The 41,213-nt window shown below is 35.7% G+C and carries 32 protein-coding genes; 19 read left to right on the top strand and 13 right to left on the bottom strand.

Annotated elements, in window-relative coordinates; all coding sequences use genetic code 11:
* Positions 1–195 precede the first annotated feature (195 nt).
* The 5 genes from tssI to DKK70_RS04715 all read right to left on the bottom strand — a co-directional run bounded on the left by tssI (position 196) and on the right by DKK70_RS04715 (position 9,443).
* The gene (gene tssI / locus DKK70_RS04735; RefSeq protein WP_110432945.1) at positions 196–3,006 is read right to left on the bottom strand and encodes a type VI secretion system tip protein TssI/VgrG; all 2,811 of its coding nucleotides are present in this window, start codon (positions 3,004–3,006) and stop codon (positions 196–198) included.
* A gap of 14 nt (positions 3,007–3,020) precedes the next feature.
* Complete coding sequence (tssF, locus tag DKK70_RS04730) at positions 3,021–4,787, bottom strand: type VI secretion system baseplate subunit TssF (protein WP_110432944.1); 1,767 nt, start codon at positions 4,785–4,787, stop codon at positions 3,021–3,023.
* A 120-nt stretch (positions 4,788–4,907) separates the two neighbouring features.
* Positions 4,908–5,606 carry a hypothetical protein gene (locus tag DKK70_RS04725; RefSeq protein ID WP_110432943.1) on the bottom strand — a complete coding sequence of 233 codons (699 nt, stop codon included), beginning with the start codon at positions 5,604–5,606 and terminating at the stop codon, positions 4,908–4,910.
* Positions 5,607–6,361: 755 nt separating this feature from the next.
* Positions 6,362–8,323 (bottom strand): glycoside hydrolase family 3 protein, encoded by a 1,962-nt coding sequence (locus tag DKK70_RS04720; RefSeq protein WP_110432942.1) that lies wholly within the window; start codon positions 8,321–8,323, stop codon positions 6,362–6,364.
* A 496-nt stretch (positions 8,324–8,819) separates the two neighbouring features.
* A complete protein-coding gene (locus tag DKK70_RS04715) occupies positions 8,820–9,443 on the bottom strand; it encodes a LysE/ArgO family amino acid transporter (protein ID WP_110432949.1) in 624 nt (207 codons plus the stop codon).
* A 175-nt stretch (positions 9,444–9,618) separates the two neighbouring features.
* On the opposite strand from DKK70_RS04715, the gene DKK70_RS04710 reads away from it, so the two are divergent.
* Positions 9,619–10,425 (top strand): sulfite exporter TauE/SafE family protein, encoded by an 807-nt coding sequence (locus DKK70_RS04710; protein WP_110432941.1) that lies wholly within the window; start codon positions 9,619–9,621, stop codon positions 10,423–10,425.
* Between the two features lie 665 nt (positions 10,426–11,090).
* On the opposite strand, the gene DKK70_RS04700 is transcribed toward DKK70_RS04710, so the two are convergent.
* From DKK70_RS04700 to DKK70_RS04680, 5 genes are all read right to left on the bottom strand, one after another.
* Positions 11,091–12,605 carry a hypothetical protein gene (locus DKK70_RS04700; protein WP_110432939.1) on the bottom strand — a complete coding sequence of 505 codons (1,515 nt, stop codon included), beginning with the start codon at positions 12,603–12,605 and terminating at the stop codon, positions 11,091–11,093.
* Positions 12,606–13,016: 411 nt separating this feature from the next.
* Positions 13,017–14,366: an APC family permease gene (locus DKK70_RS04695; RefSeq protein ID WP_181415912.1), complete on the bottom strand. Its 1,350-nt coding sequence runs from the start codon at positions 14,364–14,366 to the stop codon at positions 13,017–13,019.
* A 112-nt stretch (positions 14,367–14,478) separates the two neighbouring features.
* Positions 14,479–14,898, bottom strand: a complete 420-nt coding sequence (locus tag DKK70_RS04690) for an OsmC family protein (protein WP_110432937.1) — start codon at positions 14,896–14,898, stop codon at positions 14,479–14,481.
* A gap of 297 nt (positions 14,899–15,195) precedes the next feature.
* Positions 15,196–16,269, bottom strand: coding sequence for a lytic murein transglycosylase B (mltB, locus tag DKK70_RS04685; protein WP_110432936.1), 1,074 nt, complete (start codon positions 16,267–16,269; stop codon positions 15,196–15,198).
* A 55-nt stretch (positions 16,270–16,324) separates the two neighbouring features.
* Positions 16,325–17,326, bottom strand: a complete 1,002-nt coding sequence (locus DKK70_RS04680) for a 2-hydroxyacid dehydrogenase (protein ID WP_110432935.1) — start codon at positions 17,324–17,326, stop codon at positions 16,325–16,327.
* A gap of 244 nt (positions 17,327–17,570) precedes the next feature.
* Here DKK70_RS04680 and DKK70_RS04675 point away from each other — a divergent pair, with 244 nt between their 5' ends.
* The 5 genes from DKK70_RS04675 to cydC all read left to right on the top strand — a co-directional run bounded on the left by DKK70_RS04675 (position 17,571) and on the right by cydC (position 24,368).
* Positions 17,571–18,836, top strand: a complete 1,266-nt coding sequence (locus DKK70_RS04675) for an AmpG family muropeptide MFS transporter (protein ID WP_110432934.1) — start codon at positions 17,571–17,573, stop codon at positions 18,834–18,836.
* A gap of 8 nt (positions 18,837–18,844) precedes the next feature.
* Complete coding sequence (locus DKK70_RS04670; protein WP_181415911.1) at positions 18,845–19,498, top strand: NAD(P)H-dependent oxidoreductase; 654 nt, start codon at positions 18,845–18,847, stop codon at positions 19,496–19,498.
* A 542-nt stretch (positions 19,499–20,040) separates the two neighbouring features.
* A complete protein-coding gene (gene trxB / locus DKK70_RS04665; protein ID WP_110432932.1) occupies positions 20,041–20,994 on the top strand; it encodes a thioredoxin-disulfide reductase in 954 nt (317 codons plus the stop codon).
* Between the two features lie 15 nt (positions 20,995–21,009).
* Complete coding sequence (gene cydD / locus DKK70_RS04660; protein ID WP_110432931.1) at positions 21,010–22,743, top strand: heme ABC transporter permease/ATP-binding protein CydD; 1,734 nt, start codon at positions 21,010–21,012, stop codon at positions 22,741–22,743.
* A complete protein-coding gene (gene cydC, locus DKK70_RS04655; RefSeq protein ID WP_110432930.1) occupies positions 22,737–24,368 on the top strand; it encodes a heme ABC transporter ATP-binding protein/permease CydC in 1,632 nt (543 codons plus the stop codon). The genes cydD and cydC overlap by 7 nt, the downstream gene beginning before the upstream one ends.
* A 73-nt stretch (positions 24,369–24,441) precedes the next feature.
* On the opposite strand, the gene DKK70_RS04650 is transcribed toward cydC, so the two are convergent.
* The gene (locus tag DKK70_RS04650; protein WP_110432929.1) at positions 24,442–25,839 is read right to left on the bottom strand and encodes a hypothetical protein; all 1,398 of its coding nucleotides are present in this window, start codon (positions 25,837–25,839) and stop codon (positions 24,442–24,444) included.
* Between the two features lie 609 nt (positions 25,840–26,448).
* Between DKK70_RS04650 and rsfS the strand changes: the two genes are divergently transcribed.
* The 9 genes from rsfS to DKK70_RS04605 all read left to right on the top strand — a co-directional run bounded on the left by rsfS (position 26,449) and on the right by DKK70_RS04605 (position 33,597).
* Entirely contained in the window at positions 26,449–26,763 is a 315-nt protein-coding gene (gene rsfS / locus DKK70_RS04645) for a ribosome silencing factor (RefSeq protein ID WP_375334970.1), read from the top strand.
* A gap of 4 nt (positions 26,764–26,767) precedes the next feature.
* Positions 26,768–27,238 carry a 23S rRNA (pseudouridine(1915)-N(3))-methyltransferase RlmH gene (gene rlmH / locus DKK70_RS04640; protein WP_110432928.1) on the top strand — a complete coding sequence of 157 codons (471 nt, stop codon included), beginning with the start codon at positions 26,768–26,770 and terminating at the stop codon, positions 27,236–27,238.
* A 13-nt stretch (positions 27,239–27,251) separates the two neighbouring features.
* On the top strand, positions 27,252–27,716 hold the full coding sequence (ybeY, locus tag DKK70_RS04635; RefSeq protein ID WP_110422928.1) for an rRNA maturation RNase YbeY: 465 nt from the start codon (positions 27,252–27,254) through the stop codon (positions 27,714–27,716).
* Positions 27,717–27,809: 93 nt separating this feature from the next.
* Positions 27,810–28,682 (top strand): CNNM family magnesium/cobalt transport protein CorC, encoded by an 873-nt coding sequence (corC, locus tag DKK70_RS04630; protein WP_110422927.1) that lies wholly within the window; start codon positions 27,810–27,812, stop codon positions 28,680–28,682.
* Positions 28,675–30,216: an apolipoprotein N-acyltransferase gene (gene lnt, locus DKK70_RS04625; protein ID WP_110432927.1), complete on the top strand. Its 1,542-nt coding sequence runs from the start codon at positions 28,675–28,677 to the stop codon at positions 30,214–30,216. The genes corC and lnt overlap by 8 nt, the downstream gene beginning before the upstream one ends.
* 226 nt (positions 30,217–30,442) lie before the next feature.
* On the top strand, positions 30,443–31,351 hold the full coding sequence (locus DKK70_RS04620; protein WP_110432926.1) for a glutamate/aspartate ABC transporter substrate-binding protein: 909 nt from the start codon (positions 30,443–30,445) through the stop codon (positions 31,349–31,351).
* A gap of 76 nt (positions 31,352–31,427) precedes the next feature.
* The gene (locus tag DKK70_RS04615; protein WP_110422924.1) at positions 31,428–32,165 is read left to right on the top strand and encodes an amino acid ABC transporter permease; all 738 of its coding nucleotides are present in this window, start codon (positions 31,428–31,430) and stop codon (positions 32,163–32,165) included.
* A 2-nt stretch (positions 32,166–32,167) separates the two neighbouring features.
* Positions 32,168–32,869: an ABC transporter permease subunit gene (locus DKK70_RS04610; protein WP_110422923.1), complete on the top strand. Its 702-nt coding sequence runs from the start codon at positions 32,168–32,170 to the stop codon at positions 32,867–32,869.
* A gap of 2 nt (positions 32,870–32,871) precedes the next feature.
* Positions 32,872–33,597: an amino acid ABC transporter ATP-binding protein gene (locus DKK70_RS04605; RefSeq protein ID WP_110422922.1), complete on the top strand. Its 726-nt coding sequence runs from the start codon at positions 32,872–32,874 to the stop codon at positions 33,595–33,597.
* A gap of 51 nt (positions 33,598–33,648) precedes the next feature.
* Here DKK70_RS04605 and recD read toward each other — a convergent pair whose 3' ends face one another.
* Positions 33,649–35,508, bottom strand: coding sequence for an exodeoxyribonuclease V subunit alpha (gene recD, locus DKK70_RS04600; RefSeq protein ID WP_110432925.1), 1,860 nt, complete (start codon positions 35,506–35,508; stop codon positions 33,649–33,651).
* Between the two features lie 24 nt (positions 35,509–35,532).
* Positions 35,533–37,116 carry a DUF4139 domain-containing protein gene (locus DKK70_RS04595; RefSeq protein WP_110432924.1) on the bottom strand — a complete coding sequence of 528 codons (1,584 nt, stop codon included), beginning with the start codon at positions 37,114–37,116 and terminating at the stop codon, positions 35,533–35,535.
* Between the two features lie 235 nt (positions 37,117–37,351).
* Between DKK70_RS04595 and nadR the strand changes: the two genes are divergently transcribed.
* The 4 genes from nadR to DKK70_RS04575 all read left to right on the top strand — a co-directional run bounded on the left by nadR (position 37,352) and on the right by DKK70_RS04575 (position 41,204).
* Complete coding sequence (gene nadR, locus DKK70_RS04590) at positions 37,352–38,587, top strand: multifunctional transcriptional regulator/nicotinamide-nucleotide adenylyltransferase/ribosylnicotinamide kinase NadR (protein ID WP_110422919.1); 1,236 nt, start codon at positions 37,352–37,354, stop codon at positions 38,585–38,587.
* 2 nt (positions 38,588–38,589) lie between these two features.
* A complete protein-coding gene (gene pnuC, locus DKK70_RS04585; RefSeq protein ID WP_110422918.1) occupies positions 38,590–39,288 on the top strand; it encodes a nicotinamide riboside transporter PnuC in 699 nt (232 codons plus the stop codon).
* 274 nt (positions 39,289–39,562) lie between these two features.
* Entirely contained in the window at positions 39,563–40,252 is a 690-nt protein-coding gene (locus DKK70_RS04580) for a TetR/AcrR family transcriptional regulator (RefSeq protein WP_110432923.1), read from the top strand.
* A 184-nt stretch (positions 40,253–40,436) separates the two neighbouring features.
* Positions 40,437–41,204, top strand: a complete 768-nt coding sequence (locus DKK70_RS04575; RefSeq protein ID WP_110422916.1) for a cyclase family protein — start codon at positions 40,437–40,439, stop codon at positions 41,202–41,204.
* Positions 41,205–41,213: the final 9 nt, after the last annotated feature.

The raw sequence follows: 41,213 nt of genomic DNA, 5'->3' as shown, positions 1-41,213 counted from the left end.
AACATTGGATAAAACAGCATAAAGTGGCATTTGAGATCTTGCTGTTATCGCAACCCACTCAGTAAGCGAAATTGTGCTCATTTCTACTCCCTTACGATAAACTTCTATTATCCATTAACGGTTATCGTTTATCAGTTATCGATTATCGATTATCGTTTATTGATTACCTATTATCTGTTATCGATTATTAAACGATTATTTTTTAATCAGAAAATCAGCAGGATTGGTCCTGAAATTCCCCATTGCCGATGCATTATTCAGCGCCGAATTTGTCATTCCGGTAAAACCGCCCGATTTTATATTTTCAGCAAAATCCAGTGCCTGTTTTACATTTTGAATGTTATTTTTAAGCGCAGCCGCATTGTTAAATGCACCTGAAGCGAGTTGCGAAGCATCATTAAAACCAAGGTTTTTTACTAAATCATTGGCAAAATCGGTTGGGCTGCCCAACATGCCTAAATTTGCTCCTGCGCCACCAGCAAAACCACCGCCAGGAATCAATTTATCCATCATCGCAGAGCTGTCAAATAGATCTGATAAACCACCTAAACCGGCTATGCCATCTGGCATGCCTAAATTTCCTCCAATGCCACCAGCAAAACCACCGCCAGGAATCAATTTATCCATCATCGCAGAGCTGTCAAATAGATCTGATAAACCACCTAAACCGGCTATGCCATCTGGCATGCCTAAATTTCCTCCAATGCCACCAGCAAAACCACCGCCAGGAATCAATTTATCCATCATCGCAGAGCTGTCAAATAGATCTGATAAACCACCTAAACCGGCTATGCCATCTGGCATGCCTAAATTTCCTCCAATGCCACCAGCAAAACCACCACCAGGAATCAATTTATCCATCATCGCAGAGCTGTCAAATAGATCTGATAAACCACCCAAACCGGCTATGCCATCTGGCATTCCTAAATTTGGTGTCGCTCCGCCAGCAAAACCACCGCCAGAGATCAGATATTGCATTTTATCTGAATTGTCTGGTGCCCCAAATGGTGTTTCACCAATATCACACTCGCCTCGTTTACATCTTTCACACTCTTCACAGAACGGAGCATCTTTTTTCAAGGTGTTTTGCTGAGTCAATGTCGGAGCCAATAAGGCAGAGATAATACCCGGAATTTTTAACTTAAGTTTCTTCCCTTTACCTGGCGAACCGGCGCCCATATTGAATGGACTAGAGGTAAAAATACCGGATGGTTTTAAGGCGATAAATTGTCCACCAGCTTTAATGGTCAGCTCTGTACCGGCATCCAAGGTTATTTTGGAGTTGGCTTTAGCAGAAATTTCGTTTCCTGCATCGATCACATAGTCTGTACCAACCTTTAGATGGGAATCAACACTGTTACTTTCAGATTTGCTTCCCTCACGTTTTATTTTTGTTTCGCCTTTTATAGAAAGGTCACTATTTCCTGTGATCTCAATTACGTTGTTATTACCAATTTTAATTTTATGGTCATTGTGGATATCCCACATTACGTCATTATTAATAAGAGAATTAAAATCTTTTTGTCCATGAATGTAGATCTGTTCTTGACCACTTTCATCTTCAAAAGAGATCTCATTAAATCCTTCTGCCTTATGAGATTTAGAACGCCAGACCATTTTAGTTTTATGCGCCGGTAACTCATAAGGTGGCTTGTTAAGATCATTATAATAACGGCCACTAACGATAGGGCGATCAATATCACCATCTACATAAGTGATAATAACCTCTTGGCCTATACGAGGTAAGGTAACACTACCAAAGCCGTTACCTGCCCATTGGTTAGAGACTCTCACCCAAGCTGATGCTTTATCATCAGCAGCATCATAACGGTTCCAATGAAAGTGAACTTTGACACAACCATATTCGTTGGTATGGATTTCTTCTCCTGCGGGGCCTACTACTTCAGCAATTTCATTGGCATCAGGAACTGGTTTATGGATATAAGCCGGTCGCCACTCTTTTTCAGATGAGATGAATTCAACTTGATTAGTTACCACCGTTGGACCATTATCGGCCTCCTCTTCCAACGCCTGTGGGCAATAACCTTGATGGCTAACCCTAATCACCTGCCAATTGGCATTTAATTTACTATCCGGATGCTCGGATAGAGAAAAAATGACTCCAGGCATAAGACTAAAGCAATTGGTGGTTGCACGACCTAATTCGGTTTCTGCTTGTAATGCTTCTAAGCGATATTTGGTAAATGTTTTACCTGGTGCATCATCTTCAAAACGACCGTAACTTTCAAAGATTGCGAAGTGTTCGTTACTCTCTTTAGCTGATGATTGATGAATTAAATCGTAGGCAGTTTTTTTATAATTTCTATCTTTATGAATAGCCATATTAGGTTTCATGGTGACAGAAAAAGTCAGATCACTCATCATATCGCCAGTTTCGGCTGTTTGAGGATGCAAGTTATAAGTTAAACTAACCCCCGATTTTTGCCCTAATCTGGTATCAGCATAAAAAATCTGCTCGTTTTCATCGTCAATCTGCTCAAACCAGAAGGTAATACCCTCTTCTGCCGACAATCGTTTTAAAAATTGATAATCGGTTTCTCGTTTTTGTGTCACATACTCTCTGACTAGGTGTTCATCATTTAGTTGGTTACTAAATTGCACATTGTGGTATTGAAACATTTCTTCGAGTATTTGAGGAATGCTTTTGAAATGAAAAATCCGACTATCTTGGCGTAAGGTTAATAACCATGCCGATGGCCGTATTATAATTTTATAATGTGTACGCCTAAATCCTGATTTGCCTTGTTCAATGGTTTCGACTAAACCTGACACAGTTCGTTGTTCAGAACCATTGGCTATTACTTTAAAGGTTGCTTGTTGTAAAATTAAATTGGCTAAATCTTCCAAAGGTTCTTTGGTGGCAACATGGAGAGTTAATATAAATAACTCTGACATAGCCTCCTCATGCGTAAACTTATACACAGAAAAAGTATCCTCTGAAAGCTCACCTATTTTACACGTAAAATGAAGACCATTATCATTCATATCTTATCCTTACCTTATATCTGTTTTCGACTACCACTAATTTGTGGTAACTGCCAACATTCTTCAGTTTTTGTGTTGATTATTTGGGTTAATAAGAAACTATTATCAATAATGCAATAAGGGAATAGATTTCCCAATAATAATCCTAACCTAAACATTTCGCCTTTATCTGGATAGAAATCAGGATTTATGTAAAGTTCCATTTTTACGCCTCTTAAAGGTAACCCTTTAACGAGTCTATCAATAGGATGACTTATAACGTTTTCTATCCCTTGTAAAAATTGTTTTAAACGAGTATGTGAGGGACGATTCGACTCACTATGGATATCAAAATCTTGTACTACCTGACGAATCACATTGATATCATTTAAGAAGATAGGACTTAATGATAAATGAGAAATTAAAGGCCAATGAGCATGGCTTGAAATCACCGGTAGTAGTGGTTTGCTAATTTGGGTAATATTCTTAAAGTTAATGCCACTTGATACATCGGTTGTGGGTTTGGATATATCATTAATAGCAAGTTTTAAGATCTCTTCATTATTAATACAATCAAATTCACATAGAAAATATTTTTTATCAGAAATTTCGGTTGGTTTGCCTTGGTGATCAAAAAATGAAATTTTATGTACGATATGGCTTTGAACATCATATTCTCGTTCAACTTTATAGAAAGTATCTGAATCAGCGGACGGATATCGTGTCGGTGAAAATTTGGTGATCGGTCGATATTCCGTTATTATTCCGCGATTGAGATTATGAGCTTCGGTTGGCGAATAAACCCTTCTGATACGCGATAGTTCATGAGCAGCGTTAATCGGCTTAATGATAAACCCAGTTGGAGTTTTGAATTTATTATCAAATGAGATTGGATGACTCACCATTGAGAACTGATTAATCGCAGGCACGCAATATAAGAGAAATACGTTTTCATCAATTATATTGTCAAATGGAAACACATGACTAAAGTTAAACACTATTTTAAAAGAGCTAGCCGATTGCTGATGAAAAAATGATTTTATGTGACGAAGATCCAATTCAATGAAATCATTAACATGGTCGGTATAAAAATATTCTTGCAACAGTTGTAATCGCCAATATTGAATATTATTACAAGAGAGCAACAAATCTTTTGAAGTAAAAGGTTTAATCTTAACAAACTGATTAGAGCAGTACTGGAATTCACCTGAGAGGTTGATCTGCACATCCTTCAAATATTGTGAAAACCATAACAGTAACAATCCTGCGGTTTGTCGATCTTTACCCAAAAAAAGAGGTAAAGGTTCTATATCCCAGTTAATTTTTTCCGGGCTTCCCGTCCATTCAAACGTTAGGGTGATTTGCGAACCTTCATTACTGTGTACTATTTTACGATCTATTATTTGCAGAGGTAAAATATTTACATCTCGCCGCGTTTGAAACACATAACTTTCATTCATTTCAAGCGTTGGTTGATTTTGTAGTCGTGTGCCACTCGCCACAAAATAACTTTCACCATTTTTTTCTGGGGTAAACTCAATGATAGTTGTTGCGGGTATTGGATTAATTGGTGTTGACCACACTTCGTCTAATAAAGCGTGGGTAATTTCAGGAAAAGCATCATCAATTTTTTGCCGTAAACGAGCCGTTAAAAAAGCATTTGCTTCAAATACCCGCTCAACATCGGGATCATTGGATGATGGAGAATAGAATACTTCTAGTTCAGGGTGTTTTTGTGCAAAGTCCCTAGCTAATAATTTTAAGTATGATATCTCATCTTGGTAAAAATCCTTTAGTTCCATTAAAATAAAGCCCCATTAACTTATAATATTGCAAATATTACTTAAACAAAACTTCATTGGCGATGATAGCATAAAAACTAATCAATCACATTTGAAAAGATCTAATGTTTTCTTTAACTCTTATTTGGTTTTATCCTTATATTTTTCAGACAATAATAAGGCTGCGTTGTCGTAACTTTTTTTCATTAATTCGTCAATTTGCAACGCGTCAGTTATACTGCTGCCAATCTTCGGTGGTACGTAGTCTATCTCAATATTAACTGGTGAATAAGATGACCAATTGCCGGTGGTGACATCAACTAAAGTAAATTTTAATAAGTAACGTAATGCTTTAGTTTTGCTAGATAATTTACCGCCTTCATACTGGCTCCATTTAACTATATTGGTTTTGTCGTCCAAATCACCTTTTTCAATTGTGCCCCAATAAACAATGATTGTATTTTGCCCGCCTTTAGCCGCAATAAGTCGCAGGAGTTTCATATAGTTATTATTAACCTGCTGTTCTTTATCTTTTCGACGGTTGGAGGAGCTTTTGTTTTTGGAAAAACCATTATAAACCGAAACGTTATAATAGTTTGACAATGCAGCTTGCATGTAAGCATCTGGTACTTGCGCTCCGGATTGAGCGAGAATAATTGAAGACTTTAATGGAACACGAAAGCCTTTTTGTGCGTAGTAAGCAGCTTCTTGAATATCATAGTCGGTAATTTCTTTATCTAACTCTTCATCAAAGATATCTTTATCGGTTAATTGACTTTGTGTTACTTTTGAAATCGTATACATAGGGTTTTTAGAAGTTTGCTCAGAAGCACAACTCATTAAAAAAACTGATATAAAACATAGTGATATTCGATGGATCAACGTGGTGTTTCGCATAAAACAATATGTCCCTATTTAGTTTAATGAATAATAATATCCTCTAATAGTATACTTTATGTGGTATTGTATACAATATAAACTTTGCTAAAATTAACATTTTTTTTATAAAAAAAATTTTTTTATTGACGCATCGTTGATGTTAAATTTTTTTACAGGCTACAAATTAAACGTAATAATATGATTTTTTTTAATATATTTTATTGTTTTAATAATCATTAAAAAAAGAGAATGATTCAATTATTAAACCATTTTTTCTTACTTAACTGTTAATGGCATAACAACGGGTATGCGATCCGATTTCATCAACCTAATAGCTGCTCTAAAAATTAAAATGTTGCAAAAAATAAGTACCTTAAGCAATATTTTTAAATGGTGAATAACTTTTTAAATATGTTTTTGGCTATCTTCTTTTACAAATATTACATCCTAGTAAAAATCTATCCACAAATTAATGTATAAAACAGAACTATTTTAAAGCCCAACAATGGTACGCCAAAGCCAAAACCGCCCCCCAACATAATCTTAAAACCAAAAAACTTGCGGTCGTCTCCCCCAACCGTGCAAACGATTATCAAAAAAAGTAAATAGTCAGTAGGGTTGATGGATGATTATGGAGGTGGTTAAGAGGAAAACGCTATTGTTTAGAATAACAACTAACAGCTATTGCCTTAAGGCAATAGCATTGATTAGAACAATTACTGTGTTAGACCATAACCTAATGGATAAAGTGCTGGCATATCATTAGGCAAATCAGAAGATTGTTTTAAAACGCTATCCATTGAGTCTGGCAGTGCAAACGGTAATTTAGCGTTATATGGATTGCTATCGAATAATCGGTTAAATAACACCTCATCTTTTACCCCAAAATTGGCAATGACCGCCTTAGCAGTTTGTTTTATTGGCGTTAAAACTGCCGGTCTATCTAAATAGACAGTGACAACAACGGGATGTTTTTTACTGGCTTCATTAATAAATTGGATATCTTTATCATCGGCAGTAAATTCTAGTGAACCTTCATGATATTTGGCCCCAAAAAAGTAATTTTTGTGTTTTTGTTCATAAGGTGCATTTAGCCGAGCCACCACTACATCAGCCTGCTCTAATTTATCAACAATATTAGCTTTACCTTTGAGGCTATTTTTAACATCATCACCAAAACCATATAAATAGACTTTAGTTTTAGCTTGCAATGGCAATGTTTTATCTCTATTTTCTAATAAAACCAATGAATCAAATTGCGCTTTGTCAGCTACTTTTTGGAAATCTTGATTACCGACAAAACGACTCGCCTGATTAGGATCGACATAAGGATTTTCGAATTGGCCTAACTTAAATTTTTGCGTCAAAATAGCTAAAACAGCACTATCGATGGTCTTCTCGTCCAATTTATTACTTTTTACCGCTGAAACAATAACCGAACTATCACTGACCCCACCAAATTGTTGGACACCCGCTTGAATTGCTTTAATAAAACGTTGCTCTACAGTCAGATCTTCAACTCCCCATGACATACCTTCAGCTTTAAGTGGCACATCTGGCGGATTGCCGTTGATACAAATCTCATTACAATCTTTGGTGATATTCCAATCACTAATAATCACCCCATTAAATTTATAGGTATCGCGTAAAAGATCTTTTAATAAATAGCTATTAAAACCACCACCAACCGGTTCGATTTTGTGGCCATTGAACTCCGCATTTTTTAAGATGGAATAAGTTGGCATTACCGCAGCCACGTTGACCTCGAATGCGCCAATAAACGGAATGATATGTTGTTGCAAACTATCTTTTTGGGTATAAAGGGCATATTTGCCATAAGCACTATGGCTATCAAAGCCATTTTCGGCAGCGCCATAACCAACCCAATGTTTAACCACTGCCGCCACACTTTGTGAATTTAACCCCTGTTTTCCATTTTGTACACCTGCGATATAACCACGAACCATGCTTTTACTCAGCAAGGGATCTTCACCAAATGTTCCTTCAAAACGAGACCAACGAGGCTCGGTTCCCAAATCCGCCATAGGTGACAAAGCTTGGGTTATCCCTAATGAACGGTACTCTTGTCGGATGATATTGCCATACTCATTAATCACTAATTCATCGCCAATCGCCGCCATACCTAAAGTACCTGGCCATTGGCTAAAACCCGCTTTACTTGTCACTTTATTACCATAATAGAAGGTATTGCGCGGATCAACACTTATGGTTAAAGGAATCGCTAAACGGGAGGACTCAGCAATTTGTTGTAATTGATTATTCTGTTCAGCAAAATCTTTAGGACTGACTTCCAGACGAGTTATTAAACTATTTACTTTATCATCAAGCACTAACTGTTTAATTTCTTCAAAATTATACTTATCACCATGACCCAGTTCATCGCCGATACTTCTGGCATTGCCATGCATCATTAATCCGGCTTTTTCTTCTAAAGATAATTTTGTTAGTAAATCTTGAGCACGAACTTCAGGAGACAAACGCCAATCTTCAAAAGGAGATAATTTACCATCGCGATCAAAGTCTTTAAACTCCAGATTATCAACCACAATTTTCTTTAATTGCTGACTTTTTAGCTCTGCTTGTTCAATAGCCAGCGCCTGCCCAGCAACCAGTGTTGCGCTAACCAACAGTGTCAACTTTACTATTTTATTTGTCATATGAACTCCTTATCTGATTACATCATATCCTATTAAGTTTGAACTCATTACCCGCCGACTAAGTTATAGTTATTTGGTTATAATTATTTGGTTATAGCGACTTAGTTGTATTTAGTTAGCTAGAGTCACTTGACTTTATTTGCTTGACTGTATTTATTTAACTGTATTTATTTAACTGAATATATTCAACTACAGTTATTTAGCTATGGTCACTCTGCTAGAGTTTTTAACGGTCTTTGGCAAATTTAGAGGAAAAAAAAACCTAAACACTTTGCGAACAAAGTGTTTAGGTTTTGCCTGAATATTCAGCTATAAATAAATGGCTAAGTCAACAGTAACAATCCAAACTATTACTGAATAACTTAACACCAAGTGAATATTAGTAGAAATAAAAGATCTAATAATTGTGATGAATATCACGTTATGTGAGCATTTAAGGGTGAATAAGCAACAATGAGCTAGTTAATTAAAATATGTGGCACCTTAAGCATCACTTTTATTGACCATATATCACATAAAAGATAAGTCGATAAGCAATATAAAACATTACTAGCCCAACAACTGTATCCAATATTACCCACATTCTTTTCTTTTTAAATAGTGGAGTAAGGAGCCTCGCACCATAGCCAATACCAAAAAACCAGATAAATGAAACACAAACCGCACCGATTAAAAACGCCCATTTTTGATCAGTCGACAAAGTACCTGCAATTCCACCAACAATGACAACCGTATCTAAATAAACATGCGGATTAAGTAAAGTCACCGCCAGTGTTGCCAACACCACTTTTGCTAAAGAGTTCTTTTGCGGTTGCGCCGAATCCACTTGCATACTACTATTACCTTGCACGGCACTTTTAAATGCATTAAATCCATACCAAAGCAAAAATAATGCGCCCAAAATGGCTAGTGTATTGGTTATTAGTGGATTACGTTCGATAAAAGATCCTACCCCCCAGATCCCTATCGTCATTAAACTAAAATCACAAAAAAAACAGATGGCAGCAACAAAAAAGATATGATTTTTTAATAACCCTTGCTTAAGCACAAACAAATTTTGTGCACCAATAGCAATAATCAAACTCGCTGAGATCATCGCACCACGTAATATTTCTGTCAGCATTTAACTTAATGTCCTAATAAATAAAAACAAACATTATACAAAAAGGTTAAAAATATTTATATCAATATATAAAACGCTATGCTTATTACCCATTTATAAAAAAACGGTTATGATAATCCCCTTCGGTAATTAAATTTATTGCTAATAACATAAAAAAGTATAAGGATATCTGATGATTGTCGAATTTTTAATCTTTTTAAGTATAGGCGCATTTGCTGGATTGCTAGCAGGTATGTTCGGTGTGGGTGGCGGTGCTTTGATCGTACCAGCCTTAATTATGGTACTTGATTACTTTGGTCACGGTGGGCAGTGGATAAACCATATCGCAGTTGCTTCATCGCTCGCGACCATTATTGGTACTAGCTTATCATCAAGTTGGGTTCAGAATAAAAATCATAATATCGAGTGGTCGATCTTAAAGAAGATGTTGCTAGGTTGCATTATTGGCACCATTGGCGGATCGTATATGACGCCTTATATCCCCGGTATTTGGCTGAAATGGATTTTTATCGTTTTCCTTATCTACACCGGCAGTAAATTTATCCTGAAAACTGGAAAAGTAACCAAAAATGAGAATATTCAAGCCGTATCGCTGCATAACGCGGTTTATGTCAGTATTGGTGGTCTTATTGGTGTATTTGCTGCATTGGTTGGTGTGGGAGGTGGTGTATTAGTGGTTCCTTTTTTGAAGAAGTGCGGGGTAGGTATGCGAAAAGCTATCGGAACGTCGGCTGCTTTCACTTTACCGGTCGCTCTTGGTGGTACCATTGGTTATATCATTGCTGGATGGGATATTAAGGCATTGCCAGAATATAGTTTAGGTTTTGTCTATTTACCAGCAGTATTATCAATTATGTTAGCTAGTATGCCGATGGCAAAAGTGGGAGTGCAGATTGCCCAACGATTATCGATAAATAAATTGATTAAATATTTTGGTACTTTTCTGTTATTGATTGCCATTAAACTTATCTTTTCCTAATTAGTAGGTTGTCGCTGTTATTTAATTTATTCGGTGGGCTATATTGTTTAAATTCTGAGTTAGGCGGACTGAACATTTTTTTAATTGTTTCACTATCGGGAGCATAGCCGAGCAAATGATATAAGACCAACCTTTGTCAATTATTTGTTTTGCAGAGTTATTTATCGTGATACAAACATCGGCATTTTGCGCCGGTGTTTGCATTTTCTCCTATAAAAACTTGTCAGCATGCTACCCAACAAATTTGTTCGAAACCTTAATTTTTATGTTTGAAATTGCTTAAATTTGCTGAGGGTTAAAAGATTTAAACAAGGTGTTGCTCAATTTTTTAATCAGTTGAAAGATTTAGAAAAATGATAACTATATGGTTAATCAGGTAAAAAAAATCAGTCGATAAAACTACCGACTGATTTTTGACTTATGTTGTAATTATTCGACACCAACAGATATTACAACTATTTCCCCTAACACCACTTTCGACGTTAGAGATCTCACCTAAAAAAGAGAACTCCGAAATCACCGATTTCGTCAGTTCGTTTGACGCTATGTGTTAAATTTATTATACCATCTATTTTTTGATTATCTATCATAAAAAATGTAAAGATATTGGTATATGTTTTATTCTTCGCTGAGCTGCTCTAAGATTAAAACAGAATAAATATCGTTTAACGTGCAGCACAGATTCCCTTGCCGTTCGTATGAACAGCCTTATCATTACCAATTGTACCATTGTGGGCCCGGATAACAAACTGCGTTTCGAAATCATAAGCATCTGTAACCCAGTAACCATAAGGGTAGTCGAAGTTAGCGCCTGAGTAATTTTTCATGAACCCCCACTCAGAATAGAAACCGGCACCAATGATACGTTGGTATTCATTATTGGGAGATATTGGTGTAGTACCTACACCACCTCTACAAAAAGTACCCGACTCTAGTCCATGACAAGCGGCGTTAGTTAAATCCTTAATCTGCGGAAGACGGTAACCTATTTTATTACACCAAGATAGAGTATTATCATAACCAAATCCATTTGGGCCACGATTGACAAACCATTGTTTTAACTGAAAACCATACTTAATTTTAACATTGCCTCTAGCATCTTTGCCCACTAACTCGAAAGTTTGCGGTAATACCGGTTTATATATAGTACCCGGATCATCTGATACCCATAGTTCAGGTTTCGCTGCTGGACCAGTTAATGTGACATGAACACTTTTATTTGTTGAATTAGTCATAGTAGCTTTTATACCACTAAGATTAACCGTCGCCCAATTAAGTGGCTCTTCAATACCTGCTAGCAATAGGTCGAAAGATAAATTGTTAGAAGCTGTAGTAGGAAAGTTTTTCTCATAGGTAGCCGAATCAATTGATTGAACTAGATAACCATTATCTTCATCCCACATGGAAGCTGGACCTTTATAGTGGGCATCTCCATGTTTCAAGCTCGGTTTAATAAAGCATACCGAAGGTATTGGCATTGCCTTAGGGCTAATGTAATAAGTGGCGCTACTGGGGTCAAAACTACTACTGTTAGGCACACCATAACTGGTACTTAATGTACCGCCATCAGCCTCTAACATCAATTTATACGGTGCTTTACAAATTTTAAGAATATCATTGCGCGTGACAGTTTTGCCATCTTTATCAACGATAGATAGATTTAAATTACCGGTTACGTTAACATTGCCATCGCCATCAGGATCCACCCAATAGGTGTTTGTAGTGGCAATCAGTGTACCTAACTCGATTGAATCAGTATCGGTTGGCAAGAACATGCCAATATCAGCAACACTTTGATCTGCAAGGGGCAATTCAATAGGATTGGTTTCACTAGATGGATTTTCAGATGGGCTATATTTATCACCGTTAGATAAAGTTATACCAAGTAGCTCATCGGTGTTCGTCGCTTGAGTTCGTCCGCCATCAAAGGTTAAATAAGGCGCATTACCACGAATAGTATTTGTTGTTTCAGACGTTAAAGCCAGGCTTGGATAAGAACTTAAAAGTAAGAAACTGAACGATAATAATAATAAAAACAACGAAAATAAGTTGAATTTGCCAGATAATCTTAATGTTTTGCGGATAAATAAACTGCGGTGTAAAACAATACTCTGATTGCTAAATTTTGACAAACTCAAATTACAGGTTGGAAAGATTTTGGGGATAAAATAAAAATACATTACGACAACCTTGTCAACTAGACCTATGTTTTATCTACATTTTAACATAAACCGACTGAATCATTAGTCGATAACTTCACCTTGAAGGATAGTGAGAGTATAGAGACCAAAAAAAAACCTTGCAACTGTTTTTTTGTTGTTTAATGTTAACTATTGTAAAGGATTCAGCAAGGTTTTGCTTACAATTTTTTGCTTAGAGAAAAAATGATGGTTGTTTTACTTTAAAAATCACTTTTCTCAACTTTATTGGCGTTAAAAAACTTTCCTCAAAAATTAATTTTCGGCTAAGCAATTATTGGCACATCAATAAAATTGCATATAAAACAGATAGTAATAATCAAAGCTTAACTTTTTTATAGTCCATTCATAGGAATGGACAAGTTTTGTAGACCATAACAGTAATCAACTATATCACTCTTGATTGCGTTCTAACCAAACTAATGGTTTTTTATTTTTGTTAAGACAAATAATTAATATACCTATCATTAACCAAATGGCGCCAATAACTTTGGCATAATTATCAATATGATATAACACTGGTAATAATAAGGTAATACCAATAATTGGAACTAAGATATCCCCCAAATAAGCATAAAACCCCGATGATCTTTTTTTCACTTTAAAATAACCTATAACCGATAGATGCAACATGATAAATGCACATAATGCACCTACATCAACAAATGAGACTAACATTGGAAGTCCTTTGTCATGATTAGCGGCGATAAAGACTAACAATAGATTAAATAATGCAGAAAACAAAATTGCTCGAGAAGGCACACCACTTTTCTTGCCAATTTTAGCAAAAAATGTAGGCAATCGTTTATCTCGCCCCATACTAAATAATAGACGACTTGCAGCAGCTTGACCAACCATAGCCGCAAACGATGCGCCTATGCCTTTCATCAAACTTAGTGCCCAACCTAACCATAGATTGATTTCATTATTGACGATATTATAGTAAGCCTTACCTTGTAATTCAGGATGATTATGCAAATATTGTGTATCATAAGGATTAAGTAAAGCAGCAATATAGACTTGTAGAACAAATAGACATCCGGCAAGAATTAGACAACTAATGATAGCCTTAGCAACTAAATTTCGTTTACCACTATGTTCTTCTGAAAAAGTTGCGATAGCATCAAAGCCTAAATATGAAAGTACCGCGATAGATACCGCATTAAAAAGGTTACTCCAGTTAAATAACTCACCACCGACAAAGGGATAATACCAATCTTGTTTAACACCATTAGTGGCAATAATCCAGATACCAACAACAAGCACCGCAATAAGTATTACAATTTCAAACAGTAAAATAATCAGCGTGATTTTAGCTGATTTTTTAAAACCGATTAAGTTAAGTAAGGTAGTTAAAACTACCGCTAAACATGTCCACAACCAGACAGGGATTTCGGGAATTAAGGCGTTTAACGAAATACCACTAAATAAATAAGCAACGGCTGGAATAAACAAATAATCAAGGAGTAATAACCAACCGACTAGAAAGCCAGCATTAGGATGAATGCCGGCAGAACAATAAGCATACACAGCGCCAGCATGCGGCAGTGCGTTTGACATTCTAGCATAAGAATAGGCAGTAAATCCCATCACTAGCGTTGCAACAATATAAACCAGTGCAACAGCGCCATCACTAATAACATCTAAAACACCAAATAAACCAACAGGTGCGGCAGGACCAATAAAAAGCAATCCCAAAATAATTAAATCTCGAAATCGCATATTTTTAGTTAATTGCTGCATAATCATCCTCATTTAATTATTCCTTTTGATGGGGAAAATCTTAAAGGATTTAAGCAATTTAGACTAAGATCAGCTGGTTATTAACTTAGAATTATTGGTTATAAGAATCAGTTTAGGCATACTCTCGGATTTCATAAGTATAGGACATTGTAGCTGTCTTACCTAACATAATTGAAGCGCTACAATATTTTTCCGAAGCAAGTTCTATCGCTTTTTCAACAGATTCCTTATCCACATCAATCCCGCTTATTACAATGTGAAAATTGATGGAAGTATAAACCTTTGGTGAGGATGTAGCTTGCGTTTTATCGATATCTATCCAAAGATCTCGAACATCTTTCTTTTTATTTTTTAAAATGGCAATTATATCGTAAGCCATACAACCTGCAGCGCCATGTAATAAAAGCTCCATAGGTCTAGCGCCTCGATTACGCCCGCCGTGTTCTAAGCCACCATCCATTACTAACGAATGACCACTTGCGGTTTCCCCTAAAAATCCAAAGTCATCAATCCATTTTAAACGATCTTTCATTGTGGTTTTCCTCTTCAATAAAAACAGGCTGAAAATTATGTACGTAGTTTATTGCCTTTATAAAATAAGGCTTTTTGGTGATTCTGTCACCTTTTGAGTTTTTATTAAATTTATTAGATAACTGAATAAGATCCAACCATTATTTAGTATTTTTTTACTAACTTATATTGCAATAACGTTTAAAGTTATTGAATTCGGTACTTGCCCAGCTCTTCTTAAGAGTTTGCATAAGTTTATACAAATTATAAAACAGGCCGCAATTTGCGGCCTATTTGATAATTTAATTTTTGGAGTGATTTACTTTGCTTGCTTAACCGCTAAACCTAATTGCCATACTGCCATCGCATAATGGGTACTATGGTTGTAACGGGTGATGACATAGAAATTAGGTAAGCCATACCAAAATTGATAACTATCTCCTATGTCTAGTCGTAATAAACTGACAACTTTATGACCACCTATTGCGCTTTTGGGTTTTAATCCGGCTTTGGCTAAATGTTCAACCGGGTATTTGGTGTGAAATCCCGTATCGAGCTCAAGTGCTTGGCCATCAGCAACCACAGCGATTTTAGTATCAGGTTGCCAACCGTGTGCTTTGAAGTAGTTGGCTATACTGCCGATGGCATCTACTGGATCCCATAAGTCTTTATGACCGTCATGATTAAAGTCGACCGCATGATTTCTAAAGGCCGATGGCATAAATTGACCATACCCCATTGCACCGGCAAATGATCCATTTAAATCAAACGGATCAACACCTTCATCACGACACATGACTAAGAAGTCTTCGAGTTCTTGAGTAAAATATTGTGATCGTCTTGGGTAATAAAATGCCAGAGTGGATAAGGCATCAATAATCCTAGTTTTGCCCATCACTTTGCCCCACCTTGTTTCAACACCTATGATACCTACGATGATTTCAGGAGGAACGCCATACTCTTTATAAGCTCGATTGAGTTCTTTCTCATATTTTTTCCAAAAATCTACTCCAGCATTTAAGTTACCTTGTGTGATGAACTTATTTTTATAGCGGATCCAAGCACCATTAGGTACGTTCAATGAAGTTGATTTTGGGGCTTGTTGATCCATTAACTTAATCACTGAGTCAAGTTTATTAGTTTGCTTAAGAACATTTTTAAGTTGTTGACGATTAAAGCCATGTTTCTTAACCATCATATTAATAAATTTTTCTTTATCGACGGTTAAGTTGCTGTTATTTGCTTTCGGTTTTTCGTGTTGCTTTTCTAAAAAAAAGCCATCTTTAACATTCGACTGACCTCGGTGCTGCTGCATCGGCGATTTCATTGCCCCACCACTTGAACATCCGATAAGCCCGAAAATCATTATGATACAGATAACGATATTTTGCATAAATCATCCACAATTTTAATTATTTAAAAAAGGCGCTATATTAAATTATTTATTGTTATTTAACAATATTTTGGCACTCTTTTCCGCCGGATATTAGCGCAATGTTGTTTAAGGTTGTATCAGAAATATTTAATAATGCCTCTTGGGTTAAAAATGCTTGATGACCAGTAAAGATCACGTTATGACAAGCTGATAGCCGACGAAATACATCATCTAAAATGACATCATTGGATTTATCTTCAAAAAATAGGTCTCGTTCGTTTTCATAAACATCCATACCTAAAGCGCCAATTTTGGTCTGTTTTAATGCTTCAATCGCCGCGGTTGCATCTAATAATCCCCCACGACTGGTATTAATAATCATTACACCATTTTTCATTTTGTTAAATGAATCTTTATTGAGTAAATGATAATTTTCCGGTGACATTGGGCAATGTAAAGTTATTACATCTGATTTGGCATAGAGTTCGTCTAATTGAACGTACTGGGCACCTAATTCGACAACAACATCATTTGGATAGGGATCATAAGCAAGAATATTCATGCCAAATCCTTTTAGAATACGGATCACTGCTTGACCGATTTTACCTGTGCCAATCACCCCGGCAGTACGGCTATGCATGTTAAAACCTGTTAGACCATCTAAAGAAAAATTAGCGTCACGCGTACGTTGATAAGCCTTGTGAGTTCGGCGATTTAATGTCATCATTAAAGCAACAGCATGTTCAGCAACCGCTTCCGGCGAATAGGCAGGCACACGCACCACGGTGATCCCTAATTTTTTGGCTTCTGCCAGATCGACATTATCAAAACCAGCACAACGTAATGCTAAGATTTTAATGCCATAATGAGCTAATTTTTGTAGCACCGTTTTATCAACTTCGTCATTAACAAATACACAAACGGCATCATACCCTTGTGCTGTAACAACCGTTTTGTGACTTAATTTGTGCTCGTAATATTCAATATCGAAACCAAAGTGTTTATTGGCAATTTCGAGATGTTCTTTGTCGTAATGTTTACTGCTAAAAACAGCAACTTTGACTGTTCCTTTCATACTATGCCCCCCTTGTAGGCGATTAATTGATGCATTGTTTAAGCTTTACGATGATCGAAACACATTGCTTACTTGATATTCTGACAACAATAAATGTTGAATGTTGATTAAGTACTTGCTTTGAAATATTAGTTTCTAAAAATCTACATATAGTAAAACGCTTTATACTAGCTTTAGCAATTATTTTTTTTATTAGTGTGCTATCATAGCACTTTGCTATAAAACTCACCAATAATGTTAAATAATGAATAAAGCACAAGTTTCTCTTTTCAAAACTATCTTTTCTGACAAAATGCTTATTTGTATTTTTACCGGTTTTGCTTCAGGACTTCCTTTTTATTTATTAATACAACTGTTACCGGCATGGTTAACTAGTGAAGGTCTGGATATCAAAGCAATTGGCGCATTTTCATTAACACAACTCCCTTTCATTTTTAAATTTGTCTGGGCACCGTTTATGGATAATATATCGCTATTTAGAATGGGGCGACGTCGAGGCTGGATGTTGTTGTCACAGATGCTATTGCTATTTATTATTGCCATATTAGGTTGTTTTTCGCCAACACTAAATATTTGGATTATTGCTATATTATGCTTTATTATTGCGCTGTTTTCAGCCACACAAGATATCGCTTTAGATGCATTTCGCCGAGAAATCCTTCTCGATTCCGAACTTGGGTTGGGAAACAGTATTCATACTAATACTTATCGCATCGCTGGATTAGTGCCAGGTTCATTATCATTAATTTTATCGGAATTTTTGCCATGGAGTAGCGTTTTTATGATTACTGCGCTATTTATGCTACCAGCAATTATCATGACCCTCTTGGCGAAAGAACCAATCAATCAACAAATGCCAAAATCCCGCAGCCTTGAAGATATCATTATTAACCCATTTTTAGAATTTATTACTCGGCAAGGGGTTAAATCAGCGATAATCATTTTAGCCTTCATATTTTTATATAAATTGGGGGATAGCATGGCAACATCGTTAGCGACCACCTTTTATATGAAAATGGGATTCAGTCGATTAGATATTGGTTGGATCGCCAAAAATGCGTCATTATGGCCAAGTGTATTTGGTGGCATAATGGGCGGTATCTTAATGATAAAAATAGGAATTAATCGCGCTTTATGGTGTTTTGGTTTTGTTCAGGTCGTCTCTATTTTAGGGTTTGCGTGGTTATCCATTGAAGGACCTTTTAATGAAATAGGCACAAATGAAAAAATTATGTTAGCTCTGGTCATCGGCTTTGAGGCATTAGGCGTTGGTCTTGGTTCGGCGGCATTTGTTGCATTTATCGCCAAAACCACAAATCCACTATATACTGCAACCCAATTTGCTTTATTTACTAGTATCGCATCCATTCCGCGAACTATCATCAATTCGACAACAGGGATTATGGTTGAATATTTAGGATGGACAACCTTTTTTGGTTTATGTACGATGTTAGCCATCCCCGGAATGATGCTATTATTCAAAGTGGCACCATGGAATTCAAAATCTTAGGAGACTTTATGGACAAACTATCTTTAGCTTTCGAGTTTAGACACGCTTGTAAAAGGTTTGATGAATCGAAAAAAATTAATCATGCCGATTTTGAGACGATTTTAGAGGCTGGTCGTTTATCGCCCTCATCATTTGGTCTGGAACCTTGGCATTTTGTAGTTGTCGATAATGCAGATATCAAAGCAGAGTTACGTGCAGCTTGCTATGACCAAGAACAAGTCACGAGTTGTTCGCATTTTGTGATCTTACTTTATCGCAAAGCAAATAACTTCACTTTACAAAGTCCTTATTTGCGTCAAGCGGTAGCAAGAACAGTGCCAGATCAAAACGATGAAACGGCTATTGATATCGCTAGCCAAGATTTTCTTAACTATATTACCCATGGTTTAGGTGAAGGATTAAGTACCAACCACTGGTCAGAGATGCAAGGTTATATCCCCGCAGCAAATATGATGACCACCGCAGCCTATCATGGTATTGATTCTTGCGCACTTGGTGGGTTCCAATATCCTAAAGTGCTGAGCATTTTAGAAAAACATATTCCATCATTTAGTAGTGAAGTTTTTGGGGTTGGGCTATGTTTAGCGTTTGGTTATCGTATTGATGAGCAGCCACCACATATTCGTTGGTCACTGCAAGATGTAACGACTTACTTATCTTAATTGCAGTTATCTGCCTTCTGTCGCCTTTTGGCGGCATGAAGGTTGAATAATTAATGTAACTTATTTTGATGTATGATTTGACACTTGAGCAAATATCTAAATCCTTTCTAAATAAACTCAATTCTTAATAAGAAACTTTTCGAGTTACACATCATCAATGTATCGCTTTATTGAATATAACATTTCTGGTAACTAATTGATTATAAATAATTGTATTTCAATTTTGGGTAAAAAGTTAATCGTGTTACTTAGACCAGATAGCCTAGCATCCTCAAGTGAGTAAATACCGATAGCGCTTAAAAACTCTTGTTGAACTTTTAAAGTCACGCTAAAAACAAAATTGTAAAAAAATAAATTAAGTTATATAAGGTCAATGAACTATCGAAAATACAATAGTATAGCGCATTACTTAACGTAATTATCTTCACCTATTGCTACAATAAACAATTTTTTTACACGAATATGATTGATAATGTTAGACTTATCAACTATAAATTGCGTTATTTATAATTGATTCAGCCAGAAAATAAGAAGGATAAAAAATGAAAACCAAACATGCCCGTCTATTAATTTTAGGGTCAGGACCTGCTGGCTATACCGCAGCAGTTTATGCTGCACGAGCAAATTTATCTCCGGTATTGATCACTGGCACTCAGCAAGGTGGCCAGCTCACCACGACTACCGAAATCGAAAACTGGCCAGGGGCAGATCCTGAATTAACTGGTCCTGATCTTATGGTAAAAATGCAACAACATGCCGAACGATTTAATACCGAAATCATTATCGATCACATTGACAGTGTTGATTTTAGCCAAAAACCATTCAAACTTTTTGGGGGCGATACCGAATATAGTTGTGATGCGTTAATCATTGCCACTGGTGCATCTGCACAATATCTGGGGTTACCTTCTGAAGAAGCATTTAGAAGCAAAGGTGTATCAGCCTGTGCAACTTGTGACGGCTTCTTTTATCGTAATCAAAAAGTGGCCGTTGTTGGTGGCGGTAATACTGCTGTCGAAGAAACTCTTTATTTAGCTAACATTGCTAGTCAAGTCCATTTAATCCATCGTCGCGATAGCTTTAGAGCAGAAAAAATCTTAATGGATCGCTTGGCAGAAAAAGTGCAAGAAGGTAAAGTCATCTTACATACTCATCAAGTCATCGATGAGATCCTTGGTGATAATATGGGGGTAACCGGGGTTAGATTGCGAAGCAGTCAAGATGCTAATCTTACTGAAGAACTTTCAGTAATGGGAGTATTTATTGCCATTGGTCATAAACCCAATACCGCTATTTTTGCCGGTCAACTTGAACTTGATAACGGTTATATTAAAGTAAAATCCGGTACTCAAGGTAATGCAACACAAACCAGTGTAGAGGGAATTTTTGCTGCGGGTGATGTTATGGATCATATTTATCGACAAGCAATCACTTCAGCTGGAACGGGATGTATGGCAGCCTTAGATGCCGAACATTATTTAGATAACTTAAAATAAAAGTAACTAAATTAAATGTCATTAGATAAAAATCGTCAAACTTATTTACTCAGTTGGTTAAAACAACACACCAAAAAGCATAAGTCAGATTTGCGCGCTTCAGTTCTATCTGGCTTTTTGCTGTGTTTATTAATGATTGCTCAAGCGGCATTATTGGCAATTATTCTACAAAAGTTAATCATCGATCAGACCGCTTTTTTGACGGTTCTTCCCTATTTTTTATCTTTAATCGCCATTTTATTCGCTCGGGGCTTGCTTATTTATCTTCGTGAGAAGATTAACTTTGCCCTCGGGCAAAAAATCCGTCAACAAATTCGGCAAAAAATTATCGATCAGTTTGAATTGTTTGGTCCTGGGTATTTAAATCAAAGCACAACCGGCGCTTGGAGTACATTAGTCATTGAGCAAGTCGATAATTTACATGATTTTTTTGCTCGTTACTTACCGCAAATGCGCTTAGCTAGTATGGTGCCGCTATTAATCTGTATTGCCATCTTTCCGTTTAATTGGGCGGCGGCTGTTATTTTGCTGGGCACTGCACCACTAATACCTATTTTTATGATTTTAGTTGGAATGGGAGCTGCGGATATTAATCGTCGTCACTTTAAAGCACTAGCTTATTTAAGTGGACACTTTTTAGATCGCCTAAAGGGACTTAGTACCATTCGTTTATTTAATCAGGGTGAACAACAAACCGAACAGATTGCCCATGCCTCTGAAGATTTTCGGGTAAAAACCATGCAAGTATTAAAGATGGCGTTTTTATCATCAGCAGTTTTGGAATTTTTTACCTCGATTTCGATTGCCATTGTGGCGGTCTATTTTGGGTTTTCTTATTTAGGGGAGTTTGATTTTGGCGCTTACAACGGTACCGTTACCCTATTTGCAGGATTCTTTGCCTTAATTTTAGCGCCAGAATATTTTCAACCACTGCGTGATCTTGGTGTCTATTATCATGCCAAAGCTGAAGCCATTGCCGCGGCAGACAATATCGAAACATTTTTAAATAAAAAGTTGCCACTGGATAATGGTCAACAAAAAAAACCAATTAATCAATCATTATCAAGTAGTCCTTCTGAAATAAGTGTCTTAAATACCATTGAAGCAGAAGATCTTATCGTGTTATCTAACGAAGGCATGCCAATAGTGGGGCCGCTTAGTTTTTCACTACAGGCACCATTTAAATTAGGGTTAATTGGTACTAGTGGTGAAGGTAAAAGCTCGCTCATGCAGGTATTACTGGGATTTTTACCTTATAAAGGTTCACTAAAAATTAATAATATTGAATTTAATCAACTTGATTTGACTAGTTGGCAACAACAGATCAGTTGGATTGGGCAAAATCCTTATTTAATTAATGGCTCGATTAGAGAAAATATTCTTCTCGGTAAACCAATGGCAACCGACAATGAACTTAACGAAGTCATCGGCAAAGCACAATTGGCCGATGTTATTGCACAATTACCAGATGGCGTTGATACGCAAGTAGGTGAAGATGCGGTAAGGCTATCCGTCGGACAAGCCCAACGTATCGCCCTCGCCAGAGCAATGCTAAAACCTTGTCAATTACTAATTCTTGATGAACCAACCGCCAGTTTAGATAAGCAGACAGTCCAAAAGTTAGCGCCCTATCATATTGCGACCAATAGTATCACTATCACTCATCAACATGATGATATGCAGGATTTTGACCAAGTTTGGAGACTGTCGAATGGAAAACTTTACGCCATTAAGGAAAGTTTATGCTAACGCTATTACGCCCCTATATTGCACTTTATAAGCACTATTTTTGGCAAATTGTTATTGGACTGAGCTTAGCTATTCTGACGTTATTTGCCAGTGTCTTTTTACTTTCTTTATCAGGTTGGTTTTTAGCGTCCACCGCAGTGGCTGGTGTTGCGGGGTTATATACATTTAATTATATGTTACCCGCTGCCGGCGTGCGCGCCGCCGCCATTGTGCGAACGGCATCGCGTTATGCTGAACGTTTGGTCGATCACAATACTACATTTAAAATATTGGCGTATTTAAGAACGCTAGCATTTAGCAAGATTCTACCATTGAGCGCCAACCAATTAGCTCAATATCAAAAAGCCGATCTGCTTAACCGTTTTATTGTGGATATTGATGCGCTTGATCATCTCTATTTAAAACTGTTTTCACCGATTGTGACGGCACTAATCATTATTGTGATGCTATTTGTCGGATTGAGTTATATTAACCTACCTATCGCCTTAATCATCAGCATTGTATTAACTATTACGTTACTTGCCATTCCTGTGATCTTCTATCATGCCGGAAAACAGTTAGGTGAAACTTTAGCTAAACAGCAGAGTGAATATCGAGCGTTATTAATTAACTATCTTCAAGGCCAAGCTGAACTGACTCTATTTAATGCACAAGATCGTTATCGAGTAAAATTGAACCAACTTGAATCAGACTGGCTTTATCATCAACAAAAACAATCCACTTTAGTGGCTCTCTCTAGCGCACTTGTGGTATTGATAGCCGGATTTTTAACTTTATTGGTGCTTTGGCTTATCACCCACTACACATTATCGCCTTTAGTTGCCCTATTTGTATTTGTCTGCTTGGCTAGTAGTGAAATTTTGGCTCCTATTCCCACCGCATTTATCTTTTTAGGCCAAGTATTAGCATCAGCAAAACGTACTACTGCTTTATTTAATCAAACGCCCGATATCAAATTTACCGAGCAAGGTAAAGTGATAGATTTAACCACAGCCAAACTACAATTTAATGACATTAGTTTTAGCTACCCAAATCAACCGTTTGCGGTCTTAAATCACTTTTCATTAACCATTGAAGCAGGCAAACATATTGGCTTAATCGGCAAAACCGGCTGTGGTAAATCCACATTACTTAATTTAGTCACTCGTACGTGGGATCCTACTTCAGGTAATATTTTTATTAACGATACACCGATTAATCAACTAGACGAGCCAACTTTGCGTAAAGTAATTGCCGTGGTACCGCAAGTGATTACTATTTTTAGTGATACGTTGAGGAAAAATTTGTTAATCGGTGATCCAAAGGCTTCAGACCAACAATTAATCGATGTTTTACAGCAAGTTGAACTATCAAAATTGCTATCAACTGAGCATGGATTGGATTTGCCATTAGGACAAGGTGGGCGTTCTCTATCGGGTGGTGAAATTCGACGTATCGGTATTGCCAGAGCATTATTGCATAACTCACCATTAGTCCTAATGGATGAACCAACCGAAAGTCTTGATCAACAAACGGAACAACAGATTATTCAACTTATAAAACAGACCTGCCAGAATAAAACCTTATTGATGGTAACTCATAGATTAACTGATAATCCATTATTTGATCAGGTGATTGAGTTGTAAGTTTTGGATGATAATAGGGTTTTAAGCGATTGTGGGGTTTCTAAAAAAACCCCGCTCTGGAAAATTCTCTATCCTAGGGATTAAGCTCTGAGCGCAAAGCTGATACACATAGACCACCGTGATTATAGTCCAGTCCAAAACTGTTCACAAAACCACTACTAGAGGAAACAACGAACTGTTTATTGCTAGTTGCAGGATCACCAGTCCAGTAAGCATGATCGCCATAGTCAAAATTTGCATTGTTATAATAGAACATATAGCCCCATTCTGAAAAAAAACCGCCGTTGATCATACGTTGATAATTATTGTTAGGTGATGATGGAGTAACGCCAACAGAATCTTTACAATGGGAACCTGAACCAACACCTGTACAAGATGCATTAGTTAAATCCTTAACCTCTGGTAGACGATAACCAATATTCCTACACCAAGATGACTGGTTGTCAGCTTTAGCTTTTACTGTACCTCGATTAATGAACCATTGTTTTAGCTCAAATCCATACTTAACTACCACATTATCATGGCTATCTCTACCAACTAACTCAAATATTTGCGGTAATCTTGGCCTAGTTAGGGGTGTTGGTGAATCTGATTTCCATTGAGGTTCATTGGCAACAGGACCGGTTAATTTAACTCTTACTAGGGTACCTGTCGAATCTGGTTCCATCGTAGCTTTAATACCATTAAGCTCGACCGTTCTCCAATTCAATGGACCACTACCTGCGATCTTTAAATCAAAATATAAATTGTTAGCAGCCGTAGTCGGAAAATTTAAGTAATACCGAGAAGGAACAAAAGATTGCGGGATAAAACCCTCTTTTTCATTCCACATTGAGGCTGAACCGCGGAAATCGACGCCTGCAACTTCCGTAGTTGAACCGAATTTTGTATTAGGTTTTACAAAACACACCTTTGGCGTGTCCTTAGGATTAATATAGTAAATCACATTACTTCCACTAAAGTTACTACTCTTAGGAACGCCATATAGGGTATTTAATGTTCCATTGGTAGTTGTCAATGTGAGTTTATAAGGTGCGTTACAGTTTGTCAGCGCATCACTACGGGCTACAGTTAGATTATTTTTATCCACGATGGATAAACTCAAATTACCACTGACTGAAATTCCATCCCTTCCTTGACCATCGCCATCATCATCGCCCCAATAATTATTAGGTGAACCGATAAGGGAATTTAAGGTGATCGAATTGGCGTTGAGTGGAACTAACATAGCAACATCAGCAAAACTCTCACCAAAATTTGGTAACTCTATTGGTGTAGTTGACGAATTATTTGTTATGGGCGTAAATTTAGTTCCATCAGATAAGCTTATCCAAAGCAGACCTTCAGTATTTACAACACGAGTGCGGCCACCATCGAAGGTTAGAAACGGGGGATTACCTTGAATAAAATTGGATGTTTTGGCGGTTAATGCCTGACTATAATTTGAAGTTAAAATTAATAAAATAAGCAATATGACTAAAAAGATCCGTTGAGTTAAAAAAGATCCTAGGAACCATTTGAGCCGAAAATCTGAAATTTGATGAAAAAATAAATTATCGTAAAAAACAGAACTTTGATGATAAAAATTTGATGAAGTTAGATCATGGGTTGAGCAGATTGGCTGTTGGCTGTTGGCTGTTGAAAATTATAATGCATTTCGACATTCCTGTCAATTAATATTTTGTTTTATTTGAATTTATTCCCTTCAATCAGATTGCTTTATAGCCGAATTGAAGATGATGGAATTATAATGACTTGAAAAAACCACGCAACTGATTTAGAAATTTAAATTGTTAATTTTTGTAAAAATTCGCTTAAGGTTATTTTTTCAATAGCAGTTTTAATGATAATAATGACAGGTTTTAATTGATACCTATTTTTAGGGGTTTATTTAGAGTAGATAGCTTGAATTTTGATACGGTCAAAAAAATTTACTTAATTTTTTAGATTTGAAAAAAGATTTTTCACAATTTTTGCTTTTTTGATATAGGATATGTTATTGGTAAGATGTACTATTCTCCAAGCGATTTTTAAAAATATGCTATACTAGTACTTTAATTTAAATAATAGAGAGTTTATTTTGCAACAATCATTACAAGATTTTATTATTGATAAAATTGATGATCTAAAAGGCCAGGATATTGTTACCCTTGATGTAAGAGGTAAGTCAACTATTACCGATTATATGATCATTTGTACCGGAACCTCCAACCGTCACGTTTCATCAATCGCCGGACATTTACTTGATGAAGCTAAAAAGCAGGGACACTTGGTGTTAGGTAGTGAAGGGCAAAATGATGCTGATTGGGTTGTGGTTGATATGGATTCAGTGATAGTTCATATTATGCAAGAAGAGAGCCGACAACTATACGAACTTGAGAAGCTTTGGAGTTAATCAGGTGAAAATACAGCTTATTGCTGTTGGCAATAAAATGCCAAGTTGGGTAACTATGGCTTTTAACGATTACCAATCGCGTTTTCCCAAAGAGCTGCCTTTAGAACTCATTGAAATCCCCGCAGGTAAACGGACTAAGAATGCCGATATAGTGCGAATTTTAGATAAAGAAGGCGAGCAGATGCTAACCGCCTGTGGTAAGGGCAATCGCATTGTAACGTTGGATATTCCTGGTAAGCCTTATACAACGTCTGATTTAGCTAAGCAGTTAGAGCGTTGGAAAGCGGACGGGCGTGATGTAAGTTTGTTGATTGGAGGGCCTGAGGGGTTGTCTCCTGCTTGTAAAGCTGCTGCTGAGCAGAGTTGGTCATTGTCCCCTTTGACGCTACCACACCCATTAGTGCGCGTAATTGTATCTGAGAGCCTTTACCGTGCTTGGAGTTTAACCGCTAATCATCCTTATCATCGAGAGTAGGTTAGGTATTAAAATGAGTACTGTTATTTTAGATTTACAAATTGCCACCGAACAGCAAGATAACCTGCCAAGTGAGCAACAAATTATGCAGTGGTTAGAGGTGATTTTACCGCAGTTTGTGGATAATGCTGAGATCACTATTCGAATTGTCGATAAAGAAGAGAGCCAACATCTTAATCATACTTATCGTAATAAAGATAAGCCCACCAATGTGTTGTCTTTTCCATTTGAATCGCCAATTGAGATTGAAGTTCCATTACTTGGTGATTTGGTGATTTGTAAGCAAGTGGTTGAAACCGAAGCTAGCGAGCAACACAAATCGTTAACGTCACATTGGGCACATATGATCGTCCATGGCTGTTTGCATTTGTTGGGATATGATCATATTCTTGACGAAGAAGCCGAAGAAATGGAAAATATCGAAATTGATATAATGGCACAATTAGGATTTGATAATCCTTATTTATTAATTGATTAGATAAACGTTTTTTAATAGTCTGATAGATATTAAAATAATAACAATAATTTTAAAATACAATTTGTATATTACCAACAGAAAGGAAGAGAGCAAATGAGCGATGATAATCACCGGAGACCCAAAAAAAGGTTTACATTATGGTTAAGTCAATTATTCAATTCAGAACCGAAAGATAAAGATGAATTGATTGAAGTGATTCGCGAAGCTGAAGAGAATGAACTTATTGATCCAGATACGCTTGATATGATCGAAGGTGTAATGGATATAGCCGATCAGCGCGTTCGCGATATCATGATTCCCCGCTCTCAAATCGTAACAATCAAAGATAATTTTACCCTTGATGAATGTTTAGATATTATTTCTGAACACGGCCATTCTCGTTATCCTGTTATCAGTGAAGATAGAGACCACATTGAGGGAGTGCTTTTAGCTAAAGATTTACTGATTTATATTCGACAAGGTGTTAACAATTTTGATTTAAAGAAGATCCTTAGACCAACCATTGTTGTACCTGAAAGTAAACGCGTTGACCATATGTTAAAAGAGTTTCGTATGCAGCGTTATCATATGGCGATGGCCATTGATGAATTTGGTGGTGTTTCGGGTTTAGTGACTATCGAGGATATATTAGAACTTATCGTTGGCGATATCGAGGATGAATACGATGAGGTTGAAGATCGCGATATCCGTCGTTTATCACCGTCTATCTATTCTGTTCGCGCTCTTACACCTGTTGAAGATTTTAATGAGATCTTTGGTACCTCATTTAGTGATGATGAGATGGATACTATTGGCGGTTTGGTTATGCAACATTTTGGACGTTTACCTATTCGAGGTGAGATGATTACCATTGATGGTTATCAATTTAAGGTAACGATTGTTGATCGGAGACGAATTATTCAACTGCATGTCACTATCCCTGAAGATGCAACTGTACCTCATTTAGAGCAGCTGGAAAATGCTTAAACAAATTGGCTTAAGTTTATTTTTGGGTGCAGTTGCCGTATTTAGTTACGCCCCCTTCCATATTTGGCCGCTTGCTTTGGTCTCGTTTGCCGGGCTTTTGTGGTTAATTGCTGATAAACCTAAAAAACGAGCCATGCTGCTTGGCTTGAGCTGGGGCGTTGGTTACTTTTCAGCAGGGGTTCACTGGGTTTATATCAGCATTAAACAATATGGTGAAGTGCCAACTCCAGTTGCTATTATCATTTTGGGGCTGTTAGTTGTTTATTTAGCGTTATATCCAATGTTATTTGCTTGGTTATTAAGAGCCGGTGATCGCTTTGCAACTAAATTTTCGCTGAAACAACTGGTTTTGCTTGCGCCGATTTTATGGCAAATAACTGAATTTCTCCGAGGCTATATTTTAACTGGTTTTGCTTGGTTGGAATTAGGCTATAGTCAACTTGATAGTCCGTTACGCGGTTATTTCCCGATTGTCGGAATTAACGGGGTAACCTTACTGTTGACAATGTGCTGTGGATTGTCTGTTTATTGTTTGTACAGACTCACACATTTGTCGTTTAAAAAGCACATATTTGGTGCAATTATTGCACTGTTTGCGATCATCGTTGCACCAATTTCATTCAATTTAATTAATTGGACTACTATTGATCACTCCCGCTCCGCTAATTTTACCTTGATTCAAGGCAATATTTTGCAATCATTGCGTTGGACTAACGAGCAGTTAAATAAGACTTTAAATACCTATGCTTCCTTAACTGAAAAGAATTGGGGTAAAGATAATATTATTATCTGGTCTGAAGCCAGTATTACTGATTACGAGATAAATCAACAACCTTTTTTACATTATTTAGATAATGAAGCGAGAGCTAATGGTAGTGAAATTGCGGTCGGTATTATTGATTATCATATTGCTGATAATGGTTACCAAATTAATCCAGATATCTATAATACCTTAATGGTGTTAGGTGAAAAGACCCCGTATCAATACCCTAATGCCAATCGATATCAAAAGCATCACTTAGTACCTTTTGGTGAATTTACGCCATTTGCATTTTTGCTAGATCCTATTGCCGATCTGCTTGATATCCCTATGTCTTCAATGCAAGCAGGAGCAGAAAAACAACCACGGCTGACGATGAAGGGATTTAAATTTACTACTGCGATCTGTTATGAGGTGATTTTATCTAACTTGATGTGGAAAAATTTTGCACCTGATACTGACTTTTTATTAACGGTTTCAAATGATGCTTGGTTTGGTGATAGTATTGGCCCGAAACAACATTTACAAATGGCTCAGGCTAGAGCATTAGAGTTTGGACGACCTATGATTCGTAGTACGAATACGGGGATTACGGCAATCATTGATCATCATGGGTATATCATTGAGCAGTTACCACAATTTCAAACCAAGGTTTTAAATTATACCTTGTCACCAACCGTCGGCTTAACCCCTTATGCTAGATTTGGGGAACTGCCTTATTATATTATAATATCATTACTATTTATTTTGCTTTTTGTAAAAAAACGTCCCTAATCAAATTTTTGGCACAGATATTGCTTGTATATTATTGAAATTCAAAAAAATATCTGTGTTAAAATTTCGTAAAATTCTAGATAAACCTAGGTCGTAGCTTATCCTTTTAATCGATAAATATACAGTAAAAAGTACTTTTATACTGAAAAATAAGTTATAATATACCCCCTTTGTAAAAATATTAAATTTATTTAATATGATACAAATTAAACAGTAGGAGATGAGTATGAACAAAAAGACAAAATTAACCAAATTAGTGTTATCATTAGCAATGCTTGGCCTAATGAGTGGTACCGCTGTTGCTGAAGAATTAAGTGGTACATTAGCCAAAATTAAAGATAGTGGTGTGATTGTTGTTGGTCATCGTGAATCTTCGATTCCATTTTCCTACTATAATGAAAAACAAGAAGTTGTCGGCTATTCACAAGATTATTCTAATTTAATAGTAGATGCTGTTAAAAAAGAGTTAAATATGCCGGATCTTAAAGTTAAATATTTACCGGTCACTTCTAAGACTCGTATACAATTACTTAATAACCATACTTATGATTTTGAATGTGGTTCAACAACAAACAATCTAGAACGTCAAAAAGTTGTTGATTTTTCAGATACTATTTTTATTGTAGGTACTCGATTCTTAGTTAAAGCGGACAGCAATATCAATAGTATTAACGATTTAAAAGGTAAAAATGTGGTGACTACTGCTGGTACAACGTCTGAAGTACGCCTAAATCAAATTAATAATCGTGATGGATTGAAAATTCGAATTATAGCGCCTACCGATCATGGCAATGCTTTTAAATCACTTGAAACTGGTCGTGCTTCAGCATTCCTTATGGATGACGCATTATTAGCGGGTGAACGTTCTAGAGCAATTAATCCAGCAGAATGGAAAATTATTGGCGAACCTTTATCCTATGAATCTTATGGCTGTATGTTAAGAAAAGGCGATACCCAATTTAAACAATTAATTGATAAAACCATTGCTAATGCACAAACATCAGGTAAAGCATTAGAATCATATAATCGTTGGTTCACACAACCTGTTCCACCTAGTGGGGTAAACCTAGAACTTGAAATTTCGCCGAAAATGGTCGAGCTTTTCGCTAATCCTAATGACAAAGCTTTAGATTAATAATCTATTAACTTACTAATCAACATACTGAATGTTAAACGCATTCAGTATAAACCAAATAAAAAATACATAAATTATGACTTTTAATTGGACTTTATTTTTTCAATCAACACCTTACGGTGATGGGATTTACTTCAATTGGCTATTGAATAGTGCAATGCTTACACTTTCACTGGCTGCTACTGCTTGGATTATTGCTTTTATTCTAGGTTCAATAGTTGGCATAATGAGAACTGTCGATAGCAAAATTTTGAATAGATTAGCTATTGGTTACATTGAACTTTTTCGTAATATACCATTATTTGTTCAAATGTTCATTTGGTATACAATCATGCCATTATTTTTAACGGGCAGCTTTAAGGAATGGTTTATACAAGAACTAGATCCTGATATTCAAACTTTTATATTGGTTTCTATTGCTTTAGGTCTATTTACCTCTGCTCGAATCGCCGAGCAAGTTAGAACTGGAATTCAAACTTTACCAATAGGTCAAAGATATGCGGCTACTGCATTAGGGTTATCTAAATTTCAAACTTATAGATATATTCTTTTACCTAATGCCTATCGAAAAATAGTGCCTACTTTAACATCAGAGATGACCAATATTATAAAAAATTCATCTATTGCCTCCCAATTTGGAGGATTAAGAGAACTTGTCGGGTTAATTACATCAATGAATGATCAAACAAATAGTATCATTGAAATATTATGTGTTATAACAATAACTTATATGATTATCAATTATTCGGTTATTACGATTATGCGTTTTGTAGAAAAGAAAACACGTTTACCTAATATGATGAGTGGAGGTTAATTATGCAATTGTTTCAATGGATTGCTGATATACCTACACTTGTAATGAATAATTATCCTATATTATTACAAGGATTATGGTTAACAGTTCGAATCACATTTACAGCTATTGTAGTTGGCATTATATGGGGTACATTCTTAGCTTTGATGCGTTTATCCAATAATAAAATATTGAATAGTTTCGCAAAAATATATGTAACCACATTTCGTTCAATACCTTTATTATTGGTATTGATGTGGTTTTACTTTGCATTACCACAAATGATCAAACACCTATTTCATTTAGGACCAGATGCGGATATAGGAACAAGCTGTGCAATAATAGCTTTTACATTATTTGAAGCCGCTTATTACTCTGAAATTATTCGAGCAGGGATTAACGCTGTTAGCAAAGGACAATATCATGCCGCCTCTGCATTGGGAATGACAAGAAGCCAATCTATGCGTCTGATTATTTTACCCCAAGCGTTTAGAGCCATGGTTCCATTATTGCTAACTCAAGGCATTATTTTATTCCAAGATACTGCGTTAGTTTCAACTATTGGTTTAGTTGATTTACTTGGTGCAGCAGTTAAGAGAATTGGTGAGAACATTGGTTCAACCGCTGAATACTCAATGATAATTTTCGTGGCTATAACCTATTTCATTATCTGTTTTGGAACTCCACGTTTAATTCGTAAAATAAGTTATTTTAAGAAGGGCTAAAAATGATTACCTTAGAAAATGTATCAAAATGGTACGGAAAATTTCAAGTGTTAAAAAACTGTACTACAAAAGTAGGAAAAGGTGAAGTTGTTGTTGTGTGTGGCCCTTCTGGCTCAGGTAAGTCAACGCTAATTAAAACCGTGAATGGTTTAGAACCAATCCAACAAGGTAAAATTATTATTGATGATACAGAAATCACTAATCCATCGACTAACTTAGCAAAACTACGTTCAAAAGTAGGGATGGTGTTTCAACATTTTGAGCTTTTCCCTCATTTAACAATTTTGAAAAATTTGACACTTGCGCAAATTAAAGTACTAGGTCGATCAGATGAAGAAGCGCGTGAAAAGGCACTTTCTCTTTTAGATCGAGTTGGTCTGTTAGCACATGCGAACAAATACCCAGCTCAACTTTCTGGTGGTCAACAACAACGTGTGGCGATTGCTCGTGCGCTTTGTATGGATCCGATTGTGATGTTATTCGATGAGCCAACTTCTGCACTCGATCCAGAAATGGTTAACGAAGTGTTAGATGTTATGGTTGAATTAGCCTACGAAGGGATGACAATGATGGTTGTTACCCACGAAATGGGGTTTGCTCGTAAAGTTGCGCATCGTGTTATCTTTATGGATGCCGGTGAGATCATTGAAGATACTTCTAAGGAACAGTTCTTCACTAATCCACAATCTGATCGTGCTAAAGACTTTTTAGCGAAGATCATCCATTAATAAATCACAAAGCACCAGCTATTATCAGTTGGTGCTTGCTTAATCCTCACATTATATTTCTATTTTGCCTAATTTTTTTAGCTGATCAACCAATCCACTTTCTCGATGTATTTGGCTTTTAACTACCCGTTCTAAAATTTTTTCATTGGTATAAATTGATACTGTTTTTTTCGCTCGAGTTATTGCGGTATAGAGTAACGAGCGATTTAATAATGGTGAAAATTCGGTTGGCAAAATAATATTGACATGATCAAATTCCGAACCTTGGGATTTGTGAATTGTCATTGCATAGGCCGTTTCATGTTCAGGTAGTCGATAAGGCGAAAAACCTTTGATTGTTCCATCGGAAAATGGGAAATAAACACGTAATTTAGAGCTATCATGTTCAGCAGTTAAAGTTATACCTATATCACCATTATATAGACCTAATGAAGTGCTATTACGTAAAATCATTATTGGTCGACCGACATACCATTGATCGCGCTGATTTAGTTTGATCAGGTTATGTTTTGCTAATAATTGTTCAATTTGTTTGTTTAACCCTTCTACACCAAACTTTCCTTCACGTACGGCACATAGTAATCGACACTCAGCAAATTTAGTTAAAATTGTGGCAATATCATTGTTTTGATGATGTTTGATGGCATTTAAATAATCTTTATAATGCTCAACACAGTCATTTAAAACTGCTTGATAAGTCTGGTTTGACGAGAGTTCATAATAATTCACATCCTGCAAACTATCATCAACAATCAATTTTTTGACATTAAGATACTGTCCCTCTTTTACTGCATTTGCTAATAAACCAATACCAGATGATTCGTTGAATCGATAACTTTTTTTTAGCAAACAGATGCTATCAGTGATTGTCGTTGCTGGTTGGTCTGCAATTGGGATGCGATATCCGGTTAATCGACTTAGCTCCTCAGCTCTTGATTGACTATAGCCATTGGAGATAAAGTGACATAAATCTCCAAATACCGCACCAGCCTCAACTGATGAGAGCTGATCTTTATCACCTAATAAAATTAGTCGAGCTGAAGCAGGTAAGGCTTCAAGAATTCTTGCCATCATATTAAGATCAACCATTGATGCTTCATCAACGACAAGTACATCGATATGCAATTGGTTATGTTTATTATAACTAAATGAACGATTATCAATTTTGGCACCTAATAAGCGGTGCAATGTTACGGCTTCCGTTTTAATATTTAATGATTCAAAAGACAATTGTTCGATTGCACGACTTAATGATTCAGTTAATCTTGATGCAGCTTTGCCCGTTGGCGCGGCTGCCACGATTCTTATTGATGGGCTGTTTAATTCTAATCCCGCTAAAATTTTAGCTACAGTGGTGGTTTTACCAGTACCTGGCCCACCAGAGATAATGGCAACTTTACGCGTTAAAGCAATAGCGACGGCAATTTTTTGCCAATCAATAGTTTCGCTCTGGTCAGTAAATAGTTGGTCGAGTATGGGTTTTAAATTGCTATCCGAAGTAACATCCAACTGACTTTGATTGAAATATTGCGCAACAAAACGTTCATCTAACCACATACGTTGAAAATAGAGTTTATTTTCAATGAACATTAAAGGGGCAAGCTGATCGCCATAACTGACTACCTGTTTATTAGCCGCTATGTTAAGTACGTTAACCCAATCATTAATTGCTGGTGAATGAAGTTCTAACCAGATTTGTGGCTCAATATTTTGTTGCTCTAGGCGAGTAATATCAAGGCATACATGCCCTGCTCTCACCTCCATACTTAACGATAATATTAAAAAAGCAAAACGTTTGGCGGTAATTTCATTTTCACTATCAATTTTATTAACCAAAAATTGTGCCAAATGCAGATCAAGTAAACTAATCTGACTGTTTTGCTTAAATTGTTCTAGCCAAGTTGTTAACATTTTTTATACTTTGTTTTATAAGTTTTATAAACCATATATGTCTTTTTCTTTATCATTAGGATAAGTAATTTTAAAACTTAAATTAAGGTCTTTATTTTCATTTGGGTTTAAGGTGAATTTCCATGTTAATAAACCGGTCTGTTTATCATAATTTGCACCATCATATTTGGCATCATCAAGTGTAACCGCTTTATTTAAAATGACCGGTAGTTGATCGTTTACGACAATATTAATTGGTAATGTTTTACTATTTTTGACATTAATAGTATAAGCATATTTTTCTGAAACATCATTATCAATTAATAATCGAGTCGAGGTTTCTTTAATATTACGATTTCTCGAAATTAGGATACTCTTATCACGACCTAATGAAAAATCTAATGTCCCTAATATTTTTTCGGTTGAAATGTTGCTTTCGCCAATAAAGTTGCCACTGAAAAATATGTGGGCTTTTCCTGATAATAAATTGAGTTTGTCCCAGTCATTTATTTGTGCTTGTAAGTATACACTACTATCTAATTTAGGCATTGAGACATATTGATAATTTGCTTTTACTTCTTTGGTTTGTAAAGTGAGTATGTTATTTTTACTAGCATGTTTGATGGTATAAGGTAATTTTACCGCAAAACGGGTATTGATGCCTAATGTGTTAACATTTCCAATTTTATCTGGATTATTCAGCTGCGATTTTGATTCATACTCTTCCCAAGAATCTTTTTCAGATTTAGAAAAAAATAAACCATTTCCTTCACTATAGACGTCAATATGCCAAGGAGTTAAAGCTGGCGGATTGATGTCTTTACTTGGATTAGATGTCGCTAATATGAAATCAACATTTTGCCAATCTAAACCACTATTTTGGTGGATCTCTGCTTTATATGTTAATTCTAATGGTGAACTGATATCTGCCACTCTGACGTCATAAATAGGTTCCCAGCCAGCATTGGTGGTGACATATGAGAGCGTAATAGGTAATGTCATATCCTTTTCAGAAATGACTTTTACTATAACCGCATTATGTAATTTTTCATTATTGGTTTGCTTTTCTTCTAATTGTGTTTGGTATTGGCTAATTTGTGCATCTAGCTGATCGACTTCTTTTTGTAATCGATTTTGTTCATTTAATGTCGTAGTTAAATTTGTTTTCACAAAATCTAATACATTTTTCATTGCTGTTAAGTTATCAGATCCATTTTTAGCTAAAGTATCTAAACGATTTCCGTGTAAAAGTGAAATTTGTTCATTAACAGCTTTCAATTGGATTTCTACCGTATCACGCTTTTCTTGTAATTGATTCTGTTTTTCAATGATCGATTGAATGTCGTCATCTTTACTGAGATTTTCTAAGTAGTTTTCATTTAATGATATCGATAATACTTGAACATTACTATTTTCACCAAAACCTACATTGATAGAATTAGGATTAATATCATTAGCAATACCTGTTAATACTATTTCACTTTCACCTTTAGTTAATGAAACAGTTGATTGTCCTTGTAATTCAGCCCCCTGAATAAACAAAGTCACTTTATTTAAAGTAATATTGTTATTTGCCCAAGCACTTCCTGACATCAGAGCGATTACCAATGCAATTTTTTTTATTTTCACTTTATTATTTCCTTATATTGTTTAGTTTTTAATTATTCAACCATTAATTTTGGCGTTATTTAAAATAACAAGATTATCTTTCTTTTTTAAGACAATAAATACTCTCCATTTTAAATTTAATCTCTATTAAATTTAAATTAATTAAGTAAAATTATTTTTTGTTTAATATATTGAACATTTATTAAAAATAATGTAAATTTAGTTCAAGATAAAAAACACAAAGTAAGGAGACGGTATGAATGGTTTTAATTATTTGAAAATAGCCATAAAACGCAAAAATTTATCGTTACAGACAGTTGCTGATGCTTGCCAAATGACCAAAGGTTATCTAAGTCAACTAATTAATGATAAAATTAAAAATCCAAGCGCACAAAAGTTACAATCGCTCCACCATTATTTGCAAATTAGTCCGAACACTGAAAACAAAAAAGTGGGGGTAATTTTTGGTAAGTTTTATCCTCTGCATACAGGCCATATTTATCTAATTCAACGTGCAATAAGCCAGGTTGATGAACTGTATGTTATTCTGTGCTCGGATACCATGCGTGATATGGAATTATTTAAAGATAGCGCCATGTCTCGCCAACCCACTATCAACGATAGAATTCGTTGGTTATTACAAACCTTTAAGTATCAAAAAAATATCCATATCGAGCTTTTAGAAGAGGATGGTATTCCTGCCTACCCAAATGGTTGGCAAGAATGGAGTGATCGGGTTAAGAAATTATTCAATGAAAAGGGAATTAACCCAAGCTGTGTTTATTCCAGCGAACCACAAGATGTGGCAATGTATAAAGATTTATTTGATTTAGATACAGTATTGATTGACCCTACTCGGCAATTTATGCAAGTTAGCGGCACGCAAATTCGCCAAGCCCCCTTAAAAAACTGGCAATATATCCCAACTGAAGTGAGACCATTCTTTGTCAGAACTATCGCTATTCTTGGTGGTGAATCTAGTGGTAAATCAACTTTAGTTAATAAGTTAGCCAATACGTTTAATACGACAAGTGCTTGGGAATATGGCCGTGATTATGTATTTTCACAACTTGGCGGTGATGAACGGGCATTGCAATACGCCGACTACGATAAAATTGCTTTAGGCCATGCACAATATATTGATTTTGCTATCAAACATGCCAATAAAGTGTCATTTATTGATACTGACTTTATTACCACACAAGCATTTTGCAAAAAATATGAAGGTAAAGAACACCCATTTTTACAAGCCATGATCAATAACTATCGATTTGATTTAGTTATATTATTAGGTAATAACACCCCATGGGTAGCTGATGGGTTGCGTAGTTTAGGAAGTCCAAAACAGCGAAAAGACTTTCAACAACTACTTATCTCCCTATTAGAAAAAAATAATATCAGTTATGTTCAAATCGACTCACCTGATTATGAAGAACGTTATCTACGCAGTATTGAATTAGTCAATCAACTTATTAATGATGAAGAGTATTAATTATGAATAATTTAAGAGATGTTGTTATCACTATTGGTCGAAATAAATTTTATCCACTGTTATGTATTATCTGTGTCACTATAGCATTTTTGTATACTGATCCATTTAATAATTTTGACTTACGTTATGCAGTATCATACGTAGGGGCATTTTGTGGATTGTTATGTGTAATCTTATTAGCTAAACGAAAAAATTTAGGTAATGTGCTTGGTATGCTAGCGGTAATCGCTGAATGTTGCGCTAATTTTCTTGGTGGCAATATTGGAGCTGGTTTACCAACTTTTTACTATTTTGGTTCCCATATTTATGGCTTGTTTACTTGGCAAAAAAATCTAGATAATAATAAGAGTGTTAAAGTTCGCTCTTTAAATGAAAATGCATTTTTATATGCCTTAATATTCCTAATTGCAGCAGCATTTTTTAATATCTATTTAACTAACGAAATGGGTGTGACGAATACTTCTTATCAACTCATTACTAACTGCTTTATATTTGGTTTAGGTATCGTTGCACAATTATTACTAATGATGAGATACGCATTCAACTGGTATTTATGGGTATTACTTAATGTGCTAGTTATCGGTTTAAATCTCTATACTGATAATATTGTGATCGCAACTCAATATTTAATTTATCTCTTTAATGCAATATATGGAATTTGCGAATGGAAGCTTTCAGAAGAAAAATCTAAATTGAATTAAAAATCTAAATAATCATAATAATCAAAGAAAATCTAATTTTTCTTTGATTATTATATGTATCTAGCAATACTTAAAAAGTTTTGCCTATTTTTTAATTATATTTATTATCAATAGCTTTAATTAACATTGCTAACTTGCCAACGATTTTTTAAAAACAAAAAATTAATTTATAAATTTTATATCTACATAATATAATATATTAAACAGATACATTTTTAAAAACTCAGATATAAATTCCAACTTGAATATCAAGAAAATTAATAAGTAGTATATTATGAAAAATAGTACAGCAATGAAGCTACTCGACTCTGCCGAGAAGCTTTTTGCAAAAGCCAGTTATAGTGAAGTTTCAATTAGAGACATCACCGAAGATGCCGGTGTAAAATTAGCATTAGTACATTACCACTTTGGTTCTAAAGAAGAACTTTTTAAAGCTGTTATTGATCGAAGAATTGGCATATTAAGTTCAGATCGAATACATTTACTTAATTATTACAAGAATATTAATGGCGATCAGCCATTATCGCTTGAAAAAATTGTAGAATCTTTTATAGCGCCTTATCTTTATAATACACTTTATGGCGGTGAAGGTTGGCATTACTATGCCATTAATGTTGCTCGCTTACTTTCATCTGGCTCTGCTTTAGGGCTTTCTATATTACGTGATCAATTTGATCCATTTGCTGAGTTTTTTATTACCGAACTTAAACGTTCTTATCCAACGTCGACTGAACAACAAATTCATTGGGGCTTTGACTTCTTAGTGGGAGTTATGTGCAATACTTTTGCCGAAGTTGATAGAATAAAATTTTTATCCAAAGAAATATGTTCTGTTAGTAATCCAGAAATAGCCTGTAAATATCTTTATAATTATGCTATTGAAGGTTTACATGCCGTTTTAACCAAACCTGAGTATGATTATCAGTCTGCATTCAACATTATTTCTAAATTCCGATTAGCATAATTGTATTTAACTAAAATCCAATTAATCGGTATTTTTAATCTTTCACCTCATTAAATAATTGAACGTTCATTTAAAATAGTGATCTAGATCAAACTATACAACAAAAAATTTGAATGATCGTTCAATCAATATTATATTGCCCATAATTTTCAATTGATTATTAGAAATACAAAAGGAGCAATAAATGAAAATTATAGATTTAAGTGTTGATATAGAAGATCGTACTCCCAATGATCCGCCATCTATGCCAACCGAAATCGACTATTGGGATCATGTAAAAGGATCGGAACATATTAAAACATTTTTCCCAACCGCGACCAATGATGATTTACCCAAAGGGTTAGGCTGGGCTATAGAATATATAAAACTAACTACACATAGTGGAACCCACCTTGATGCTCCTTGGCATTATCACCCAACCATGAATAATGGACAACGAGCAAGAACCATTGATGAAATGCCATTAGAGTGGTGTATCTCAGATGGTGTCATGTTGAATTTTTCACATTTTCCTGATGGTTATGTCGTAACCGCTCAAGACATAAAAGATGAATTAGATCGTATTGATTATAAATTAAAACCTTTAGATATTGTTCTCGTGCAATCTGGTGCACAAAAATACTTTGGTTCCAAAGAATATTTAGTTAAAGGCTGCGGAATGGGAAAAGAAGCCACTTTATACTTACTTAATCAAGGTATTAAAGTTGTCGGTACTGATGCCTGGAGTTGGGATAGCCCTCTGCCATTGGTCGCTGAAAAATTTAAAGAGACACATGATAAATCACTTATTTGGGAAGGACATTTTGCCGGAATTGAAAAAGAGTACTATCACCTTGAAAAACTTACTAATTTAGATAAATTACCTCCATTTGGCTTTAAAGTTTCATGTTTGCCGATAAAAATTAAAGGAGCAAGCGCTGGATGGACTCGAACTATAGCAATAATGTCTTAAATTACAGGA

This window comes from Gilliamella apicola, from assembly GCF_003202655.1.
Lineage (GTDB): Bacteria > Pseudomonadota > Gammaproteobacteria > Enterobacterales > Orbaceae > Gilliamella > Gilliamella apicola_R.
This window is presented reverse-complemented; position numbering and strand designations above follow the sequence as displayed.

Excerpts from the sequence above, each read along its gene's own strand:
- tssI (WP_110432945.1), bottom strand. The coding sequence starts at position 3,006 with ATGAATGATAATGGTCTTCATTTTACGTGTAAAATAGGTGAGCTTTCA.
- tssF (WP_110432944.1), bottom strand. The coding sequence starts at position 4,787 with ATGGAACTAAAGGATTTTTACCAAGATGAGATATCATACTTAAAATTA.
- DKK70_RS04725 (WP_110432943.1), bottom strand. The coding sequence starts at position 5,606 with ATGAGTTGTGCTTCTGAGCAAACTTCTAAAAACCCTATGTATACGATT.
- DKK70_RS04720 (WP_110432942.1), bottom strand. The coding sequence starts at position 8,323 with ATGACAAATAAAATAGTAAAGTTGACACTGTTGGTTAGCGCAACACTG.
- DKK70_RS04710 (WP_110432941.1), top strand. The coding sequence starts at position 9,619 with ATGATTGTCGAATTTTTAATCTTTTTAAGTATAGGCGCATTTGCTGGA.
- DKK70_RS04700 (WP_110432939.1), bottom strand. The coding sequence starts at position 12,605 with ATGTATTTTTATTTTATCCCCAAAATCTTTCCAACCTGTAATTTGAGT.
- DKK70_RS04695 (WP_181415912.1), bottom strand. The coding sequence starts at position 14,366 with ATGCAGCAATTAACTAAAAATATGCGATTTCGAGATTTAATTATTTTG.
- DKK70_RS04690 (WP_110432937.1), bottom strand. The coding sequence starts at position 14,898 with ATGAAAGATCGTTTAAAATGGATTGATGACTTTGGATTTTTAGGGGAA.
- mltB (WP_110432936.1), bottom strand. The coding sequence starts at position 16,269 with ATGCAAAATATCGTTATCTGTATCATAATGATTTTCGGGCTTATCGGA.
- DKK70_RS04680 (WP_110432935.1), bottom strand. The coding sequence starts at position 17,326 with ATGAAAGGAACAGTCAAAGTTGCTGTTTTTAGCAGTAAACATTACGAC.
- DKK70_RS04675 (WP_110432934.1), top strand. The coding sequence starts at position 17,571 with ATGAATAAAGCACAAGTTTCTCTTTTCAAAACTATCTTTTCTGACAAA.
- DKK70_RS04670 (WP_181415911.1), top strand. The coding sequence starts at position 18,845 with ATGGACAAACTATCTTTAGCTTTCGAGTTTAGACACGCTTGTAAAAGG.
- trxB (WP_110432932.1), top strand. The coding sequence starts at position 20,041 with ATGAAAACCAAACATGCCCGTCTATTAATTTTAGGGTCAGGACCTGCT.
- cydD (WP_110432931.1), top strand. The coding sequence starts at position 21,010 with ATGTCATTAGATAAAAATCGTCAAACTTATTTACTCAGTTGGTTAAAA.
- cydC (WP_110432930.1), top strand. The coding sequence starts at position 22,737 with ATGCTAACGCTATTACGCCCCTATATTGCACTTTATAAGCACTATTTT.
- ybeY (WP_110422928.1), top strand. The coding sequence starts at position 27,252 with ATGAGTACTGTTATTTTAGATTTACAAATTGCCACCGAACAGCAAGAT.
- corC (WP_110422927.1), top strand. The coding sequence starts at position 27,810 with ATGAGCGATGATAATCACCGGAGACCCAAAAAAAGGTTTACATTATGG.
- lnt (WP_110432927.1), top strand. The coding sequence starts at position 28,675 with ATGCTTAAACAAATTGGCTTAAGTTTATTTTTGGGTGCAGTTGCCGTA.
- DKK70_RS04620 (WP_110432926.1), top strand. The coding sequence starts at position 30,443 with ATGAACAAAAAGACAAAATTAACCAAATTAGTGTTATCATTAGCAATG.
- DKK70_RS04615 (WP_110422924.1), top strand. The coding sequence starts at position 31,428 with ATGACTTTTAATTGGACTTTATTTTTTCAATCAACACCTTACGGTGAT.
- DKK70_RS04610 (WP_110422923.1), top strand. The coding sequence starts at position 32,168 with ATGCAATTGTTTCAATGGATTGCTGATATACCTACACTTGTAATGAAT.
- DKK70_RS04605 (WP_110422922.1), top strand. The coding sequence starts at position 32,872 with ATGATTACCTTAGAAAATGTATCAAAATGGTACGGAAAATTTCAAGTG.
- recD (WP_110432925.1), bottom strand. The coding sequence starts at position 35,508 with ATGTTAACAACTTGGCTAGAACAATTTAAGCAAAACAGTCAGATTAGT.
- nadR (WP_110422919.1), top strand. The coding sequence starts at position 37,352 with ATGAATGGTTTTAATTATTTGAAAATAGCCATAAAACGCAAAAATTTA.
- pnuC (WP_110422918.1), top strand. The coding sequence starts at position 38,590 with ATGAATAATTTAAGAGATGTTGTTATCACTATTGGTCGAAATAAATTT.
- DKK70_RS04580 (WP_110432923.1), top strand. The coding sequence starts at position 39,563 with ATGAAAAATAGTACAGCAATGAAGCTACTCGACTCTGCCGAGAAGCTT.
- DKK70_RS04575 (WP_110422916.1), top strand. The coding sequence starts at position 40,437 with ATGAAAATTATAGATTTAAGTGTTGATATAGAAGATCGTACTCCCAAT.